The organism is Streptomyces sp. NPDC006372, from assembly GCF_040612515.1.
Lineage (GTDB): Bacteria > Actinomycetota > Actinomycetes > Streptomycetales > Streptomycetaceae > Streptomyces.
This window is the reverse complement of record NZ_JBEXQJ010000013.1, coordinates 55,831-110,952: the sequence shown is the minus strand read 5'-3', so window position 1 is coordinate 110,952 and position 55,122 is coordinate 55,831. Positions and strand designations below refer to the sequence as shown.

Below are 55,122 nucleotides of genomic sequence, written 5' to 3'. Positions count from 1 at the left end.
GCCGGCGCAGTTCCTCGTAGACCCACCAGTCACCGACGGGTCCGTCGTCACCGGGTTCGCCCATCACGGGCCGGAACCGCCCACCGAGGAACGTCATCTCCTTCACGGGCGCCCGGACGATCCGCGGCCCGACGCCCCGGTACTTCTCGGGAAGCCGGTCCTGCCAGACGCTCGCGGGCTCCACGGTGTGGTCGTCCACGGAGATGATCAGCGGAAACGTGCTGTCGTGGCTGTCCATGAAGCTCACGGTAGCGCCGATCTGACGGGGCGTCAGCTAGGTGGACGGGGACCGACTGGAGCATTCGGGCGCCGGCCACCTCCACTCACCTGCTCGTACCGGCGGCCTTCTGGCCCATTTGCTCCAACGCCCCCCTCACCGCCCCAGGGCGACAAGGGCCGCCCAAATCTCCGAGATCATCCGCTCGGACTCCAGAAACACGTCCTGGGCGGTGAAACGCAGCAGACTGCGCACCTCGGGGCACTGAAGGACCTGATTGAAGCGGGAGACGTCCCTCCGGTGCGCCTCACGGGTGCCGTGATAGGCGTAACCCTCGATCTCGACCGCCAGCCCTTCACGCCGGAAGAGGAAGTCGAGGACGGCCCGGCGACCGAGCGGGGTGAAGAGTTCGACCTGGCTCTCGGGCCGGAGACCGGCGTCGGCCATCCGCAGGCGAGCCACGGTCTCGGCCGGTGACCCGGCCCGGGGGTCGCACAACCCGAGCCATCGACGGGCCCGCGCCGACCCCTGCGAAGGGGGCGCGAGGGCCGCCGCCACCGCATCGAGCCCCGCGAGCGGCGCCCGGCGCACCCGGTCGACCCGACGGTAGGTCACCGCCGACTCCAGGGCGACCAGCGCGTCGTCCCTCGGCAGGGAACGGACCAGGTCGGTGAGGGTCCGTACCGGGCTGGTGACCCGGAGGCCGTACCGCGACGCGATGTCCCCGGGGCCGAGGAACATCCGGCGTACGCGGACACCCTTGGCCTTGCCGCGGAAACCGAGGGCAGGATCGATGAACTCCAAGGGCGCCTCACCCGTCGCCGCGAGAGTCTCGATCCGCCACAGGGCGGCCGCGGAACGGTGACTCACCACGAGCCGGGGGGTGAGGAGCTGGACGGCCCGGAGCCGGGCAGGAAGATCCACGGCCCGCCCCGGCTCCAGCCAAGCCCCGGCATGAAGCCGGCCCCAGCCCTCCGCCCGGAGTGCACGGGTGAGGCTCCGCGCGGGCCAGCCGGCCCGTAGAGCACGGCAGGTGAGCAGCACACCGCCCTGCGCCAGCTCCCGCAGCGCCGTTCGTTCTTCCATGCCGCCAAGATCGCAGGAAACACGGCAGGTGTCGGCGGCCTGTGGACAACGCGGCTGTGGACAACTCCCGGGAGGTCCGGACACACATCGGCCGCGACGGCTCCCCCTCCGCGCCGCCGCGGCCGAACCCCGTGTGAGGTGGCTTGTTCCCCCGTGTCTTGCCCGTGTCCTACTTCGTCGGCTTGAACGGCTCCGACGTGGCGTGCAGGTCCTTGGTCTCGAGCGGCTCGTCGGTGGCGTGCAGGTCCTGCTTCTTGACCGCGCCCTCGTCCGTGGCGTGCAGGTCCTCGGTGCCCAGCGGCTCGTCGGTCGCGTGCAGGTCCTGCGGCTTGAGCTCGTCGCCCATGATCGTCAACTCCCCTTGGCAAGGATCAGGCAGTGAGGTCGGTGGGCCCGTCCGGTCACTCCCCCGAGTCCGACCGGACGGGCCCACCTGGGCCGCTCACCCTAGTTCTCAGGTGCGGGGCCCTGTGCAGTGACCCGTCTGCCCCCCGACGCGACGGATCGACTACGTCCATCATGGCGGGGGGCGATAAACGAATGATGAACGCCCGCGGTGGGGCGTTCAGTTCGGCTCGGGCCGGCTCAGGCCGCCCGCACCGGGGACAGCAGTGCCCGCACCTCGGCGGCCTCCGGCGAGCCCAGCTCCTCGTAGATGCCCGCCGCCTCCTGCCAGCAGACCTGGGCCCGGCCGGTCTGGCCGATGCCGCTGAGCGCCCGGCCGAGCACGGTCAGGACGTTGCCCCGCCGCCACTCCCCGCCGATGCCGCGCAGCACGGTCAGCGCCATCTCGGCGTTCGCGGCGGCCTGTGCGGCGCGCCGGGCGGCGAGGTCCACCTCGGCCAGCCGGAACAGACTCATGCCCTCCCACAGGCGCTGCCTGCTGTCGCGGAACACCTCCAGCGCCTCCTGGAGCCGTTCGGCCGCGGTGCCCAGCTCGCCGCTCTGGGTGAGGGCGAGCCCCAGGGCGTAACGGGCGTTCGCCCCGCGCATGCTGTTGCCCATGGCGTCGTAGATGCCGATGCCCTCCTGGGCCAGCGCGACCGCGCTCTGGGTCCGCCCGGTCGCCAGGTGGATCCGGGACAGGTTGCACAGCGCGGCGGCCTCGCCGGGGCGGTTGCCCAGGGCCCGGAAGTGCTCGATGGCCCCGGAGAGGTGCTCCTCGCCGTCCGCGTGCCGGTTCTGGTACAGCGCGATGATGCCGCGCGCGTTGCGGGCCCAGCAGACCGGAAGCAGGTCGTCGGCCTGCTGCGCGAGGAGTATGGCCCGCTCGGCCTCCTGGTCCGCCCGCTCGAACCGGCCGCTCACGTGGTGGACGTTGACCAGCGTCGTCAGCGCCCGGGCCTCCGCCCGCGCCAGGTCGAACTGCCGGGCCGCGTCCACGAGGGCCCCGGCCGTCGCCTCGTACTCCCTGGCGTTGGCCCCCGACTCGGACAGGTCGTGCGCGGCCCACAGCAGGTCGATCGCCCGGGGCAGCGTGCCCGGCTGCCCGGCCGACTGCCGTACGCACGCGAGGAGGCAGATGGCCTCCGCGTACAGCCAGTCCTGCGCCGCGTGCCGGTTGTCGAAGCGCAGCCCCGGATACGAGGCCGTTTCGAGGTGGTCCACCAGGGTGTCGCCCGGCCGCTCGATCGCGAACACGGCGGCCGCGGAGGCCAGATAGAAGTCCAGCAGCCGTGACAGCGCCGCCCCCCGCTCGCTCGGCGGGTGTTCGTCCCGTTCCGCGCACGCACGCGCGTAGAGCCGTACGAGATCGTGGAAGCGGTAGCGGCCGGGGGCGGCCGACTCCAGGAGCGAGGTGTCCACGAGCGACTCCAGGAGGTCCTCCGTGTCCTCCACGGGCAGGTCCAGGACCGCCGCCGCGGCCGCGAGGGAGATGTCGGGGCCGTCGGCCAGGCCCAGCAGGCGGAAGGCGCGGGCCTGGGCGGGCTCCAGCTGCCCGTAGCCCAGCTCGAAGGTGGCCTTCACCGCCAGGTCGCCGGCCTGGAGTTCGTCCAGGCGGCGGCGTTCGTCGGCGAGCTTCGCCGCGAGGACCGACACCGTCCAGGTGCGGCGCGCGGCCAGCCGGGACGCCGCGATGCGGATGGCGAGCGGCAGGAAACCGCAGGCCGCCACCACGTCCAGGGCGGCCTTCCGCTCGGACGCGACCCGCTCCTCGCCCACGATCTTCGTGAACAGCGCCAGCGCCTCGTCCGGCGACATCACGTCCAGGTCGATCAGATGGGCGCCCGCCAGGTCCACCATCCGCACCCGGGAGGTGACCAGCGCGGCGCAGCCGTCCGTGCCGGGCAGCAGGGGGCGTACCTGGGCGGCGTCGCGGGCGTTGTCCAGCAGCACCAGGACGCGACGTCCGGCCAGGACCGAGCGGTACAGCGCCGCGCGCTCCTCCATGGAGTCGGGGACCGCGGTGTCGGGGGTGCCGAGGGCGCGCAGGAACGAGCCGAGGACCGTCTCCGGCTCCGCCGCCCGGGCGCCGGCGCCCTGGAGGTCGACGTACAGCTGCCCGTCCGGGAACGCGGCGCGGGCCTGGTGGGCCACGTGCACGGCGAGGGTCGTCTTGCCCACGCCGCCGATTCCGGCCAGGGCCGAGACCGCCATCACCCCGCCCTCGGCCGAGGCCAGGATGTCGCCGAGCTCGCGTACGAAGGCGGACCGGCCGGTGAAGTCCGGCACCGTCGCGGGCAGCTGGGCCGGGCGGACCGGGGCGGAAACCGGCTCGGGGGCCGGGGAGGAGGGCTCCGCCAGCCCCGGGTCGGCCTGGAGGATGCGCTGTTGCAGCTCGCTGAGGCCGGGGCGCGGGTCCACGCCCAGTTCGTCGGCGAGCAGGCGCCGCGTGTCGGCGTACACGGCGAGGGCCTCGGCCTGGCGGCCGCTGCGGTAGAGCGCCAGCATCAGCAGCTCGCGGAGCCGCTCACGGAGGGGGTGGGCGGCGGTCAGGGCGGTGAGTTCCGAGACGGCCTCCGCGTGGCAGCCCTGCTCCAGGTCCATGTCCAGGCGGGACTCCAGGAGCTGGAGCCGCCACTCCTCCAGGCGGACGCGCTGCGCCTCCGCGTAGGGGCCGGGTACGCCGGCCAGGGTCTCCCCGTCCCACAGGGCGAGCGCCCGCCGCAGTACCTCCCGGGCGTGGCACAGGTCGCCGGCCGAGCGGGACTTCTCCGCCTCCGTCGCCAGGTCCTGGGCGACCGTCAGGTCCAGGGCGCCCTCGGCCAGGCCGCGGACCGCGTATCCGCCTGACTCGCTGGCGAGGACCCCCGCGTCCAGCACCTTGCGCAGCCGGGAGGCGTACGTCCGCAGTGCGGCCAGGGCCTGCGAGGGCGGTTCCTCGCCCCACAGGGCGTCGATCAGCTCAGCCGCCGTGGCGGTGCGGCCCTCGCGCAGCAGCAGGGCGGCGAGCAGGGCGCGTTGCTGGGGGGACCCGGTGGTGATGGGCTCGTCTCCGCGCCAGGCGCGCACGGGCCCGAGCACGCCGAAGCGCAGCGACGTCGCCGCCGCCGCTTCGGCAGGTTCCGCCGACTCCGCCGAGGAGCCGGGACGCCGCTGCTCCGGTACGCGCGGCACACCGTCCGGTACACCGTTCATGCAGTCCCCCTAGGCATCCTGAGCAACCACGCCAGTCTGCCTTGTGCACGGCGGGTACGTCAGCCGTGGGGGACACCGATCACAGCCCGACGCACGGGAGTCCACAAGACCCGCACACTCTCTTCCCACGCGGTAGAAACGGGAGTTGGAGCGGTTGGGCCCCGAGATGCGGCAGGGTGCCCAGGTCAGGGAGTGACGGGGGCGCCCAGATGCTCCAGTCGATGGTGTCGCCGCTGCGTGGGACCGGACGTTCGCGTCATAGTGGAGCCGGCAGATCGACAGTCGGTCCCACCCCTAAGGCGGTCCCATGCCCGGTGAGCAGCCGCAGATGTACGAGACGCTCGACGAGCGGTTCCGGAGCGGGCGGTGTCAGGCGGGGGACTCCCGGCTGGAGACGCTGTACGAGGGGTGCCGGTGGGCCGAGGGGCCCGTGTACGTGCCCGCGGGGCGGTATCTGCTGTGGAGCGACATCCCGAACGACCGGCTGCTGCGCTGGGACGAGACCACCGGTTCCGTCGGGGTCTTCCGGTCGCCGGCCGGGTACCCGAACGGGAACACGCTGGACGGGCAGGGGCGTCTCGTCACCTGTGAGCAGGGCAACCGGCGGGTGACCCGGACCGAGCACGACGGGTCGGTCACCGTGATCGCCGAGCGGTTCGAGGGGAAGCGGCTCAACAGCCCGAACGACGCCGTGGTGCGGTCCGACGGGTCGGTCTGGTTCTCCGACCCCGAGTTCGGGATCGCCTCCGACTACGAGGGGCATCGGGGGGAGAGCGAGATCGGGGCCCGGAACGTCTACCGCGTGGACCCCGGCAGCGGTGAGGTGCGGCTGGTCGCCGACGGGTTCCAGGGGCCCAACGGGCTGGTGTTCTCCCCGGACGAGCGGCGGCTGTACGTGTCGGACAGCGTCGCCAACCACATCCGTGTCTTCGACGTGCGGGACGACTCCACGCTGAGCGGCGGCGACGTCTTCGCCGTGGGCGGGGACGGCCACTTCGACAACATCCGCTTCGACGACGCGGGGCGGCTCTGGGCCGCCGCGATGCACGACGGTGTGCACTGCTACGACCCGGACGGCACCCTCCTCGGCCGTGTCCTGGTGCCCGGCACCGTCGCCAACGTCCGCTTCGGCGGGCCCCGGCGGAATCGGATGTTCATCGCGGCCGACACCACCCTCTACTCCCTCATGATGTCGGTCACCGGGACCCCGGCGCTGCCGGTCGGCCCGTGAGGCGGGGGCGGTCCCGCAGTGCCCCCTTCACGACCTTTCCGCTCGCGTTGCGGGGCAGTTCCGCTACGAACTCCACCGTTCTCGGGACCTTGTAGTTCGCCATCTCCCTGCGGGACCAGGCGATCAGGTCGTCCGAGGTGAGGAGGGCGCCCGGCCGCCGGACGACGTACGCCTTGCCGACCTCGCCCAGTCGCCCGTCGGGCACGCCGATCACCGCCACGTCCGCCACGTCCGGGTGCAGGCCGAGCAGTTGCTCTATCTCCGCGGGGTAGGCGTTGAAGCCGCCGACGATGAACATGTCCTTGAGGCGGTCGGTGATGCGCAGGTTGCCCGCCCCGTCCAGGACGCCGACGTCGCCCGTGCGCAGCCAGCCGTCCGGGGTCAGGACCTCGGCGGTGGCCCGGGGGTCCTCGTAGTAGCCGGACATGACGTTGAAGCCGCGGACCAGGACCTCGCCCGCGCCGGTGCCGGGCTCCAGGGGGTGGCCCTCGGCGTCCACCACCCGTACCTCGGTGCCGGGGATGGCCCGGCCGGAGGTGGAGGCGATGACGGTGGGGTCGTCACCGCGGCGGCACATGGTGACCACGCCGCCGGCTTCGGAGAGGCCGTACGCCGTCAGGACGGTGCCGACGCCGAGTTCCTCGCGGAGGCGCTCGACGAGCCGCAGCGGCACCACCGCGGCGCCCGTCACCACCAGCCGGAGTGCCGACAGGTCGTGCGCGTCCCGGGCCGGGTGGTCCAGGAGGGACTGGAGGAGGGTCGGGGGGCCGGGGAGCGCGGAGACCCGTTCCGCGGCGAGGTTGGCGAGGGCCGTGTGCACGTTGAACACCGGCTGGGGGATCATCGTCGCGCCCCGCATAAGGCAGGCGAGCACCCCGGCCTTGTAGCCGAAGGTGTGGAAGAAGGGGTTCACGATCAGGTAGCGGTCGCCCCGGGTGAGGCCCGCCAGGTCGCTCCAGATGTCGTAGGCGCGCAGGGACTGGGTGTGGGTGACGACCGCGCCCTTCGGGCGGCCGGTGGTGCCCGAGGTGAAGATGATGTCCGAGGTCCAGGATCCGTCGACCGCGTCGGCCCGGGCGCGTACCGCCGCCGGGCCGATCCCCTCCCCGCCGGCCAGGAAGTCCTTCCAGGTGAGGAAGTCCGCCGGGGCGTCCTCGGCGAGGACCACCACGCGCTCCAGCTCGGGCAGCCCCGGCAGCGGGCCGGTCCCCGGGCCCTCCCCGGCCGCCCTGCGCAGTGAGGCCACGTACGAGGTGCCGAGGAAGGTGCCGGTCACGAAGAGCAGCCGGGTTCCGCTGCGGCGCAGGACGTCCGCGGCCTCCGCCCCCTTGAAGCGGGTGTTCAGCGGCACGAGCACCGCGCCCGCCGAGACCGCGCCGAGCGCCGCGACGATCCAGTCGAGCGTGTTGGGCGCCCAGATGCCGACCCGGTCCCCCGGTCCGGCCCCGTGCGCCAGGCAGGCCGCCGCCGCGCGCTCCACCCGGGCGCCCAGTTCCGCGTAGGTGATCCGGGTACGGCCCTCGACGACGGCCTCGACGTCCGCGTACCGCTCGGCCGCCGACCTCACGAGGCCCGGGATGCTTCCCCACTCCGTGTCCGCTCGCACAGCAAGCCCTCCCAGCGTCGTCGGCACAGGAGCTGACTGCCCGTCAGATTAGCTGTAATCTGACGACCTGTCAGCGAACCGTTCGGGCCGGAGGTGCGCGCAGCATGGCAGCAGGATCGGCAGGCCTCGGCCTCAAGGACGCCACCGCCATCGCCGGCATCGGCCGGACGCCCTTCGCGAAGCGGCTCCCCGAGGACGAGCGCACCCTCGCCTGCCGTGCCGTCCTGGCCGCCCTCGACGACGCCGGGATCGCGCCCGGTGAGGTCGACGCTCTCGCCTCCTACACCATGGAGGAGACGGACGAGGTGGAGCTGGCGAAGGCCTGCGGCTTCGGTGACCTCACCTTCTTCAGCAAGGTCGGCTTCGGGGGCGGCGGTTCGTGTGCCACGGTCGGCCACCTCGCCGCCGCCATCGCCACCGGGCAGGCGAGCGTCGGGGTCGCCTGGCGGTCCCGCAAGCGGGGCAGCGGACCCCGGCCCTGGACGAACACCACCGTCCAGCTCCCGACCCCGGCCCAGTGGACCCGGCCCTACGGGCTGCTCAGGCCCGTCGACGAGATCGCCATGCTCACCCGCCGCTACATGCACGAGTACGGCGCCACCCGCGACCACTTGTTCAACGTCGCCCTCGCCTGCCGCAACCGGGCCAACCAGAACCCCGCCGCGATCATGTACGACCGCCCCCTCACCCGCGAGATGTACATGACGTCCCGGTGGATCAGCGAGCCGCTCTGCCTCTTCGACAACTGCCTGGAGACCGACGGGGCGCTGGCCTGTGTCGTGGTCTGCGCCGAGCGGGCCCGTGACTGCCGCCGGAGACCCGTCTACGTCCACTCCGCCGCCCAGTCGCTCCCCGCCCAGCACCACGGCATGGTCAACTACTGGAACGACGACCCCCTCACCGGCCCGGCCTGGGCCGCCGCCCGGCATCTGTGGAAGCACTCCGACCTGACCCCCGAGGACGTGGACGTCGCCCAGATCTACGACGCCTTCACGCCCCTGGTGCTGCTCTCCCTGGAGGGCTACGGCTTCTGCGGGCGCGGCGAGGGCGGGGCGTTCACCGAGGGCGGGGCGCTGGAGACCGGCGGGCTGCTGCCCGTGAACACCGGCGGGGGCGGACTGTCCGAGGCCTACGTCCACGGTTTCAACCTCATCGACGAAGGGGTGCGCCAGCTGCGCGGGACCAGTACCGCGCAGGTGCCGGGCGCCTCGGTCTGCCTGGTCACCGCGGGCGAAGGCGTCCCCACCTCCGCCCTGCTGCTGAGGAGCTGACATGCTGCGTCCCGTCACCGACGCCGACGGCGCCCCCTTCTGGGAGTACGCCGCCCGGGGCGAACTCCGCGTCCAGGCCTGCGCCGGCTGCGGTGAACTCCGCTTCCCGCCCCGGCCCTGCTGCCCGCACTGCCAGTCGTTCGAGGCGGAGTGGCGCAGGATGTCCGGGCGTGGCCGGGTCTGGTCGTACGTCGTCCCGCATCCGCCGCTGCTGCCGGACTACGCGGAGCTGGTGCCGTACAACGTGGTCGTGGTCGAACTGGCCGAGGCGCCGCGCATCCGGCTGGTGGGCAACCTGGTCGCCGGGCCGGGTCAGGCGCTCAACTCCTGTGCGACGAGCAGCCTTCGGATCGGCGCCCGGGTGCGGGCCGTGTTCGACGAGGGCATCCCCCGGTGGGTCCTGGAGCGCCCATGAGCAGTGTGCTCGTCACGGCCGACCAGGACAGCGGGGTCGCCGTCGTCACCCTGAACCGGCCGGGCCGGCTCAACGCCATCGATCTGGACATGGCCGGTGAACTCGCCCGCGTGTGGCGGGATCTGCGGTTCGACGACTCCGTGCGGGCGATCGTCCTCACCGGTGCCGGTGAGCGCGCCTTCTGCACCGGGATCGACCGGGATGCCGTCGTGCCGCAGCCGAACTCGCCCTACGCGCAGGACGATCCGCTGCTCGGTGTCGGGCCCAAGGCGAACGATCTGTGGAAGCCGGTCGTCGCCGCCGTGCGCGGGATGGCCTGCGGGGGCGCCTTCTATCTGCTCGGCGAGGCGGAGTTCGTGGTCGCCGACACCACCGCGACCTTCTTCGACCCGCACACCACCTACGGCATGGTCAGCGCCTACGAGTCGGTCCTCATGACGCAGCGCATGCCCTACGGGGAGGCCGCGCGGATGGCGCTCATGGGGACGGCCGAACGGATCTCGGCCCGGCGGGCGTACGAGGTCGGGCTGGTGTCGGAACTCGCCCCGGAGGGCGGGGCGATGGCGGCGGCGACCGCCTGTGCCGTCGTCATCGCCGGGTATCCGACGGAGGCCGTGCAGGGGACGGTGCGGGCACTGTGGGCCGCGAGTGAGGCCGGGCGGTCCCGGGGCTTCGCGCAGGCACCGCATCTCATCGCGCTCGGGAACGCGACGGGTGAGCGGCAGGCCCGGCTGTTCGCGGGGCGGGGGACGGAGTACCGGTTGCGTTAGGGAATCGTTTACCCATACACGCGTATCCTCGACGCGTGGTTACGCATCGGATGATCGACGTCAACGGCATACGCCTGCACATCGCCGAGCAGGGCGAGGGCCCGCTCGTGGTGCTGCTGCACGGGTTCCCGGAGTCCTGGCACTCCTGGCGGCACCAGTTCGGGCCGCTGGCCGAGGCCGGGTTCCGGGTGGTCGCGCCCGACCAGCGCGGGTACGGCGGCAGTGACCACCCCGAGGACGTGTCCGCGTACAGCATCCTGCACCTGGTGGGGGACGTGGTCGGGCTGGTCCACGCGCTCGGCGAGGAGCGGGCGTTCGTCGTCGGGCACGACTGGGGAGCGCCCGTGGCCTGGCACACCGCGCTGCTGCGGCCGGACGTGGTGCGCGGGGTGGCGGGGCTGAGCGTGCCGCCGCCGTTCCGCGGGGGGCAGCCGCCGCTGAGGACCATGCGGGAGCGGTTCGGCGGACGGTTCTACTGGAACTACTTCGAGCAGCCCGGTGTCGCCGAAGCCGAGTTCTCGGCGGACACCCGCGGCACCCTGCGCAAGCTGCTGTACTCCGCCTCCGGCGACGCCCCGGGCGCCGGGCGTCCCGAGCAGGCCCTGGTCGACGACCTGGAGCGCGGCTGGCTCGCGGATGCGCCGGACCCCGAGGTGCTGCCCGAGTGGCTCACCGAGGAGGACCTCGACACCCTCACCGAGAGCTACGCGCAGGGCTTCACGGGCGCGCTCAACTGGTACCGCAACCTGGACCGCAACTGGGAGCTGACCGCCCCCTGGCAGGGCGCGGTCGTGTCCGCGCCCGCGCTGTACGTGTACGGCGACCGGGACTTGGTCCCCGCCTTCCCGGGCACGCCCGAGCTGATCGAGAAGCTGCCCGCGTTGATGCCGGACCTCCGCCGGAAGCCGCTCGTGCTGCCGGGCTGCGGCCACTGGACGCAGCAGGAGCGGCCCACCGAGGTGAACGAGGCGCTGCTCGACTTCCTGACGGAACTGCGGGACTGACGGAACTGCGGGACTGACGGACCCGCGACCGGCGTACCTCAGTCGTCGACGAGGGCCTGACGGTCGACCTCGCAGTGGTCGACCGAGTCCACCAGGCCCGAGCCGCCGCCGACCTCGACGTCGACGGTCGCCCTGCCCTGCGCGGGGACCGTGACGTCCCCGTACCGCTCGATGACGGTGATGCCCTGGGCGTCCTCGAAGGTCACCGAGACGGAGAAGCTCGCCTTGCGGCCGCCCGGGTTGCTGACCTCGACCGTCGCGTAGGGGCGGGCGGCGCTCGCGCAGCTCACCAGCCTGGCCGTGCCGTCCCGCAGGGCCTTGCCGCTGCCGGAGCCGGAGGAGGACGTCGGCGTGGAGCCGTAGTTCGGCCTGCGGGTGTAGGAACCGCCGCCGCTCCCGCTGCCGCTGCCGCCGCTGCTCGCGTAGTAGTCATCGTCGTCGTCGGAGCCGTAGGACCCGCCGCTGGAGCCGCCCGAGCCGTACGAGCCGCCCGATGTCGACGAACTCGAACTGTCGTGGTCCTGGCTGGAGCTGCTGCACCCGCCGCCGTGTCCCCCGCTGCCGCTGTGTCCGTGGCTGCCGCCACGGCCCCGGCCGGTGGAGAACCCGGTCAGGGCCAGGACGACCAGGACGAGTACCGCTGTGAATTTGAGCTTGCGCCCCCGTATCCGCATGGCGGAGAGCCTAGTGATCGCCTGTCACGGTCATGTCACCGCGTGGCGACCGGGCCGTACCCGGCGTAGCGTCTTGGGGGGAAGCGGCGCACGGGCCGCTCCTCGATGAGCGACGGCCGCCGTCCGGAGCCCCTTCCGTACGCCGTACGACGGCCGTCCCGGGACTGTCAGGCCGTCCGTGCCGTGCCCGTCCCCTTCTCCGCGTCCAGCGCGTACACGCAGCGGTCCTTGCTGCACGCGTAGACCACTCCGTCCTGGACGACCGGGGAGCCGGTGATCTCGCCGCCGGTGGCGAGTTTCCAGCGCAGTCGTCCGTCGTCGGCCTTCAGGGTGTAGAGCAGGTGGTCGGTGGAGCCGAAGTGGATACGGCCCTCGGCCACCGAGGGGGCGCCCACGATGTCGCCGCCCGCCTGGAAGCGCCACTTGGGTGTGCCGGTGACCGCGTCCAGGGTGTAGAGGCCCTTGCCGCTGCCCACGTGGACGTGGCCCGCGGCGACCAGGACGGGGTCGACGCAGGAGCGGGACTCGGTGGCGATGCGCCAGCGGTCACGGCCGTCGGTGGCGTCGAGGGCGTAGACCGTACCGAGGTAGTCGGCGAGGTAGATGCCGCCGCCGGTGACGGCCGGGCCGGGGACGAAGGTGGGCGGGGAGAGGAAGACGGCCGGGGCCTCGAAGTGCCACTTCACGTGCCCGGCGGCCACGTCCAGGGCGAGGACGCGGGTGCCGGCGCAGACGTAGACGTAGCCGTCGGGCGCCGGGGTGACCCGGACCGGGACACCGCCGCAGGAGGCCGCGTCGCCGATCGGGTACGACCAGCGCTCGTCGCCGGTGCGGGCGTCCAGGGCGCGCAGCCGGGCGTCCTGCCAGACGTAGACCGTGCCGTCGTGCAGGGCGGGTCCGGCCTCGGGGGACTCGAAGTCGGTCTGGCAGCCGGTGATCTCCCAGAGCTTCTGCCCGGTCGAGGCCTCCCAGCCCTGGACGCCGCCGCCCCGGGTGCCGGTGACGACACTGCCGCGGCCGGCCTTGAGGGAGTAGACCCAGGCGTCCGTCTGGAAGCGCCACAGGTCGCCGCCCTCGCGGGCGTCCAGGGCGAAGAGGGTGGGCCCGTCGGAGGCGTGGATCCGGCCGTCCGCGACCGCCATGGACCAGGCCACGTCCCGGGTCTTGAAGCGGCGGCGGCCGGTGGCGACGTCCAGGGCGTGCACCTCGAAGGAGGTGACGTAGACCAGGTCGTCGGCGACGGAGGGGGTGCCCCAGACGTCGTTGGACATGCGGAAGCGCCAGGGCCGCCAGCCACCGGCCTGCTCGGGCGGCGCGGCCGGGGCCGGGGGCGCGGCGACCGCGGGGCCGACGGCGGGGTCCGTGCCGTTGACGCCGGGGCGGGGCTTGGACCAGGAGGCGGCGAGGGCGGTCTCCGGAGGGGGTGCCTTGACGGCGGCGGCACGGACGTCGGCGACCCGCGGGCCCGGCCCGATGGGCACCTGGGCGCCGGCCAGCCGTACGGGGCCGGTGTCGGGGCCGCCGACCGGGGCGGCCACGGACGCGGCGGGCACGGGCGCCGGTACGACGGGGTCGTGCGAGGGCGGGGGCGGGATGGGCGCGGGGCCCGGGGCCGGGGCGGGGGCGGGGCGTCCGCCGCCGCTGCGGCCGGTGCCCGGGGCGGGCTTGCCGGCCGGGCGGCCGTTGCGGCGGGACTCGATCAGGCCCACGGCCCGCTCGGGCAGCCAGGCGGAGGCGGTGCCGCTGTCGTCGGAGCCGGAGCCGAAGAGGTGGGGGGCCAGCTGGGCCTGGAGGTCGGCCGGGTTGGGGCGGGCCGTCGGGTCCATCTGCATACAGGACTCGATGAGCGGACGCAGCTCGTCCGGGAGGCCCTCCAGGTCCGGGCCCTCGCGCAGCAGCATGAAGACCGTCTCGACCGGGTTGGCGCCGTGGAAGGGCGGGTGTCCGGTGGCGGCGAACACCAGCATCGAGCCGAGGGAGAAGACGTCGCTCGCGCCCGTGACGCTGCGGGAGTCCTTGGCCTGCTCGGGGGACATGTAGGCGGGCGTGCCGACGGCGACGTTGGTCATCGTCAAACGCGTGTTCGAGACGCCCGACGCGATGCCGAAGTCGATCACCCGGGGGCCGTCCTCGACGACGAGGACGTTCGACGGCTTGAGGTCGCGGTGCACCAGACCGGCGCCGTGGATGGACTGGAGCGCCTCGGCCACGCCCGCCGCCAGCCAGCGCACCGCCTGGGCCGGCATCGGGCCGCAGTCGTTCACTATCTCCTCGAGGGAGGGCGCGGGGACGTACGCGGTGGCCAGCCAGGGCACGGCGGCGCGCGGGTCGGCGTCCACGACGGCGGCCGTGTAGAAGCCGGAGACGGCCCGGGCCGCCTCCACCTCACGCGTGAAGCGGACCCGGAACAGCTGGTCCTCGGCCAGTTCCGTGCGGACGGTCTTGATCGCCACGCGCCGGCCGGACGCCGAACGCGCGAGATAGACCAGCCCCATGCCGCCGGCCCCCAGCCGTCCCAGCACCTCGAACGGCCCGATCCGCCGCGGATCGTGCTGCGTCAGCTGATCCACCACTCTGCCTGCCACCTCCCCGTACGAGCCGCGCCAAGCCACATGTTCCACGCGACCTTCGTGCAGCGTCTCACCACCGCACCGCCATGGCGGCACGCACCCCGATTCTTCCTGGCCGGAGCCGTGGTGGCGAACCCGGTGACATTTGGGATGTCTCGCCACAGAGGCGATCAAACGATGACCAAACCTGCCGGCTCAGCGATGCAGCAGCGCGAAGGACGCCCCCTGATTGTCGGTGACGACGGCGACGGTGCCGTACGAGGTCTCGAAAGGCGGCTTCTGAACGCGGCCGCCGAGCCGGAGCACGTCCTCCAGCGCGGCCGGTACGTCCTCCACGGCGAAGTGCACGAGGAAGTGGGGCGGCATCTCGGCGGGGAACACGTCGGAGACGGGGGCGCGGCCGAAGTCGGGCTCGGCGTCCGGCCCGAACAGGGCCTCCTGGAAGAGATCGCCGTAGAAGGCGTCGGCCGCCCCGGCGTCCCGGGCGTACAGCTCGGCCCAGGCGAAGGTGCCCGGCTCGTGCCGCCTGCCGAAGCCGGGGTGCTCCTGAGGCTGCCACAGGGCGAAGACGGCCCCCTCGGGGTCGGTGACGAGGGCGGTGACGCCCAGCTCACCGGCCGGCACCGGCGCCGAGACGATCTGCCCGCCGGCCTCCCGGACGCGCCGGACCAGGGCCGGCGCGTCCGGGGTCGCGAAGTACACGGTCCAGACGGTCGGCAGCCGGCCGTCCACCTTGCGGACCAGCGCGGCCACGGGTTCGCCGTCCTTCAGCGCCTGCGCGAAGGAGCCGAACCAGTCCTCGAAGGTCCACCCGAAAAGTTCACCGTAGAACCGCTTGCCCGCCTCGACGTCGGCGAGCTGCGCGTCCACCCAGCAGGGGACGCCCTCTGCGTACCCCGATGCCCTGTTTTCGGCCATGCCGCCAACGTAACCGTGACTGCCACAGCCCGCAGACCAGGCACACCAGCCTCCGTACTCCCTCGCACCCCATTTGCAGTCGGCCGAATCGCGCCCCGATCCCGCCTCGGTAAGCTGACGTCATGACAGGACAAGTGCGTACCGTCGACGGCCGTGTGGCCGGCCGGCGTGGGCAGGCGACCCGGCAGAAGCTGCTCGACTGCCTCAGCGAGATGCTCAGCTCCTCCCCCTACCGGGACGTCAAGGTCATCGATGTCGCCCGGAAGGCCGGTACTTCGCCCGCGACCTTCTACCAGTACTTCCCGGACGTCGAGGGCGCCGTCCTGGAGATCGCCGAGCAAATGGCGACCGAGGGCGCCGCGTTGACCGAGCTCCTGGAAGGCCGTTCCTGGGCCGGCAAGGCCGGCTGGCAGACGTCGCAGGACCTCGTCGACGGGTTCCTGGAGTTCTGGCGCAAGAACGACGCGATCCTCCGGGTCGTCGATCTCGGCGCCGCGGAGGGCGACAAGCGCTTCTACAAGCTCCGCATGAAGATCCTCAACTCGGTGAACAACTCCCTCGCGGACGCCGTCGCCGAGCTCCAGGCCAAGGGCAGGGTCGACAAGGACGTGAACCCGGCGGCCGTCGCCGGCTCACTCGTCGCGATGCTCGCGGCCGTCGCCTCCCACCAGAAGGGCTTCTCCTCCTGGGGCGTGAAGCAGGCCGAACTGAAGCCGAACCTCGCGCTGTTGGTGCATCTGGGCGTCACCGGCAGAAAGCCGACGAAGTAGCCCGGCGCGGCGGCCCCGGCCCTTTACCCGTACCCAAGTCCTGTCTGGCAGGCGGCGGTCCACCCGAGTGGACCGCCGCCTGTCGCGCTTTTGCGGGTCGGGTCCTCACCGCCGTACGACCCGGAACACCCGGATCTCCCGCTCCACCCGCGCCTGGTACGCCGCGTACGGCGGCCAGAACGCCAGGAGCGCCTGCCAGGCCGAGGCCCGCTCCTCCCCCTCCAGCAGCCGGGCCGTGACCGGGATGTCCCGGCCCTTCCAGCTGATCTCGGCGTCGGGGTGGGCGAGCAGGTTGTGACTCCAGGCGGGATGCCCCGGCCGCCCGAAGTTGGAGCCGACCAGGATCCAGCTGTGCCCGTCCTTCTCGGGCATGCAGGCGAGCGGCGTACGGCGGGGCGCCCCGCTCCGCGCCCCGGTCGAGGTCAGCACGACCCCGGGCAGGAGCTGGGCGCTGAGCAGCACCTTTCCGCGGGTCAGCCGGTGCACGGCCCGGTCGAGGGCCGGGAAGACGTGCGGTGCCACGCGCGCGAACCCGCGGGTGGACGACACCTTCTGCACGAACCGCACGCCCCTCATCGGCCGGCCTCCTCGAAGACGTGTGCCGCGTCGGCGGCGAGTGCCCGCAGCCGGTGCACCGGCCCGAACAGCAGCTCGTCGCCCGCGGCACGCTTGAAGTACAGGTGAACCTCGTGCTCCCAGGTGAAACCGATGCCGCCGTGCGCCTGGATCCCCTCGGCGGCGGCCGAGCGCAGGGCCTGGAGCGCCTGGGCGAGGGCCTGCCCGCCGGCCGACTCCTCGCGGGTCTCCTGGGCGGCGGCCCAGGCCGCGTAGTACGCCGCCGACCGGGCCGCCTGCACCTGCACGTACACATCGGCCAGCCGGTGCTTGACCGCCTGGAAGGACCCGACCGGCCGCCCGAACTGCTCGCGTCGCCCCACGTACTCCACGGTCCGCTCCAGCACCCGCCCGGCGGCCCCCACCGCCTCGGCGGCGAGACAGGCGGCGGCACTCTCGCCGAGCCGGGCGAGGGCGGGGAGGACGTCACCGCCGTCATCGCCGTCATCCCCGAGCAATTCTGCTTCCGTGTACCGCAGTTGGACGCGGGCCTGCGGTCGGGTCGCGTCCAGCGCGGTCTGCCGTACGCGGGTGAGCCCGGCCGCGTCACCGCGCACGAGGAAGAGCAGGACGCGGGACCGGGCGAAGCCGCCGGCGTGCGCGGCGACCAGGAGCAGATCGGCGCTGTGCCCGTCGAGGACCTGCTCGACCTGCCCGTACAGCCGCCAGCCACCGTCCGCCCGCCGCGCCTGCACGCCCCCGGCCCGGCCGCCGCCCGCCCACCGGCCGAGCCGGTCGTGGCCGGTGAGCGCGAGGGCGGTGGCGAGGGCCGGGCCCGGCACGCCGAGGGCGGCGGTGAGTCCGCCGGAGGCGATGCCCGGCAGGAGGCCGGCCCGCTGGGCGTCGGTGCCCAGGGCAAGCAGCAGCGGTGCGGTGAGGACGGCCGTGGCGAGCAGGGGCGAGGGGGCGAGGGCCCGGCCCGTCTCCTCGCAGGCCAGGGCCAGCTCGGTCACCGAGCAGCCGGTACCGCCGCAGTCCTCCGGGAGAGCCAGGCCGGGCAGGCCGAGCTGCTCGGCGAGGGCGGTCCACAGGGCCCGGTCGTGTCCGGCCGGGGTGTCGACGGCGGCCCGCACCTCCTCGGGGCCGCAGCGCTTGTGGAGCAGTTCGCGCAGGGTGCGGCGGATCTCGTCCTGTTCGGTGGTGAAGCGGGCATCCATGGGGGTACCACCTCCGCAGCTGACGGTGCGTCATATTAGGGCGGTGGGCCGGGGATGCCCAGAGCCCTGCCGCGCTTGTGCTCCGGGTTATCTGATGTACCGTCAGATTTATGGGTGCCCGGAGGAAAGTGGCCGTCGTCGGCGTGGCCCTCTCGGACTGCGGCCGGGTGGACGACGCGACTCCCTACGCCCTGCACGCCCAGGCGGCCCGGCGGGCCCTGGCCGACGCGGGCCTGGACCGGTCGCTGGTCGACGGCTTCGCCTCGGCGGGCCTGGGCACCCTGGCGCCCGTCGAGGTCGCCGAGTACCTGGGCCTGCGACCCACCTGGGTCGACTCCACCTCCGTCGGCGGCTCCACCTGGGAGGTCATGGCGGCCCACGCGGCGGACGCGATCGCGGCCGGGCACGCGCGCGCGGTGCTGCTGGCCTACGGCTCGACGGCCCGCGCCGACGTCCGCGCGGGCCGCCGCACCGGCACGCTGTCCTTCGGCACCCGCGGCCCCCTGCAGTTCGAGGTCCCCTACGGCCACACCCTGATCGCCAAGTACGCCATGGCGGCCCGCCGCCACATGTTCGAGTACGGCACGACGATCGAGCAGCTGGCGGAGGTGGCGGTCCAGGCGCGGGCCAACGCGGCCCTGAATCCCGAGGCGATGTTCCGTACCCCGGTCACGGTGGACGAGGTCCTGTCCGGCCCCATGATCGCGGACCCCTTCACCAAGCTGCACTGCTGCGTCCGTTCCGACGGCGGGGCGGCGGTGCTGCTGGCGGCGGAGGAGTACGTACGGGACTGCCGTACGGCGCCGGTGTGGGTGCTGGGGAGCGGGGAGCACGTCTCGCACGCGACCATGTCCGAGTGGCCGGACTTCACGGTGTCCCCGGCGGCGGTGAGCGGCCGGCTGGCCTTCGAGCGTGCGGGCGTACGGCCGGACGAGATGGACCTCGCGGAGATCTACGACGCGTTCACCTACATGACCCTGGTGACCCTGGAGGACCTGGGCTTCTGCGGGAAGGGCGAGGGCGGGGCGTTCGTGGGGAAGGGGCGGCTGCGGGTCGAGGGCGGGGCGCTGCCGGTGAACACCGACGGGGGTGGGCTCTCGGCTCAGCACCCGGGGATGCGGGGGTTGTTCCTGCTGGTGGAGGCGGTGCGGCAGCTGCGGGGCGAGGCGGGCGAGGGCCGCCAGGTGCGGCGGGCCGACGGGACGCCGCCACGGCTGGCGGTGGCGTCCGGGACCGGTGGGTGGTTCTGCTCGTCGGGGACGGTGGTGCTGGGGGCGGGGTGAAGGGACCGGGGTGAAGGCCCAGGGTGAAGGGGCCGGGGGACGAACCAGGATGTTTCTCATCACGCGGCGGATCGTGAGAGTGGCCCTGCGGCGAAAGCACAAGATCGGCGGGGGCTACCGGTCCGGCCGGGGGTGCGCAATTCTGAACCGGCGGCCCCCTGGTCCGGGCCGTCCTCCCCTCCCCTCCTGGAAGGAGCCCTGCCATGCCCGCCATGGACGGCTGGTTCGTGGACGACCGTTGCGTCAACTGCGACGCCGCCCGTCAGCTCGCGCCCGAGCTGATCGGCGAGACGGACGGACGGTCGCGGATGCTGCGGCAGCCGAGGGACGCGGCGGAGATCCGGCGCCTGCACGCGGCCGCGTTCGCCTGCCCCACCCGCTCGATCCGCCCGGCGTCCGGCCGGCCGGACCCGGCACGGGACCCCTTCCCCTTGCCCCTGGACGAAGCCGTCCTGCTGTGCGGCCACAACTCGCCCCGCACGGCCGGGGCCAACTCCTACCTGCTCCTACGGCCGTCCGGCACCACGATGATGATCGACACCCCCCGCTGGAGCAGTGAACTCGCCGCCCGGTACGCGGCCTCGGGCCCGGTCACCGACGTCCTGCTCACCCACCGCGACCACGCCGCCCACGGCCGCCGCTACGCGGACCACTTCGGCGCCCGTCTGTGGATCCACGAGGGCGACCTCGACGCGGCACCGGACGCGGACCGGGTGATCCGTGGCCTGGACCCCCTGGAGATCGGCGAGGGTGTCACCGCCCTTCCGCTGCCCGGCCACACCCGGGGCAGCGTGCTCTACCTGGCGGACGACCGGTACTGCTTCACCGGCGACAGCTTCTACTGGTCGCGCACGACCGGCGATCTGGAGATCGCGGAGAGCGTGACGTGGTACTCCGTCGAGGAACTCGCCGGTTCCCTGGCCAGGGCGGCCGGACGGCTCCGTTTCGAGTGGGTCCTGCCGGGCCACGGCGACCGGCGCCGCCTGGACGCGGGCGAGATGTCCCGCCGGCTGCACGCCCTGGCGGACCGCACCCGGAGCCTGCGCCCCCGGCCGATCGACTTCACTGCCGTTCGCTGGTGAGGGAACACGGGGCCCTGGTACGGGTGTTGGTCTGACACCGACGAAGACCTGATTCGCCTTGCGAAGGAGACCGGAATGGCCCTGACCCGCGAAGAGCGTGAACAGTTCCTGGCCGAGCCGCACATCGCCGCACTGGCGGTGGACGCGGGACCGGGCCGCGCTCCGCTGACCGTGCCGATCTGGTACCAGTACGCGCCGGGCGGCGACATCTGGATCATGACCGGCCTCGACTCCCGCAAGAACCAGCTGATCAGCGCGGCGGGCCGGTTCTCGCTGATGGTGGACCGGTTGGAGCCCACCATCAGGTACGTGTCCGTCGAGGGCCCGGTCGTCGACACCTCCCCCGCCACCCTGGAGCAGCTCCGCGAGATCTCGGCGCGCTACCTGCCGGCCGAGAAGGTCGACGGCTACGTGGACTCCGCCTGGAAGAGCCACGGCGAGCAGCTGGTGCTGCGGATGCGGCCGGAGCGGTGGGTGTCGTCCGACCTGGGACAGGTCTGAGAAGCACACCGGGTGACAATCGGGGGATGGCAACCGATCTTCACGAGCTGCTGAGGTCACTGCGGGTCTGGGACCCGGAGGTCACCCGGCTGCCGCCCTTCGACCCCGAGACCGCCCCCGCCACCCCGCTGGAGCTGTTCACCGAGTGGTTCGCGGCGGTGGTGGCGGCCGGGCAGTCCGAGCCGCACACCATGTCACTGGCGACCTCGGACGAGTCCGGCCTGCCCGACGTACGGATCGTGATGCTGCACGGCGCGGACGAGGCCGGCTGGTCCTTCGCGTCCCACGCCGGCAGCCGCAAGGGCCGCCACCTCGACGCCCGCCCGTACGCCGCGCTCGGCTTCTACTGGCCGGTGCTGGGCCGGCAGGTGCGGGTGCGCGGCACGGTGTCGGCCGCGCCGTCCGCCGACGCCCAGGGCGACCTCCACGCCCGTTCGACGGGCGCGCTGGCGGCGGCCCTGACCGGGCGCCAGAGCGAGGTGCTCGGGTCGGTGGCGGAGCTGGCGCAAGCCTCCCAGGCGGCCTGGGAACGGGCCGCGCGCGAGCCGGAGACCCCGGTGCCGTCCTGGACGCTGTACCGGCTGCGGGCCGAGGAGGTGGAGTTCTTCCAGGGCGACGAGGCACGCCGGCACGTACGGCTCCGCTACCGGCGCGCGGAGGAGGGGTGGACGAGGGAACTGCTGTGGCCGTGAGGGCTCACGCGAAGCTGCCGCGCGCGTAAACGGATGGACAGCGCCCCCGCCGACGGCGAGTGTGGGTGGAATGGATCAGGAGCAGATCTGGGACGCCGAGGCCGCCCAGCGCTATGACACGCCCGGTACCGGCATGTTCGCCCCGGAGGTGCTGGGGCCGGCCGTGGACCGCCTGACCGAGCTCGCGGACGGTGGAGCGGCCCTCGAGTTCGCCGTGGGGACCGGACGGGTGGCGGTGCCGCTCGCCGAACAGGGAGTGCCCGTCTCGGGCATCGAGTTGTCGGTGCCGATGGTGGAGCGGCTGCGGGCCAAGGCGGACGAAGCGACGCTCCCCGTGGTCGTCGGCGACATGACGACCACCGTCGCGCCCGGCGAGTTCAGCCTGGTCTATCTCGTCTACAACACGATCTCCAACCTGCTCACCCAGGCCGAGCAGGTCGAGTGCTTCCGCAACGCCGCCCGCCATCTCACGCCCGGCGGCCGGTTCGTGATCGAGCTGTGGGTGCCCGAGCTGCGCAAGCTGCCACCGGGCCAGACGGCCACCGTCTGGCAGTCCGACTCCCGGTACATCGGTCTGGACACCTACGACGTGCTGCACCAGCGCGTGGTCTCGCACCACTTCTTCTTCGACGAGACCCAGCGGGCCCGGCTGAGCCGCAGCCCGCACCGCTACATCTGGCCGGCCGAACTGGACCTCATGGCGCAGCTCGCCGGATTCGAGCTGGAGGCCAGGCACGCGGACTGGTCCGGTGCCGAGTTCACCGCCGACTCGCGTTCTCACGTCTCGGTCTACCGCCTGCATCCGTCTACCGCGTGAAGTCGTCTACCGCGTGAATCCGTCTACCGCGTGAAGTCGTACACCGCGAAGTCCGCCACCGGCCGGTAACCGATCCGCTGGTACAGCCCGTTGCTGGTCGGGTTCGCGAGGTCCGTGAAGAGCAGCACCTCCTTCGCCCCGGCCGCCAGGGCGGCGCGGCTGACCTCGGCCGTGGCGGCGCCCGCGTAACCGCGGCCGCGGAGGTGGGCCGGCGTGTAGACGGAGGCGACGCGGACCTGGCCGGCGACCCGGGGGGTCGTCCCGGCCATGGCGACGGGCGTGCCGTCGGGGCTCTCCCAGAAGGTGATGCCTCCGTGCTCGATACGGGAGTCGGCCCACTCGTCGGCGTCCCGGACGGTGCCCAAGCCGACGGCTTCGCTGAACTCCTCGTGCCAGCGGACCAGTCGCTCACGGTCCGCCTCGACGGCGATCCGGGGCCCGCCGGGCGGCACCGGCCGGGGCACGGTCAGGGTGCCGAGCCGGTAGAGCCGCTGACGCTGCCGGAGCGTCGCCGTGGCTCCCGTGTGCCGCCGCCAGGCTTCGGCGAAGGCGGCGGCGGTGTCGCGGTCGGCGCTCACCCCGGGCAGGGCCCGCCCGAGTGCGGCCAGCCGCGCGGCCAGGGTGTCGGCCTCGCCGGCGGTCAGCGTGGTGAGGTTCAGCCAGTGCGGGGGCGTGCGGAAGAACGTCGCCCGGACCGCTCCGCCCCGTTCCAGCACGCCGAACTCCGGTGTGCCGTCGCCGTACACGTGCGGTCCGCGGGTGCGCAGCGTCTCCGTGACGGTCAACGGGACGGTGTGCAGCGCCGGCCGGGAGCCGAGGAAGGCGCCGGCGCGGGTCAGGAAGTCGTCGAGGTCATGGGTGAGGTGCCAGTTGACGGTGTCCGTGTCCGTGTCCGTGTCCATGCCCCATGGTGCCGTCGGCACCCTTCCCGGCACGACCGAATTCACGGCTCTCGCGGCTCACTTGCCGCTGTCCTCGGCGAGGGTGTGGGCCACGAGCGCGTTGGCGTGGCCGTGTCCGAGGCCGTGCTCGGTCTTGAGCCAGGTGACCAGTTCCATGTGCCGGGTCAGCGGCGAGGAGCGGATGAGCGCCTGCCAGTCGGCGATCGGCCGGCCGTACTTCTTCTCGATGGAGGGAAAGTAGCTCGCGGGGCCCTTCACGGGTGCGGTCATCTCGGATGGTCCTTTCTCTGTGGTTGCCGTACATGACCGGCGGGGCGGGAGAGACTCATCGCGGGACCGAAGTGATCTGCGTCATACGGCTGTCCGGCCCGGACCCCTCACGGTCCCGCCGGTTCCGGGTCGGTCGCCAGGCGGGCGTGCAGGTGGGCGTCCCGGAACGCGTCGTGCCGGCCTTCCTGGAAGATCGCCCCGCGCAGGGTGCCCTCGTAGGCGAATCCGCATCGCTCGGCGATCTTGCAGGACGCTTCGTGGCCGAGGGCGTGGTCCAGTTCCAGGCGGTGCAGGCCGAGTTCGGTGAGCGCCCAGTGGGCGGCGAGCAGCAGCGCCCGGGTGGCGACGCCCTGGCCGCGGGCCTCGGGGAGCACCCAGTAGCCGACGCGGGCGACCTTCAGGTGGTACTTGATCTCGTTGACGCCGATGTGCCCCAGTGCCGTGTCGTCGGCCGCGTCGGCGATCCGGAACGACATCGAGGTGCCCTCCGTGGCGCTCTGGGCCCGGGCGAGCAGCGACTCCCGGGCGCTCCTGCGGTCCGTGACCAGCCTCAGCGGGGTGTTCCAGCGCTGGAACTCCGGGTCCCTGAGTCCGCGCAGCCACGTCTCGACGTCGGAGCCGGACGCCGGATCCCAGGGGCGGAGGCGGAGGCCGTGGCCGTACAGTTCCGGGGGCAGGGACCCCGTCAGGGAGTGGTCGCGTATCGGGGGCATGGGGACATTGAAGCGCGTGGGGCGGCGCCGTTCACCCGCCGAGCGTGGCAGGCACGACCCGGAACACCGGGATCCCCTCCCGGAACGCCACCTCCAGTTCCGCCCCGGCCGTCAGCTCTCCCGCTCCCACCACCTCGGTCATCATCCGCGGGCCCTCGGCCAGGTCCACCACGGCGGCGACGTAGGGCGTGCGGTCCGTGAAGGGCGGCAGGTCGTTGCGGTGGACGACGGACCAGGTGTAGAGGGTGGCGCGGCCGCTCGCGGGCTCCCAGGCGACGTTCTCGCTCCAGCAGTGGGGGCAGAACTCGCGCGGGTAATGGTGGGTCCGGCCGCAGTCCCGGCAGCGGCGGATCAGCAGCCGGCCCTCGGCGGCGGCGTCCCAGTAGGTGCGGGTGAAGGCGTCGGGCTCGGGCAGGTCGAAACGTCCGGCCATCAGAACAGCCCCAGCGCGCTGTCCAGCGACCAGGTCTGCCAGGACATCCCGAACAGCCCGACGCAGGACATCAGCGCCATCATCGAGTTCTGCCCCTGCTCGGCGACGTCGTGGATCATGAGCGTGAAGTAGAGGGCGTTGAGGAGCAGTCCGCCGACCAGCGCGATCGGGGTGAGGAAGCCGGTGATCAGGCCCAGTCCGAGCGCGAGCTCGGCGTAGACGACGACGTACGCCATCACGCGCGGGTGCGGCGCGACGGCCGCCTCGAATCCCGAACGGACCGCGCTCCAGCGATGCTTGCCGGCTATCCCGGCCGCCCACGCGATGCCGGTGCCCCGCTCGAACCAGGCCTTGCGGTCCTTGTGCCGCCAGCTCTCCAGCCACCACAGCCCGAGTCCGATCCGCAGGACGGCCAGCCACTGCGGGCCGGTGAGCCAGATCGTGTCCATGAGATCTGACGGTACGTCAGTTATCGGGATGCGCAAGACCTCGCGCGTCCCACCCCGCGCCCCGCACGCGCCGTACGCCCCGCCAGGAACGATCACCGGCTCGCCACAACCGGACACGCGACGCCACGAGCCCCACCCCCTCCCCCTACAGCCGTGATCAATCCGAAACCAATTCCGGTCTTGACCGAGACCCATCAACCAGGCCGGTGGCTACGCTCGCGCTCATGGCCGAGTCCACGACGCCCCCACACGCCTCCGCGCACCCCACACCGGACCGCCCCGTCTACGTCATAGGCGGCGGCCCCGGCGGACTCTCCGCCGCGTACGCGCTGCGCGCCCGGGGCATACGCGCGGTCGTCCTGGAGAAGTCCGACCGGGTCGGGGCGTCCTGGCGCGGCCACTACGACCGGCTGCACCTGCACACCACCCGCCGTCTGTCGGCCCTGCCCGGGCTGCCGATGCCACGCCGGTTCGGGCGGTGGGTGTCCCGGGACAACGTGGTGCGGTACCTGGAGAAGTACGCCGAGCACCACCGGCTCGAGATCGTCACCGGGGTCGAGGTGTCCCGCGTCGAGCGGGCACCCGACGGCACGGGCTGGCTGCTGCACGCCACCGGCGGCCGGGAGCTGACCGGTGCGGCGGTCGTCGTCGCCACCGGCTACAACCACACGCCCCGCGTACCCGACTGGCCCGGCCGTGCCACGTACAGCGGCGAGTTCCTGCACGCCGGTGAGTACCGCAACGGCAAGCCCTACGCGGGCCGGGACGTCCTCGTCGTCGGCGTCGGCAACACCGGCGCCGAGATCGCCGTCGACCTGGTGGAGAGCGGCGCCGCCCGGGTCCGGCTGGCGGTGCGCACCGCCCCGCACATCGTGCGCCGTTCGACCGCCGGCTGGGCCGCCCAGTACAGCGCCGTCCTCGTACGGCGGCTGCCCGTCGGCCTCGTCGACCGGATCGCCCGGGTGCAGGCCAAGGTGGCCGTTCCCGACCTGTCGGCACACGGTCTGCCGCGCCCCGACACCGGGTTGTACGCCCGGGTGAAGCAGGGGGCGATCCCGGTGCAGGACGTCGGTCTGATCGACGCGGTGCGCAAGGGCAGGGTGGAGATCGTGGCCGCCGTGGACGGCTTCGAGGACGGCGGCAAGATCGCGCTGGCCGACGGCAGCCGGATCTCCCCGGACGCCGTGATCGCCGCCACCGGGTACGTCCGCGCCCTGGACGGCCTCGTCGGCCACCTCGGCGTCCTCGACGCACGCGGCAAGCCCGTCGTCCACGGCCCCCGCACCCCGCCCGAGGCCCCCGGCCTGTACTTCACGGGCTTCACCAACCCGATCAGCGGCAACCTCCGCGAGATGGCGATCGACGCGGTGCGGATCGCGAAGGCGGTGGCCCGGGACGGGTCGGGAAAGGTGTCACGACTGCCGGGCGACGACACCCCCTAGCCCGGGCCTGTCGTTGGGATCATGCCGGCGTCGCGGGGCTCGGGTCGGTGCGGTCGGACTGCTTCTCGTAGCGGGTGGCTATGCCGCGCCACCGCTTGAAATCGACGTCACGCAGAGGGGTTGGGCCTTCGCAAGCCGCATCAGACACCCTTCGGGTGTACGCCGACCAGCCTTCTGGGGGAACGCAATGGGCCCACTGGGGAGAATTGCTCACTGGTGCCATGCCGGACGGGGCCTGACGTCGTTGTGGAGGGACGTCAGAGAGCTCGATACGCGGAGCCCGTCCGGGAGGAATGTGTGCGCGCACATAAAGTGAAGATGGCCACCCTGGTGGTCCTGGCGCTTGGTGGTCTGGTCTCCGCCAACTGCGGGGTCGCTGTTGCTGACGGCCGCGGCGCCGAAGCCAGGGGCGGCAGCGCCGGCGGCGATCTGTTCGAGGAGAACACTGCCCAGGAGAGCAAGCAGAACAACATCTGCTCCGGCAGTCCTTCCGGGGTGTTCCCCGTACTGACGGACAGCAGAAGAGACGTGCGCTGCGCGACTGACGACGCATCCCTGAACAAGGACAATGTGGTCAAGGGCGGCGGTGCCCGCGCCGAGGGCGGCTCCGGTCCCACCCGCGTGAATCAGCAGAACACCGCGCAGAAGGGGCGGCAGAACAACAACTGCGCCCGCCTCAACCGCTCCGGCGGCAACGTGCAGGCTGACAGGGAGGACAGCAGGTGCGTGGACAAGGACGCCTCCCGCAACAAGCACACCAAGGTCAAGGGCGGCGGAGCCCGCGCCGAGGGCGGCCCCGCCATCGCCGGCCCTCTCCTTGAGCAGAACACCGCGCAGGAGGGGCGGCAGAACAACAACTGCGCCAACCTCAACGGCACCAGCGTCACCACACTCACTGCGCGGCGGGACAGTCGCTGTGGCAACAAGGACGCCTCTCGCAACAAGCGCACCAAGGTCAAGGGCGGCGGGGCCCGCGCCGAGGGCGGCTCCGGCGCCGCCGTCGCCATTGAGCAGAACACCGCGCAGGAGGGGCGGCAGAACAACAACTGCGCCAACCCCAACAACACCGCCATCGACGCGACCGGTGGCGCGCGGCGGGACAGCCGGTGTGGCAACAAGGACGCCTCCCGCAACAAGCACACCAAGGTCAAGGGCGGCGGAGCCCGCGCCGAGGGCGGTCCCAGCGCCGGCCCCCTGTTTCAGCAGAACACCGCCCAGGAGGGGCGGCAGAACAACAACTGCGCCAACCCCAACGGCTCGACCGTCGTGCTGAATGGCGGGCGACAGGACAGCCGGTGTGGCAACAAGGACGCCTCCCGCAACAAGCACACCAAGGTCAAGGGCGGCGGAGCCCGCGCCGAGGGCGGCTCCGGCGCGGGCATCGTGTCCCAGCAGAACAGCGCGCAGGAGGGGCGGCAGAACAACAACTGCGCCAACCTCAACGGTTCGACCACTGTGCTGACTGGCTCCGATGATGAGACTGGTTGCCTGACGGTCGACGCGTCCACGAACAAGGGCACCGTTGAGAGGGGCGGCGGCGCGGAAGCCGAGGGCGGTTCCGGCCTGATGAACCTGACCCAGCAGAACACGGCCCAGTCGGGACGGCAGAACAACAACTGCGGGAATCCGAACAGCCTTTCGCTCACCGCCACCGGCAGCCGCACGCGGACCGAGTGCGTGGCCGTCGACCGGTCCACCAACATCCACTCCGTTCACCACTAGTTTCTCGAGTCGGAGATCCAGAAAAGGATCTTTGACTCGGGGTACTGGACGCAGCCCACAACACTCCCGGGCACATCAGACAGCCGGCCTCGCCCCATCCGTTTCTCGGGGGCGGGGCCGACTGCCTTTTCCGCGCGAACCGTGACTTTTCACCCCATGCAACGTTCTTGAGGGCGATGAGGGTCGTGGCCGTCCGGGCGCGGCGCAGTGAGACCCAGCGGAAGCGTCAGGAGATCCAGGCATATGGGACAGCGGGGACGGCACGCGGCGCGGAGTGCCAGGTCGCAGAATCTCCGCCGGGCCGTGGCCATGGTGCTCACCGCAGGTGCACTGGTCTGCGCCACCGGTAACAGCGCGTTCGCCGACATCCTCGAAGACGTCCCTGTGGACGGCGAGGACAACACCCATCAGGACGGGGAGCAGAACCTGACCTGTGGCAACTCGGCCCGTCTGGTGCGGCTCAACGCAGGTGAGACGGTGCACCGCGAGCGGACCTGCGTCGATGACGACGGCAGGACCCGCCATGCCACTGGCCACGCGAAGGGCGCCCAGGCCGTCGGAGGCACCACCCTCGGCCCTCAGGCCAACACCGCCCAGACCGGCAAGCAGAACCTGGCCTGTGGCAACTCCGCCGACCTCGTCACCGTGAACGTGGTGGGCACAATGAACTGGGACACCACCTGTGTGGCCGCCGACAACGGCCACCTGCCCCGCAGCAAGGGTCAGCGGGAGCACAGAGGCGGCGCCCGCGCAGTGGGCGGCACAGCGGTCGGCCCTCAGGTCAACACCGCCCAGACGGGCAAGCAGAACCTCTACTGCGGCAATACCGACGACTTTGTCACTGTCAACGTCCTCGGCACCATCCGCAAATACACCAGCTGCACCGCTACCGACCACTCCCTGCGTCCCGGCAACCCCTACCGCGGCCGCGCTTCCGCTGATGCCGGCCAGACGGTCGGACCCGAGACCAACACCGCTCAGAACGGCCGCCAGAACCAGACCTGCGGCAACCCCGGAACCGGCATCGAGATTCCCCTCGGCCAGACCAAGCACAAGGCCAAGTGCACCGTTGTGGACAAACCCTGAGTACCGGGTGCTTGACGGACTGACTGCAGGCCCGTCCGAGCAGGCCCTGGTGGAGATCAGCGCGGCGGTCACCGTCGGTCCGAAGGGCGCTCAGTCGAGGACGGCGAGGTGGTCGGCGGCGCCTCCGTGCCATTCGATCATGAACAGGGTGGCGTCGTCGCTGGTGCGTCCGCCTCGAGCATGTTTCAGAGCGTGGGAGAGTTGGCGCAGGTCCGCCCGCAGCCCCTGGGGCGGTTGGTCTCCCAGTCGGTTGACGGAGTCGATGAGGCGTTCGTTCCTCACCGAAGGGTTCGCCGCCGCTGACGCGTTCTTCGATGATGCCGTCGGTGTAGCACAGCACCCGGTCGCCTTGGCGGAGCATGTGCTGTTTGATGCGGGGCAGTTCGCCTCCGAAGCCGACGGGCAGTGTGGTGGCGCTCTCCAGTTGGCGCACGACCTTGCCGCCGCGGATCAGTAGCGGGGCGGGGTGGCCCGCGTTGACCAGTTCCAGCTCGCCGGTGGCGATGTTCAGGTGCATCAGCTGGGCGGTGACGAAGTGGTCGGGCCCGAACTGGTGGGCGATGGCATCGTCCATGAACGCGTACTTCTCCGCCAGGCTGATGAAGACGCGCCGGGCATGGCGGTAGGCGCCGATGGCGATGGTCGCCATCGCGGCGGCGTCCAGGTCGTGGCCCATCGCGTCGATCAGGTGGATGATGCACGCCCGTCGGCATGCCCGCGATAACGAACGGCTCGTCCAGCACTCCGAGACGCTGATTACCTAGGCTGCCATCACGCTTATGACCAGGCGCTTGGCCCGGAAAGGCGCGACCCCGAGCTGGCCGAGGAAACCTGCTCCGGCCGACGGCTGACCGGCCCCTTCCCCCTCCTCGGCAGGGCCACGGCCGCTGAACCACACCCGGATACCACCCTCCTCCTCGGGTTGCACAAGCACGATCTCTGACACCTCTGTCGACACCACGTCCCCAGTGGCGGACATCGATAAGTGGTTCGGCCGTGAAGCGGTCCTGAGGTCGGCTTACTTCAGAACGGCGAGGTGATCGGCGGCGCCCCCGCGCCATTCGATCAGGAGCAGGGTCGCGTCGTCGCTGGTGAGCCCGCCCCGCTCCGCCATCAGTGCCTGGGAGAGCCAGCGCACACCGGCGCGTACCCCGCTCGCCCCCTGGCTCATCATGCGATTGACGCAGCGGATGAGCTGTTCCTCGCCGAACGGCTCCTGTCCGGCAACGTGCTCCTCGATCACGCCGTCCGTGTAGCACAGCAGCCGGTCGCCGCGCTGGAGCTGGTACTCGTTCATCCGGGGCTGCTCGCCGCCGAAGCCGACCGGCAGGGTGGTCGGGGCCTCCAGGGGGTGGAGCACCCGGCCGTCGCGGATCAGCAGCGGTGCCGGGTGGCCCGCGTTGACCCACTGCAGGTGGCCCGTTGAGGTGTCCAGGCGCATCATCTGCGCGGTGACGAAGCGATCGGGACCGAACTGCCCGGCGATCGCCCGATCCATGAACGAGTAGATCTCAGCCAGGTCGACCTCGGCGCGTCTGGCGTGGCGGTAGGTGCCGATGGCAATAGTGGCCATCGCGGCGGCCCCGAGATCGTGGCCCATGGCATCGATCACGGCCACGTGCAGAACGTTTTCGTTGAGGGCGTAGTCGAAGCTGTCGCCGGCGATGCGGTAGGCGGGTTCGAGCATCCCGGCCAACGCGACCTGCGGAACGGACATGGACAGTGGCGGCAGCAGGGACCACTGGATCTCGGCGGCCACGCTCATCGGTTCCCGGCGCCGGGCCTGGAAGAACTGGTCGGTGTAGGTGTGCTTGGTGACCACCATGTCGGCGACCAGGCCGGCCAGCCTGCGCAGCAGTCGCCTGTCGTCGTCATCGACGGTGCTCATGGTGACGACCATCACCCCAACCTGGTCGCTGCCATCCAGCAACGGCAGGTACATCCGGACGCTGCCGTCGTCCTGCGCGACCTCGAGGGGAGCCGCCGTCAGGAAGGCCGTTCCGGCGGGGGAGTCGCTGATCAGCTCGGGCTCGGCGACCACCAGTCGCCGGCCCGGCAGGGGAGCGAGCACTACCTGTGCGTAGTCCTGCAGGAGGACCGAGACGTCACGGCCACCGACTCTGGCCACCTCTTCCGCGATCAGCGGAGCGATCAGCTGCGGCGGCATCTCGTGGGCCCGGTCCAGCAGCACCCCCAGCAGGCGCTCGCCGAATCCCTCCGACCGGTCCACCATGCCACTGCCGGGCTCGCGCTCACCTTCAGCCATAGCCCCAGGGTGCCGCAGCCGCCTGGCACGGCCAGCCGATTACGCCAACGGCGGCCATGTCACACCCATGCGGGATACGCCTGCACCGGCCCTCGGCCAGCACGCGGGCGCACGGGCAAGGAGCCGTCTACGGCGAAATGACACGGTCAAGCCGCTCAGTAGCGCGTCCGCGAGCCGTTGTCCCAGCGACCAAGCCTGACTCGACAGCGATCCCACAGCGACGGGTTCAAAAACACGCACTTAGTGCCTCTTCAGAAGGTGACCCGGGACGCAGGCACGAGCGGCTTATTACGCCGATATACGGCATGTCGGCCCGAAGGCGAGCCGGTGGGCTCGGGCGGTCCGCCAGGTGTCCCTGACGGGGGAGAAGCGTTGGGCCAGGTGAGTCCTGGCGTCAGATCGGCGTCAACTTCGATCGCTCCCGACCATTCCTGACGTCATGTCAGTTCAGATAATCTGACAGAGCGTCAGTTAGCGGCTGTCTCACAGGAGCGGGCGGAACGATGCTTGGATCGACCCACGGCACCCTCACCACCGACTCCCGCCGGGCCCGGGCCCTCGCCTGTGGCGAACGGTCCGGGCCCGCCGTGCACGGCAGGCCGGCCCAGGTGGGCGACCTCGATGTCAGCGGGCGTCCGCTGCACGCCCATGTACCCGACCTGGACCGCTTCTTCCGCCCCCGCTCCGTCGCCGTCATCGGCGCCTCGGACAGCGAGGGCCGCCCCAACACGGGCATCACGCGGCAACTGGCCGACTGGGCCGGGCGGGTCGGGGCCCGGCTGTACCCCGTGCACCCGAGCCGGCCGTCCGTCTTCGGCATCCCCTGCTCCCCGTCCGTCGCCGACCTGCCCGAGCAGGTCGACCTGGCCGTGGTCCTGGTCGGCGACCCGCTCCCCGTAGTCGAGGAACTCGCCGAGGCCAAGGCCCGGTTCGCGGTCGTCTTCGCCTCGGGCTTCGCGGAGACCGGCGAGGCGGGCGCGGCCGCGCAGCGACGGCTGGCCGAGGTCGTCACACGGTCCGGGCTGCGGCTGCTGGGCCCCAACACCAACCTCAACGCCTTCGAGCGGTTCCGCGACGACCTGGAGGGGCCGGCGATCGCGCTGATCACCCAGTCCGGCCACCAGGGCCGCCCCGTCTTCGCCCTCCAGGAACTCGGCATCCGCCTCTCCCACTGGGCGCCCACCGGCAACGAGGCCGACCTGGAGACCGCCGACTTCCTCTCCTACTTCGCCGAGCGGCCCGAGGTCGGTGCCATCGCCTGCTACCTCGAAGGGCTGAAGGACGGCCGCTCCTTCCTGCTCGCCGCCGACCGGGCCGCCCGGCGCGGCGTGCCGGTCGTCGCCGTCAAGGTGGGCCGCACCGAGACCGGCGCCCGCACGGCGGCCTCCCACACCGGCAAACTGACCGGCGCGGACGCGGTGGTGGACGCGGCACTGCGCCAGTTCGGCGTGATCCGCGTCGACGGACTCGACGAACTCCAGGACACGGCCGCCCTCCTGGCCCGGGCCCGCCCGCCCCGCGCGGACGGGGTCGTCGTCTACTCCATCTCGGGCGGCACGGGCGCGCACGTCGCCGACCTGGCGACCGAGGCGGGCCTGCGCCTGCCGGTCCTGTCCGAGGCCAGGCAGGCCGAGCTGCACCGGTGGATACCCGAGTACCTGAGCGTCGCCAACCCGGTCGACAACGGCGGGCACCCGGTCGGCGACGAACGCGGCCGGAAGATCATCGACGCGATCCTCGACGACCCGGAGGTGGGCGTGCTGATCTGCCCGATCACCGGGCCGTTCCCGCCGCTCAGCGACCGGCTCGTACGGGACCTGGTGGACGCGGCGGAGCAGACGGACAAGCTGGTGTGCGTGGTGTGGGGCTCGCCGGTCGGCACCGAGCCGGCCTACCGCGAGGTCCTGCTCGGTTCCTCCCGCGTGGCCACCTTCCGCACGGTCGGCAACTGCCTCACCGCCGTCCGCGCCCACCTCGCCCACCACCGCTTCACGACCGCCTACCGCTCCCCCTTCGACGAGGCCCCGCGCACTGCCTCGCCCTCCTACCGCAAGGCACAGGCCCTCATGCGGCCCGGGGAGCAGCTGAGCGAGCACGCGGCGAAGCAACTGCTGCGGGCGTACGGCATCCGGGTGCCGCGCGAGCAGTTGGTCACCAGCGCGGCTGCCGCCGTACGGGCGGCGGGGCTGGTGGGGTACCCGGTGGTGATGAAGGCCTCGGGCGCCCGCATCGCCCACAAGACCGAACTGGGCCTGGTGAAGATCGGCCTGACCTCGGCGAGCCAGGTCCGCGACGCCTACCGGGAGCTGACCGACATCGCCCGCTACGAGGACGTCTCCCTGGACGGCGTCCTGGTGTGCCAGATGGTCGAGCAGGGTGTCGAGATGGTCGTCGGCGTCACCCACGACGACCTGTTCGGCCCGACCGTGACGGTCGGCCTCGGCGGCGTGCTCGTCGAGGTCCTGCGCGACACCGCCGTAGGAGTGCCGCCCTTCGGGGAGGAGCAGGCCCGGGACATGCTCGCCGGGCTGCGCGGGCGGGCCCTGCTCGACGGGGTCCGGGGCCGCCCGCCCGCCGACCTGGACGCCCTGGTCGAGGTCGTCCTGCGCGTGCAGCGCATGGCCCTGGAACTCGGGGACCAGATCGCCGAGTTGGACATCAACCCGTTGATGGTGCTGCCCCGGGGGCAGGGCGCGGTGGCACTGGACGCGCTGGCGGTGTGCAGCCGATGACGGAGGAACCCGCCGTCCTGCACACCACCGGCGACGACGTCCTGTCGATCACCCTCAACCGGCCCGAGACCCTCAACGCCCTCACGCCCGGCGGCCGGGAGGAGATCATCCGCCTGCTGTCGGAGGCCTCCGGGACGGCCGCCGTCCGAGCCGTCGTGATCACGGGCACGGGCCGCGGCTTCTGCGCCGGAGCGGATCTCCGGGGCACTGGCACGACCGGCGAACGCGCCCCCGGGGATGTCGCACGCACCCTGCGCACCGGCGCCCAGCGGCTGATCTCCGCCGTGCTCGACTGCGAGAAGCCGGTGCTGGCGGCGGTGAACGGCACGGCCGCCGGGCTGGGCGCGCATCTCGCGTTCGCCTGCGACCTCGTCCTGGCCGCGCGGTCGGCACGGTTCATCGAGGTGTTCGTACGGCGCGGTCTGGTCCCCGACGGCGGCGGCGCCTACCTGCTCCCCCGCCTCATCGGCCCACAGCGCGCGAAGGAGCTGATGTTCTTCGGCGACGCGCTCACCGCGGCGGACGCCGAACGGCTCGGGCTGGTCAACCGGGTCGTGCCGGACGCGGAACTGGAGAAGACGGCCACGGAATGGGCCACTCGCCTGGCCACCGGCCCGACCCGCGCCCTCGCCCTGACCAAGCAGCTCGTCAACGCCTCCCTGGACACCGACCGCGCCACCGCCTTCGCTGCCGAGGCGGCGGCACAGGAGATCAACATGACGACGGCGGACGCGCGGGAGGGCGTGCGGAGCTTCGTGGAGCGACGGGGCGCTCAGTTCCGGGGCCGCTGACCCTTCCCATCTGACGATCCGTCAGTTTCAATGAATGATGTGATGGGACAAGCGGGGATGGCGGAGGCCGCCGTCCGCTACCTCAGGTCGGTCCGCCCGCCGGGATCCGTCGAGGCGCTGCCGCGGCCCGAGTTGCGGTGCGTCGCCGAGGACGAACGCGCCCCCGCGGACCCGCGCGAGTTCCGCCGGGTCCTCGGCACCTTCGCGACGGGCGTGGCCGTCATCACGGCACCCCCCGCCACCGCCGCCGACTCCCCGGCCGGCTTCGCCTGCCAGTCCTTCACGTCCCTGTCCCTGGACCCGCCCCTGGTCGCCTTCATGGTCGGCCGTACGTCGACGACCTGGCCGCGCATCGCTCGCGCGGGCGTGTTCTGCGTGAACGTCCTGGGGTCCCGCCAGGCCGGGCTCTGCCGCGCCTTCGCGGTCAGCGGCGCGGACAAGTTCGCGGGTGTGGCGTACGACGCGGCGCCGGTGTCCGGCTCACCACGCCTGTCGGGAGCCGTCGCCTGGATCGACTGCGCGATCCACGCCGTCCACACCGGCGGCGACCACCTCATCGTGGTCGGGCGGGTGAACGCCCTCGGGGCGGACGCCGGCGCCGACCCGGACGGCCCGCTGCTCTTCCACCGGGGCCGCTTCACGCACCTGACGGACTGACGGTTCACGCACGCCGGGCGGCGCTGTCGGCGGCGAGGCGGGCCTCGAAACCGTCGAGGACCGACCGGAGGCCGAACTCGAAGGTGCTGTCGGGCGCCGCGGCGTACTCCTCGGCGGCCGTGGTGCCGAGACGTTCGCGCAGCCGCGGGAACTGCGTGGCGGTCTCGGTGGCGCGCGCCACGGCGTCGGCCATCAGCTGCTCGGCGTCCGCGCCGCCCTTGCTCAGGCGACGGTTCAGCGAGACCTCGGCGGCGGGCCCGAGCGCGCTGCCGAGCACGAAGGTGACCACGGTGGCGGCCGCCCGGTCCGCGTCGCCGGCGGCGAAGCCCGCCTTCTCGTAGATGGCGAGGCTGAGGTCGTTGTGCCGGGCCTGGCCGGGTCCGTGCAGGAGGTGGCTGCCGAACGCCTGGACGAGCCAGGGGTGCCGGGTGAGCATCGCGTGCATGCCGCAGGCGTGGGCGGTGGCGGCCGTGCGCCAGTCGGTGGTGTCGAGGTCGGGCGGCTCGACCTCCTGCCAGATCGCGTCGCCGGCGAGCCGGACCAGCTCGTCCTTGGTCTTGATGTGCCAGTAGACGGCCGTGGCGGCGGACCCGAGCCGTTTCGCCAGGCTCCGCATGTTGAGGCCGTCCAGCCCCTCCTCGTCGAGCAGCTCGATGGCCGCACGGATGATCCGGTCTGCGGTGAGTGTGTCTCGCGGCATGGCCGTCACCTTACTTGCACTAAGTTCATGCCGGGACTTGCACTTTGTTCAAGCAGCGGCCTACGCTCCTTCTCGTACTTAGTTCAAGTGCCCGGAGGGGGAGCAATGCCGCAGGACAAGCTGCAGGACGAGCTGTCGGAGTACGTCGCCGCGCAGGCCGCGGAGTTCGGCGTTCCGGGAGTCTCCGTCGGGGTCCTCCTGGACGGCCAGGAGATCTACGCCTCACACGGCGTGACCAGCCTCGCCGACCCGACGCCGGTCGACGAGAAGACGCTGTTCCCGCTGGCGTCGGTCTCCAAGACCTTCACGGCGACCGCCCTGATGTGCCTGGTGGCCGAGGGGAAGGTGGACCTGGACGCGCCGGTGCGGCGTTACGTGCCCGAGCTGAAGCTCGCCGACGAGCGGGCCGCGGCGCGAATCACCGTCCTGAACCTGCTCAACCACACCGCGGGCCTGGACTGGAATCTGATCGACGACGGCGAGGGCGACCGCTCCCTGGCCGGGCTCATGGCCGAGTTGCCCCGACTGCCGCTGATCGCACCGCCCGGAACTCGCGCCTCGTACAGCCAGGCCGGCTACAACCTGGCCGGGCGGATCGTCGAGAACGTCACGGGCCTGCCGTTCGAGCAGGCCATGTCCGCGCTCCTGTTCGAACCGGTGGGCCTGCCGGACACCGTGTACGGGCTGGCGGAGGTGATGGTCCGCAAGTTCGCCGTGGGCTACAACCGCGGCGACGACGGCGAACTGCGCGCCGCCCGGCCCTGGGGAGCGTTCCGGGAGGGCGGGCGGCGTGACAACCCCGGCGGCGGTCTCGCCTCCACGGTGAGCGACCTGCTGCGCTGGGCGCGCTTCCAACTCGGCGACGGGGAGGGCGTCCTGCCCGCCACCGAGCTCCACCGCATGCGGGAGCAGACGGTCGCGCTGCGCGCCAGCACGCTCGGCGACGGCTTCGGCATCTGCTGGTTCCTGCACGATCTGGACGGCCTGCACGGGATCGGCCACGGCGGCTCGGGCAACGGCCAGTTCGCCGAGCTGCTCATCGTGCCCGAGCGCGACTTCGCGGTGGTCTCCCTGGCCAACGTCGGCCCCGACGGCTACCCCTTCAACCAGTCCGTCGTCCGCTGGGCCCTCGAACACTGCCTCGGCGTCGTCGAGAAGAAGCCGGAGCCGGTCCCGTACGACGCGGCCCGGGCCCGGCAGGTCGCCGGCCGCTACGAGATCGACGCCATGAATCTCGACGTGGCCACCGACGGCACCCGTCTCACCCTGGCGGTCGGCATCAAGCCGGAGATCCGCGCAGCCTCGACCGAGCAGATGCCCCCGGACTACCCGGCCGCCGCCATCGGTTTCCTCCCCGACGACGGCGACGAGTACATCGTCACCGAGGGCGGCCTGGAGGGGCAGCGCGGCTACTTCTCCCGGGACGCCGACGGCACGATCACGGGGATCGACCTCGCCGGCCGCCTCTTCAGCCGGACCTCACCGGCCTCCTGATCCGACGCGGGCCGGCTCAGCCGGCCGCCAGCCGCCACAGTGACGTGACCTCGCAGGCCCGTACGGCGTGCAGCGGATCGTCCGTGTCCCGCACACGCGCATGACACGGACGCGTGTCCACCCGCCCGGCCACCCGCAGCCCGGCCCCGTCCACCGCGGTCAGCAACTCCTCCCGGCTCCGCAACCCGAGCCGCTCGGCCAGGTCGGACAGGACGAGCCAGCCCTCACCACCGGGTTCCAGTCGCGCGGCGAGCCCGCTCAGGAACTCGTGGAGCATGCCGCCGCCCGTGTCGTAGACGCCGAGGTCGAGGTCGGAGGCGGGGCGGGCCGGCAGCCAGGGCGGGTTGCAGACGACGAGACCGGCACGCCCCTCCGGGTACAGGGCGGGCCCGGTGACGTGCACGGACCCGGCAAGCCCCAACCGCCGTACGTTCTCCCGCGCACAGGCCCGGGCCCGCGCACTCACGTCCGTGGCCACGACCCGCCCGACACCCCGCCGGGCCAGTACGGCGGCGAGCACACCGGTGCCCGTGCCCAGGTCGAACGCGGTAGGCAGGCCGGTGGCGGGCAGCGGCGCCCGCGCAACCAGGTCGACGTACTCGCTCCTGGTCGGCGCGAACACCCCGTAGTGCGGATGGATCCGCGCCCCCAATGCCGGGACGTACACGCCCCGCTCCCGCCACTGCCGGGCACCGAGCACGCCCAGCAGCTCGGTGAGGGCGACGGCCACGGGCCCTTCGGGCGCCCCGTAGGCCTCGGTGCACGCCCGGCGCACATCGGGCGCCCGGCGCAGTACCAGCCGGTGGTCCTCCTCCAGCAGGACGAGCAACTTGCCGAGCACGCGCGCACGATGGGCGCGGAAGCGGCGTTGCAGATGAAAGGTCTCGGCGGGACGGTCCGCCGCTGCGGGCGCGGTGCGGCCGACACGGCGGTCCATCGCGCGCAGCAGCTGACGCGCGTTGTGGAAATCGCCGCGCCACAGCAGCGCGGTGCCTTCACAGGCCAGGCGGTAGGCGTCGGCGGCCCGCATGCGGTCGTCGGCGACGACGACCCGACGGGGCAGGGGCAGCCCGGACTCAGAATGCCAACGGGCGGAACGGGGTCGAACCTCGATCCAGTGGATCGTGGACACGGCAGACTCCTCGGAAGGTCGAGCGTGAACGAAGAAGCGACGTCACGACGACCCCGTCACCGAGGACCATGCCGAGTGTCATCTACCGACCTTTCGAAGCAGGGAAGTTGCCGGCTCCAGAATAGGCCGGTCACCGACCCGAGACAGATGAGGAAGCGCTCTCATGCCCGTGCCCGCCGACCCGACGGTCCTGCATCCGATGCCCGAGCAGCCCCGAGTGGTCCTGCTCAAGCCCCTCGTCAAGTCCCCGCTGATCGAGGTCGGGGAGTACTCGTACTACGACGACCCGGACGACCCGACGGCGTTCGAGACCCGCAACGTGCTGTACCACTACGGGCCGGAGAAGCTGATCATCGGCAGGTTCTGCGCGCTGGGCACCGGCGTGCGGTTCATCATGAACGGCGCCAACCACCGGATGGACGGCCCCTCGACCTTCCCCTTCCCCACCATGGGCGGCTCCTGGGCGGAACACTTCGACCTGCTCACCGGCCTGCCCGGCCGCGGGGACACCGTCGTCGGCAACGACGTCTGGTTCGGCCACTGCACCACGGTGATGCCCGGCGTACGGATCGGTCACGGCGCGATCATCGCCACCGGCGCCGTGGTCACCACCGACGTCCCCGACTACGGCATCGTCGGCGGCAACCCCGCCCGCCTCATCCGCACCCGCTACGACGACCGGGACATCGCCCGGCTCCTGGCGGTGGCCTGGTGGGACTGGCCCGCGCAGCACATCACCGACCACGTACGCACGATCATGTCGGGCAGCGTCGCCGACCTGGAGGCTGCTGCTCCGGACGCTCCGTAGGGCGAGTGGAGCCGTCGGGCGCGCTCGAGGGGCAAAGGCCCTGGCAGCCACGGCCCGTGCCGTCCCGACCGCTCCAGTTGCCCACCCATGTCCGAGCTCAGGCCGTCGCCGCCACGGCCTGGCCGTCCCGGCGCCGGATCACCAGCGCCATCAAGGCCGCCGCCGCGCACAGCGCCCCCGACGCGTACCAGACGACATCGTAGGAGCCGAACGTGTCGCGGGCGACGCCGCCGAGGAAGGCGACCAGGGCCGCGCCGACCTGGTGGGAGGCGAGGACCCAGCCGAAGACGATCGCGCTGTCCTCGCCGTACTGTTCGCGGCACAGGGCGAGGGTGGGCGGGACGGTGGCGACCCAGTCGAGGCCGTAGAAGACGATGAAGAAGATCATCGGGGGCTGGACGCTGGGCGTCACGAGCAGCAGCGGGAGGAACATCAACGACACGCCCCGCAGGGAGTAGTACACCGCGAGCAGCCGGCGGGCGTCGAAGCGGTCCGTGAACCAGCCGGAGGCGATCGTGCCGGCGACGTCGAAGACGCCGATCACCGCGAGCAGGGACGCGGCGGCCGTGATGGGCATGCCGTGGTCGTGGGCGGCGGGCACGAAGTGGGTCTGGATCAGGCCGTTGGTGGACGCGCCGCAGATCGCGAAGGTGCCGGCGAGCAGCCAGAACGGGCCGGTGCGGGCGGCCGAGAGCAGGACGGACACGGCCCTGCGGGCGGCGCCGCGCACGGGCTCGGGCTTGGGCACGAACTCCTCTGCCCCGTAAGGCTTCTGGCCGATGTCGGCCGGGTGGTCGTGCAGCAGGAGCCAGACGAAGGGGACGACCGCGAGGGCGGCGAGGGCGACCGTCACCGCAGCCGGGCGCCACTCGTACCGCTCGACGATCCAGGACAGCAACGGCAGGAAGATCAGCTGGCCGGAGGCCGACGCGGCGGTGAGGATCCCGCTGACCAGGCCGCGCCGCTCGGTGAACCAGCGGTTGGTGACGGTCGCCGCGAAGGCCAGCGCCATGGAGCCGGAGCCCAGGCCGACCAGCAGGCCCCAGCACAGCATCAGCTGCCAGGCCGCCGTCATCCACACCGTCAGGCCGGAGCCGAGCGCGATCACCGTCAGCGCGACCGCGACGACCCGCCGGATGCCGAAGCGGTCCATCAGGGCGGCGGCGAACGGGGCCGTCAGACCGTAAAGGGCGAGGTTGAGGGAGACGGCGGCGCCGATCGTGCCGCGCGACCAGCCGAACTCGTCGTGGAGGGGGTCGATGAGCAGGCCGGGCACGGACCGGAAGGCCGCGGCTCCGATGATCGTCACGAAGGTGACGGCGGCGACGAACCAGGCCCGGTGCACGCGTCCGCGGCCCGGCTTCGGCGGCTGCCGTACGACTGCTGGGGCTTCGCTTGTCTGGGTCACGCCATAGAGCTTCGGGCCACCGGCCGTCCGCATCGAGTGGCCCGGAGGACAGCATTCGTTAGGATCGGGCCATGGCAGCAGATGTCCCACCCCCCGGCGGCTTCCGCCCCCACCGCGTCGTGGTCCTCGCCCTGGACGGGCTGCTCCCCTTCGAACTGGGCATCCCGCACCGCATCTTCGGCCGCCCGAAGGACGCCCGGGGACGGCATCTGTACGAGGTCGTGACCTGCTCCGTCCGCCCGCCGGGCCCGGTGGAGACGGACGCCGACTTCGCCCTCCACGTCGCACACGGCCCGGAGGCCCTCGGCACCGCCGACACGCTGATCGTCCCGGCGTCGTACGAGCTCGGCCCGGTCTACGAGGAGGGCGTGCTGACGGACGAACTGGCCGCCGCCCTCGCCCACCTCCGTCCGGGCACCCGGCTCGCCTCCATCTGCACCGGCGTGTACGTCCTCGCCGCCGCCGGCTTCCTCGACGGCCGGCCCGCCACCACGCACTGGTCCGACGCCGAGCGCCTCCAGCGGCTCTTCCCGCAGGTCCACATCGACCCGGACGTGCTGTTCATCGACGACGGCGACGTACTGACCTCCGCCGGTGTCGCGGCCGGCATCGACCTGTGCCTGCACATGGTGCGCCGCGACCACGGCGCCGCCGTCGCCAACGACGTGGCCCGCCGTACGGTCGTACCGCCGCACCGCGACGGCGGGCAGGCGCAGTACATCGCACGGCCGGTGCCCGATCCGCAGCAGGCGTCCACCACCGCCGCCCGCGCCTGGGCCCTGGGCCGCCTCCACGAGCCGATCCAGCTGCGTGACATGGCCGCCCAGGAGGCCATGTCGGTCCGCACCTTCACCCGCCGCTTCCGAGAGGAGACCGGCGTCAGCCCCGGCCAGTGGCTCACCCAGCAGCGCGTGGAACGGGCCCGGCACCTGCTGGAGTCCACCGACCGCTCCGTCGACCGGGTGGCCCACGACGCCGGTTTCGGCACGGCCCAGTCGATGCGCCAGCACCTGCAGGCGGCGCTGGGCGTCACGCCGACCGCGTACCGGCGGACGTTCCGGGCCGGTGGGGAGACGACGGTCGCGCGGACCCTCAGAACGTGAGAACCGCCCGCGCCACCCGCCCCGCCTCCGCGTCCTGGGCCGCCTTCTCGAAGTCCTCGACGGGGTAGGTCCTGGTGACCAGTTCGTCGAGGAGCAGGCGGCCTGCGCGGTACAGGCCGGCGTACAGGGCGATGTCGTGCTGGGGCCGGGAGGAGCCGTAGCGGCAGCCCAGGATGGACTTGTCCAGGTACATCGACGAGACGCGGAAGGACGCCTCGGCGGTGGCCGGGGGCACGCCGAGGAGGATCGCCTGCCCGTGCCGGTCCAGTGCGTCGATCGCCTGGCGGATCAGCTCCACCCGGCCGACGCACTCGAAGGCGTGGTCCGCGCCGGTGGGGAGAATGTCCCGCACGCCCTCGGCCGAGGTGAGGAAGTGGGTCGCCCCGAACCGCCGTGCCACCTCCTCCTTCGCCGGGTTGGCGTCGACGGCCACGATCCGCAGGGCACCCGCGAGCCGCGCCCCCTGGAGCACGTTCAGCCCGATGCCGCCCGTCCCGATCACCAGGACGCTGTCGCCCCGGTCCACCCGCGCCCGGTTCAGCACGGCGCCGACTCCCGTCAGGACCCCGCAGCCGATGAGCGCGGCCGACGGCAGCGGCACGTCCTTGGGGATCCGCACCGCCTGTACGGCCTTCACGACCGTGCGCTCGGCGAAGGCGGAGTTGGCGGCGAACTGGTGGACGGGCGCCCCATCGAGGCTGAACGGCCGGCCCGGGCGCCCGATCGCCTGCCGGCACATCGTGGGCCGGCCCCGGTCGCACTCCGCGCACGCGCCGCAGTTGGCGAGGGTGGACAGCGCGACATGGTCGCCGGGCACCACATGGGTGACGCCCTCCCCCACCGCCTCCACGACGCCCGCCCCCTCATGGCCCAGCACCACGGGAACGGGGAAGGGTATGGTCCCGTCCACCACCGACAGATCGCTGTGGCACAGCCCCGCCGCCGAGATCGCGACCCGCACCTCGCCCGGCCCCGGCTCCCGCACCTGGAGATCCGTGACGACCCGGACCCGCTTCCCGTCGAAGATCACGCCTCGCATCACACGGCTCCCTTGGGTTCCCTGGGCAGGCCGAGCACGCGCTCGGCGATGATCGTGCGCTGGATCTGGTCCGAGCCGCCGTAGATCGTGTCGGCCCTGGAGAAGAGGAACAGGTGCTGCGCCGCGTCCAGTTCGTACGGCGACGCGACCGACCAGTCGGCCGGACCCGCGCTCGCGGCCGCGCCCCGCACCAGCACCGCCAGCTCCCCGAGCCGCTGATGCCAGCCGGCCCACAGCAGCTTGGCGACACTGGGCGCGCCCGGGCCGCCGGAACCCCCCAGCGTCCGCAGGGCGTGCCAGCGCATCGTGCGCAGTTCGGCCCACTGCCGCACGAGCCGGTCCCGTACGACGGGGTCCCGCGCGGCTCCCGTCGCCACGGCCGTGCGCACGACGCCGCGCAGTTCCTCGGCGAACCCGATCTGCTGGGCCAGTGTGGACACGCCCCGTTCGAAGCCGAGGAGGCTCATGGCGACGCGCCAGCCGTCGCCCTCGCCGCCCACGACGTGCTCCGCGTGCGCGCCGTCGAAGAAGACCTCGTTGAAGTCGCTGGTGCCCGTCATCTGCCGGATGGGGCGCACCTCGATCCGGCCGGGTTGGTCCATGGGGACGAGGAGGAAGCTCAGTCCGTGGTGCCGCTTCGACCCGGGTTCGGTGCGGGCCAGGACGAAGCACCAGTCGGCCTCGTGGGCGAGTGACGTCCAGATCTTCTGACCGGTGACGCGAAAGGTACGGCCGTCCGGTTCGCGCACGGCCGCGGTACGGACACCGGCCAGGTCCGAGCCCGCGCCGGGTTCGCTGTAGCCCTGACACCAGAGTTCCTCGCCGGTGGCGATCGGGGGGAGGAAGCGGGACTTCTGCTCGTCGGTGCCGTGCGCCATGAGGGTGGGGGCGAGGAGGTTCTCCCCGATGTGCCCGGACCGCGCGGGCGCCTCCGACCGCGCGTACTCCTCGGCCCAGACGACCTGCTGGGTGAGGGTGCCGGTCCGATTGCCGTACCCGGCGGCGGGCCAACCGAGCCCTATCCACCCGGCGGCGCCCAGGGTGCGCTCCCAAGCACGCCGATCGGTCGTACCAGTGGTGTGCGTCGCGAGCCATTCACGAGCCTCGGCCCGAAAGTCCTCGTCTTCACGCGTGAACCCGAATTCCACGATCGCCGCCTCGATGTCGATGTGCGGTGGGTGACGCCCTCAAGGGGCGCGGGGAACTGCGCGAACAACCACACACAACCCGCACCCGCCGACCGACACGCACCCCCGAGCTACTGGGCGTTGGGCCTGCGCCCCTCCCCCGCCGCCCTCTCCATCTCCCCGACCCGCTCCAGCATCGGCATCGGCTCCACCCCCACCGACCCGGGCAGAAACTCCGCGATCCGTTCCACGGTCCACCCCCCGGAGGCATACGCGGCACGCACCTCCCTCGGCTGCGCCCACACCGCGATCTTCGCCCCGGCGACCGTGTACACCTGCCCGGTGATCCCCTGCCGGGCGGCCTCCCCCGACAGCAGGTACACCACCAGCGCGGCGACGTCCTCCGGCTCCCCGATCTCCGCCAGCTCCATCGGCACCCCCGCCGACATCCGGGTCCGGGCGACCGGCGCCACCGCGTTCGCGGTCACCCCGTACTTGTGCAGCCCCAGCGCCGCGCTCCGCACCAGCGAGATGATCCCGCCCTTCGCGGCGCTGTAGTTGGCCTGCGAGACCGACCCCTGGTGGTTGCCGCTGGTGAACCCGATCAGCGTCCCCGCGCGCTGCTTCCGCATCACCGCCGACGCCGCCCGGAACACCGTGAACGTGCCTTTCAGATGGGTCGCGACGACCGGGTCCCATTCTTCCTCGGTCATGTTGAACAGCATCCGCTCGCGCAGGATCCCGGCCACGCAGACCACCCCGTCGAGCCGCCCGTACGACGACAGCGCCACGTCGACGACCCGCTGCCCGCCCGCCATGGTGGAGATGTCGTCGGCGACCGCCACCGCGTGTCCACCGGCCGCCTCGATCTCCTTGACCACCGCCTCGGCGACCTCACTCGTCGGCGAGGCACCGTCGACCGCCACGCCGTAGTCGTTGACGACGACCTTCGCCCCCTCGGCCGCCGCCGCGAGCGCGACCGCCCGGCCGATGCCCCGCCCCGCGCCGGTGACGGCGACGACCTTGCCCGCCAAGAAGTTCCCCACGCCCGGCCCCTTCCCGTCCCACGGTTTCTGACGGACCGTTAGATTTCGCAGACGTCCGAATTCTACGACCCGTCAGATACCGGAAGACAAGCCCCGGGGAGGACTCATGTCGCTGCCGGACGCGTTCCACGACATCGCCAAGCGTGTGAACAACTGGGGCCGTTGGGGATCCGACGACGAACTCGGGACGCTCAACCTGATCACCGACGAGGTCGTACGGGAAGCCGCGGCGACGGTCCGCACCGGGCGACGGATCCCGCTGGCGCTCCCCCTCCGGCGCGACGGCGTGCAGACGGGGATGATCCCGGGACGGATCGATCCGCTGCACGTCATGGTGCAGATCAACCAGGAGCTCTTCGGCCCGGGCACGGTGGCGTGCAGCGACGACGCCGTGACCATGGGACTCCAGGCGGCCACCCACTGGGACGCGCTGCCGCACGTCTCCCACTCGGGCCGGATCTACAACGGCCGGCCCGCGGACAGCATCACCCCGCACGGCGGAGCCGAGTTCAGCGGCATCGACAGGGTCCGGCGGCTCGTGTCGCGGGGCGTGCTGCTCGACGTCGCCCGCGCCCGGGGCACGGACCGGCTCGACGGCGGGTACGCCGTCACGCCCGAGGACCTGGACGCCGCCGAGGAGCTCGCCGGGACGCGGGTCCGGGCCGGCGACATCGTGCTCGTACGGACCGGGCAGGTCCAGGTCTGTCTCGCCGGGGACCGGCACGCGTACGCCTACCCGTCGCCGGGGCTGTCGATCCGGACCCCGGAGTGGTTCCACGCGCGCGATGTCGCGGCCGTCGCCAACGACACCCTCACGTTCGAGGTGTTCCCGCCCGAGGTGGAAGGCCTGTGGCTGCCGGTGCACGCCCTGCATCTCGTGGAGATGGGGATGCCGCAGGGCCAGAACTGGAATATCGAAGAGTTGTCCACAGCCTGTGGAGAAGCGGGCCGCTATGCCTTCCTGCTGGCGGCGACGCCCGAGCCGTTCACGGGGGCGACCGGGGCTCCGGTGGCGCCGGTCGCCGTCCTGTAGGCCCCGCCGGGTCTGCCTGCCGCCCCAGCCCGCTGAAGCTGGATGGCGGCGCCGCGCTGCTCGCCCCGAGCACGGCAGCGCGCGCCGCCACCCGACTCCGGCGCTCCCGCCCCGGCTCCCATGGCCCCGAGGAAGCCGACGCCGAGTCACGACTCACACTCGCCGAGGGCCTCCGTCCGGTGAGGTCCTCGCCGTCCCCTCACGGCGAATCGCTGAACACAAGCGTGAGCACATGGTCACGAGGCGTCAACACCCGTTCGGTGTTTTGTTACTTATGCGGCATTTACCGTAGGTGCGCACGGGAGCACGTCCCGGCGCATCGCGTCACGCCATGTCCAGAACGGCCACCCGGCCGTGCACCCGTGCCCCGGCCCGGCCGCAACCCCGCGTGGCATGTGCCGCCGCACGCCGCCCTCGCGGCCGCACACCGCCGTGCGCCCGGCAGTCACGGACCTGGCCCCGAGGACCTCCGGAGCCGCTACACCGCCTCGTACGCCAGCCCCTCGAAGGCGGTCCCGCCGCCGTACGCCACCGCACCGCCCCCGCACGCCGCCGCACCCTCGCGCGACTTCGTGCACCGGTCCAGTTCGCACCAGATGCGCTTGCCGGTGGCCTCGACGCTCCAGCCCCAGCGGTCGGCGAGTCCGTCGACCAGGGCGAGGCCCCGGCCGCCGGTCGCGTCGTCGTCCGCGCAGCGAGGCACGGGCGCCCGGCCGCTGCGGTCGGCGACCTCGAGACGGACGGTGATCTCCTCCGTCACCGCCGGCGGCAGGGACAGCAGCAGCACGGCGGGCCGGCCGGTGTGCACCACGGCGTTGGTGACGAGCTCGGAGACCAGCAGGATCACCGTCTCGGCGAGCGGCTCGTCGGCCTGTATGCCCGACCCGGCCAGGCGCGAGCGGGCCCACCGTCGGGCTCGTCCCACCTCAGCGGGGTCGGGCCGGATCTCCAGCTGCACTTGAAGCACCTGCACCGCTCACACCATCCGAACCGGCGGACACTTAGGCTCGCGCCTCACGAAGGCCACGATCGTAGCCATTTTCTGCATGGCCAGAACAACGGCCGGGACGAGGATCACGGAACGTGAATCCCTTGTGGGACAGCATGGTTGACGTACAGTCACCCCAACAAGCGCTTCGGGCATATTCCAGCGCGAAGGAGTACCCGTGCGGCATACTGTGCGACGCTCGCGGCGGGGAGTCGAACAGGCACCGGCACCGGGCCGCACCGCCGGGCGAGCAGCGGCTCGCATCGCCGGATCCGCAGTCGCCTCGGGGGCGACTGCGGCACGGAGCGTGTTCAGGACCACTCGCATCCCACACAAGGTACCCGAGGGGGCAGCCGACTCCGGGCCGTGACGAGTCACACAGAGGACACGACCCTGTATCAACTCTCCGTAATCCCGGTATGCCACGATCCGCGACATCCCCGTCGGCGTATTCGGCTGTGCCGCAGCCAGACGGCCTGTCAGGCCGTTCCGGCGGAGAGTTCGGCGGCGAGCAGCTCCTCACTCTCCGTGACGTCGCCCGTACGTTGAGTTCGAACCCATGCGCGTTTCAGATGCAGATGGACCTCGGACTCCCAGGTGAAGCCGATGCCGCCGTGCACCTGGAGACAGTCGCGGGCACCGCGCACGGCGGCCTCGTCGGCGAGCAGACGGGCGGCGGCGATGTCGACCGGGTCGGCCGTGACGGCCGCCGCGTAGACGGCGGCGCGGGCCGTCTCCGTCCGGACCAGCATCCCCGCGCACAGGTGTGCCACCGCCTGGAAGGCCCCTATGGGCCTTCCGAACTGTTCGCGCGCCCGGGCGTGTTGCGCCGCCAGTTCGCAGACCCGGCCGGCCGTGCCGAGCTGCTCGGCGGCGGTGAGGAGGACGGCGACGGGATCCGGGTCCGCGGCCAGGGCGCCCGGCACGCGGTGCAGGGGGGTCAGCGGGTCGAGGGAGCGCAGCGGTACGGCTCCGGCGGCGTCGCCGCGTACGGCGTCGGCCTGGACCAGCCACTCCACGAGCCCGCCGTCCACGGCCGCCACGACCGTCTCCCCGGCGGCCGCTCCCGGCACCGCACCGGCCGCGAGATGGGTGGCGACCAGCGGCCCGGGCAGCAGTGCCCGTCCCGCCTGCTCGAACACCAACACCGCCTCCGGCAGGCCGAGTCCGACCCCGCCCTCCTCCTCGGGCAGGCGCAACGCGAAGAACCCCGCCTCCCCGAGCGCCCGCCACAGTGCCCGGTCGAGCCGCTCGGGCGCGTCCACGGCCGCCCGGAGCGCTTCTCCGTCGAAGCGCCGCTCCAGCAGCCGCCGCATCCCCTCGCGCAGGGCCCGCTGATCGTCGTCGAGCCGGAACCGCACGGTCATCGTCCCTTCGGCAGGCCGAGGATCCGCTCGGCGATGATGCTGTGCTGGATCTGCGAGGTGCCGGCCGCGATGGTGTACGAGAGGGCGGACAGGCGGTCGAGGGTCCAGGGCCGGTCCAGGTCGAGGCAGTCGGGGCCGAGGACGTCGGCGGCGGCGTCGTAGAGCTCCTGCCGGGCGTGCGAGTACCGCAGCTTGAAGACCGAGCCGCCGACGCCCGGCACACCGCCCGACGCCTCCGCCGCGCTCACGTTCCACTGCGTCAGCCGCCACAGGGCCCGGAACTCGGCGTTGAGCCTGCCGAGCCGGCGCCTGAGGGCCGGGTCGTCCCAGCGGCCGTGTCTGCGGGCCTCGACGGCCAGTTCGGCCAGGACGCGCCGGCAGGCGACGACCTCGCCTGCGAAGGCCGTGCCGCGTTCGAAGGACAGCGTCACCATGGTCACGCGCCAGCCGTCGTTCTCGTCGCCGACCCGGTTGCCCACCGGCACCCGGACCTCGTCGAGGAACACCTCGGCGAACTCGGCCGACCCGGCGAGCGTGCGCAGCGGCCGCACGGTGATGCCGGGCGCGTCCATGGGCATGGCCAGCCAGGTGATGCCCCGGTGCCTGGGGGCGTCGGGGTCGGTGCGCACCAGGAGTTCACACCAGTCGGCGACTTCCGCGTGAGAGGTCCAGATCTTGGAACCGGTCACCACGTAGTGGTCGCCGTCGCGCCGGGCCCGGGTGCGCAGGGCCGCGAGGTCGGAACCGGCGTCCGGTTCGCTGAAGCCCTGGCACCAGACCTCCTCGCCGCGCAGGATCGGCGGCAGCCAGCGGTCCCGCTGGGCGTCCGTGCCCTCGGCGGCGATCGTCGGCCCGGCGTGCAGCAGCCCCACGAAGTTGGCGCCGACGTAGGGCGCTCCGGCCTTCTCGGTCTCCTCCAGGAAGATCAGCCGGGTGGTCGGGGAGGCATCCCACTGGACGCCGGCGTATCCGGCGTCGTACAGCCTGCGCTGCCAGCCGAGGTCGTACGCCCGCCGTCCCGGCCAGTCGGCGGGGGACGGCTTGGGCGGGAGGCCCGGGAGGGTCCGTGCGAGCCACTCGCGCAGCCGGGCCCGGAACTCCTCCTCCTCGGGCGTGTACGACAGGTCCATGAGCGGTCCTCAGCGGTCGAGGTCCAGGTCGAGCATCCGGATGGCGTTGCCCCGCATCAGCTTGTAGACCGTCTCGTCGTCGAGGCCCTCGACGTGGTCGAGGGCGACCTCTTTGGTGTGCGGGAAGGTCGAGTCGACGTGCGGGTAGTCGGTCTCGAAGGTGGCGTTGTCGCGACCGACGGTGTCGATCGACGCCACGCCGTGCTTGTCGCGGAAGAAGCAGCAGAAGATCTGCCGGTAGTAGTAGGTGGACGGCGGTTCGGGGATCGTGTCCCGCACCCCGCCCCAGGCGCGGTGTTCCTCCCACACGTCGTCGGCGCGTTCCAGGGCGTACGGGACCCAGCCCATCTGGCCCTCGGAGTAGGCCAGTTTGAGCCGTGGGTACTTCACCAGGACCCCGCTGAACAGGAAGTCCATCATCGAGGCCATCGCATTGTTGAAGCTGAGGGAGGCCTGGACGGCGGGCGGGGCGTCCGGGGAGGCGGCCGGCATCTGGGACGAGGACCCGATGTGCATGTTGACGACCGTGCCGGTCTCCTGGCAGACCGCGAAGAACGGGTCCCAGTAGCCGGAGTGGATGGACGGCAGCCCGAGGTGGGTGGGGATCTCGGAGAAGGTCACGGCCTTCACCCCGCGTCCGGCGTTGCGCCGGATCTCGGCGACCGCGAGGTCGACGTCCCACAGCGGGATCAGGCACAGCGGGATGAGCCGCCCGCCGCTGTCCCCGCACCACTCCTCGACCATCCAGTCGTTGTAGGCGCGCACGCAGGCCAGGGCGACCTCCTTGTCGTGCGCCTCGGCGAAGGTCTGGCCGCAGAAGCGGGGGAAGCTGGGGAAGCAGAGGCTGGCCTCGACATGGTTGAGGTCCATGTCCTTGAGGCGTTCCTTGGGGTCCCAGCAGCCGGGCCGCATCTCCTGGCGGGTGATGCCCTCCAGGGTCATCTCGTCCCGGTCGAAGCCGACGGCGGCGATGTTGCGTTTGTAGGGGAACTTCAGGTCCTCGTAGACCCACCAGTCGGTGGGCGGGCCGTCGGGGTCCATCGTGATCCGGTACTTGCCGCCGACGTAGGCGAGTTCACCGATGCCGGCGGTGAGCGGCCGGGGCCCGCGCTCCCGGTACCTGGCCGGCAGCCAGGTGTCGAACAGGTGGGCCGGCTCGATCACGTGGTCGTCGACGCTGATGATGCGGGGCAGTTCGGTCGCCATGGGTCCCCTCCGCCGGACGGTACTTATCTGATGGCTCGTCAGATAGCATCCCACCTGACGACCCGTCAGCCAAGAAGCGCAGCCGAGCAGCAGGGGGGCAGCCGTGAACGAGACCCCGCACACCCTGAGTTCGTCCCGCACCCTGTGGGAGCTGGTCACCCGCCGCGCCGCCCTCACCCCCGGCCGACCGCTCTTCCTCCAGGACGGGCCCACCCTGACCTTCGGCGCGCTGCACGCGCGTGCCGAGCGGGTCGCGGCCGGGCTCCACGGCATGGGCATACGCCCCGGCACGGTGGTCGCCTGGCAACTGCCCACCCGCATCGAGACGGCCGTGCTGTCCTTCGCGCTGGCCCGCATCGGCGCCGTGCAGACCCCGGTGATCCCCTTCTACCGGGAGCGGGAGGTCGGCTTCGCGCTGCGCGAGTCGAAGGCCGGGTTCTTCGCGGTGCCGGGCGAGTGGCGCGGCTTCGACCACACGGAAATGGCCCGGCGGCTGGGCGCGAAGGGCGTCTTCGAGGCCTACGACGACCTGCCGGACGGCGACCCGTCCGTACTGCCTCCCCCGCCCTCCGACGGCACGGCGGTCCGCTGGATCTACTGGACGTCCGGCACGACCTCCGACCCCAAGGGCGTGCTGCACACGGACCGTTCCCTGATCGCGGGCGGCTCCTGTCTCGCGCATGCGCTGCGCCCCTCGGCGGACGACGTGGGGTCGATCGCCTTCCCGTACGCCCACATCGGCGGGCCCGACTACACGGTGATGCTGCTGCTGTACGGCTTCCCGGCCGTGCTGTTCGAGCAGTTCGCGCTGCCGGAGGCGCTGGCGGCGTACCGGGAGCACGGGGTGACGATGGCGGGCGGGTCGACGGCGTTCTACTCGATGTTCCTCGCCGAGCAGCGGAAGCAGCCCGGGACTCCGCTCATCCCCTCACTGCGGCTGCTGGCGGGGGGCGGGGCGCCCAAGCCGCCGGAGCTGTACCACGCGGTCGTGCGCGAGATGGGCGTTCAGCTCACCCACGGCTACGGGATGACCGAGGTGCCCATGATCACCATGGGGGCGCCGGACGATGGTCCCGAGCTGCTGGCGACGACCGAGGGGCGGCCGCCGGAGGGCATGGAGATACGGATCGTGGACGGGGAGGTGCGGCTGCGCGGGGAGGCCGTGTGCCGGGGGTACCTGGACCCGGGGCAGACGGCGGAGGCCTTCGACGCGGAGGGGTTCCTGCGCACCGGCGACCTCGGGCGCCTGACGGAGACCGGGCACCTTGTCCTCACCGGCCGGCTGAAGGACGTGATCATCCGCAAGGGCGAGAACATCTCGGCCCAGGAGATCGAGGACCTGCTGCACCGGCATCCCGCGGTCGGGGACGTGGCGGTGATCGGGCTGCCGGACGCCGGGCGCGGGGAGTTGGTGTGCGCGGTGGTGGAACAGCCGCCGGGGGCCGGGGCCTTGACGCTCCCGGCCCTGACGGCCTACCTGCGCGCCGAGGGACTGTCGGTGCACAAGCTGCCCGAACGGCTCGAGGTGGTGGACGCCCTGCCGCGGGGCGAGACCCTGCGGAAGGTGCTCAAGTACAAGCTGCGCGAACGCTTCTCGGGCACCTGACCTCGTGCGGGCAGGTGCCCCAGGGGCGCGGGGAACTGCGCGAACAACCACGGACAGCCCGCAGCCGCCGTCCCTGAACACCCCTACGACGAAGGGGGGCCGACACCCTCCGGCGCGGACGCGTGGCCCTACTCGGGCACGGTGAAGTAGCGGGCGAAGGCCGGGACGACCTCCGGCTCGGCGACCTTGCCGTCGTCGTCCGCGTCGAGCGTGCCGGCAGCCGTTCTGGCGACGTCCTCGGGGACGCCGAGGCACTTCAGTACGCGGGCGGCCTCCTCAACCGTCGCGGCGCCGTCACCGTCGGTGTCGGCGACGTCCAGGGCCGCGTGCAGGAAGGGCCGGGCGATCTCGGCGAACCCGTCGGGGTTGTCGCGCAGGCGCTTGACCGCTCCGGTGACGAACTCCTCGCGCGTGATGCGCTGGTCGCCGTCGCGGTCCGCAATGCCCGCCATGCCCTGCCAGAACGCCTCCGCGCCGCCGTACAGCGCCTGTCCCTTGTCGGACCGGGCCGCGACGGCGAACTCCGAGAGCAGCGCCTTGGCCGCCCCCATGAAGTCCTCGCGGTCGATGTAGCCGTTGCCGTCCTGGTCGAAGGTGGCGAACCGGGCGGCGATCCTGCGCTCGTACTCGCTGCTGACCATGTCTCTTTCAGGCCGCCTTACGTCAGGTGGGGTGCGTCTCGCTCGGAGCGTACGACGGAGGGGGCCGTTCGGGCGCGGGAAAACGTCACTTGTGCCAAGACCGGGGGAATTCCAGGACAACCGCGTGTCAGAACAGCAACACTCGCCCTACCGTGCGTGACCGCCCCGTCATGCGGACAGAGGTTCGCCCTCGTCACCCAGGGCCTGGTCCACATCGCCGTACACGTCGAAGAGCCTGCGCACGCCCAGCGCACCGAGGACCCGGTTCACATGGGACCCGTCGGCCGCGCCCCGGGCGGGCAGCACCAGCCGCAGCCGTCCCTGGCACGAGCGGATCAGGCGACGGGCCGCGATGAGCACGCCGACACCGCTGGAATCGCAGAAGAACACCTCGGACAGATCCAGGACGAGACAGTGGTGCCCCTCGGCCACCACGTCGTGCACACGCTGACGCAGCACCGGCGACGTCACCAGATCCAGCTCGCCCGACACCTGGAGCAGAGCCCATTCGCCCTGCTCGCCGCCGGTCACATTGAAGGTCACCACCAAGCCCTTCGCTCGCCAAAACGGAAGCAGTCCCTACGCTTCCTTGCAGCGCGGCTGCCCAGCGGCCGTTCCCTGAAACACGACCCGAGAAACGGATACCTGGGAAAACAGGCTTGTTTTGGTCGGCTTCGATCCTGTTCGATCCTTATCAGACAGGTCTGATCGGCGGCCGGATGGGTAGGCGCGACCCCGACGACTCCGCACAGAAGCGCCGGCGGCCCCCTACCACCTGCGGCCGGTCAGGGGGCGCACATTGCCACAAAGGGGCGTGCGCTACCGGACGTGCCGACTACATTCGGGTAGACGTCGGCCACAGGCTGGACTCGGCACGGGCGCGGGACACGAGCAGGGGGTGAGGGAGCCGCATGGCGGAAAAAGAGGTACCGCCCCGCTGGGACCGCAAGATGCAGCAGCGACTGGCCCGCGGGGAGGCCGCCGCCCTCGGTGAGCTCTACGACCGCTTCGCCTCCCTCGTGCACGGCCTCGCGCACCGCGTGCTCGGCGACGAAGGCGCCGCCGACGGCATCACGCGCGAGGTCTTCATCCACGTCTGGGAACACCCGGACTCCTACGATCCCAAGCAGGGACCCCTGCGCACCTGGGTCGCCACGCTGACCCACCGGCTGGCCGTCCAGCGCCTGCGCGCCACCGAGACCGCGGCCCTCGCCCTGGAAGGCTCCGGCACCCCGGAGGAACTGGAGCACCGGGTGCGCCGCGCCTCCGTCGCCGCCCGGGCCGACTACATCGTCCAGTCCATGCCGGTTCCGCTGCGCTCGGCCCTGGAACGGGCCTACTTCCAGCGCCGCGACTACCGCCAGACCGCCACGGACCTCGGCATCACCGAGGACGAGGCCCGCCGCCGCCTCCGTCTCGGCCTGCAACTGCTGTCCACGGCCCACGACACCGAGGCACCGGGGGCACCGCCCGGATTCGGAGGTGCCGCGTGAACGGCCCGGACCGGTTCGAGGCGTTCGACGACGCGGGCGACGAGGGGCACGAAGGACACGAGGGACGCGAGGAGCCGGAC

52 protein-coding genes and 2 pseudogenes (2 of these 54 cut by a window edge) are annotated in these 55,122 nt (G+C 72.2%); 25 read left to right on the top strand and 29 right to left on the bottom strand.

The annotated features are described in order from the left end of the window. From ABZ016_RS20890 to ABZ016_RS20875, 4 genes are all read right to left on the bottom strand, one after another. Positions 1-238, bottom strand: partial view of an amidohydrolase family protein gene (locus ABZ016_RS20890; RefSeq protein ID WP_356918126.1) — the 5' end (the start) only. The gene continues 1,001 nt to the left of window position 1, outside the view; 238 of the gene's 1,239 nt are visible here — the first part of the coding sequence; it begins with the start codon at positions 236-238; the stop codon falls past the left edge of the window. 135 nt (positions 239-373) lie between these two features. Beyond that, on the bottom strand, positions 374-1,303 hold the full coding sequence (locus ABZ016_RS20885) for a hypothetical protein (RefSeq protein WP_356918125.1): 930 nt from the start codon (positions 1,301-1,303) through the stop codon (positions 374-376). A 169-nt stretch (positions 1,304-1,472) separates the two neighbouring features. Continuing rightward, positions 1,473-1,649 carry a hypothetical protein gene (locus ABZ016_RS20880; RefSeq protein WP_356918124.1) on the bottom strand — a complete coding sequence of 59 codons (177 nt, stop codon included), beginning with the start codon at positions 1,647-1,649 and terminating at the stop codon, positions 1,473-1,475. Between the two features lie 239 nt (positions 1,650-1,888). Continuing rightward, on the bottom strand, positions 1,889-4,882 hold the full coding sequence (locus ABZ016_RS20875; protein WP_356918123.1) for a BTAD domain-containing putative transcriptional regulator: 2,994 nt from the start codon (positions 4,880-4,882) through the stop codon (positions 1,889-1,891). A 307-nt stretch (positions 4,883-5,189) separates the two neighbouring features. On the opposite strand from ABZ016_RS20875, the gene ABZ016_RS20870 reads away from it, so the two are divergent. After that, positions 5,190-6,113, top strand: a complete 924-nt coding sequence (locus tag ABZ016_RS20870) for an SMP-30/gluconolactonase/LRE family protein (RefSeq protein ID WP_356918122.1) — start codon at positions 5,190-5,192, stop codon at positions 6,111-6,113. Here ABZ016_RS20870 and ABZ016_RS20865 read toward each other — a convergent pair. After that, a complete protein-coding gene (locus ABZ016_RS20865) occupies positions 6,079-7,719 on the bottom strand; it encodes a FadD3 family acyl-CoA ligase (protein WP_356918121.1) in 1,641 nt (546 codons plus the stop codon). The genes ABZ016_RS20870 and ABZ016_RS20865 overlap by 35 nt on opposite strands. 104 nt (positions 7,720-7,823) lie before the next feature. Between ABZ016_RS20865 and ABZ016_RS20860 the strand changes: the two genes are divergently transcribed. Genes ABZ016_RS20860 through ABZ016_RS20845 form a run of 4 tightly spaced genes read left to right on the top strand, consistent with a single transcriptional unit; the run spans position 7,824 to position 11,179 of the window. Continuing rightward, complete coding sequence (locus ABZ016_RS20860; protein WP_356918120.1) at positions 7,824-8,990, top strand: lipid-transfer protein; 1,167 nt, start codon at positions 7,824-7,826, stop codon at positions 8,988-8,990. A 1-nt stretch (position 8,991) separates the two neighbouring features. Further along, positions 8,992-9,405 carry an OB-fold domain-containing protein gene (locus ABZ016_RS20855; protein WP_356918119.1) on the top strand — a complete coding sequence of 138 codons (414 nt, stop codon included), beginning with the start codon at positions 8,992-8,994 and terminating at the stop codon, positions 9,403-9,405. Next, positions 9,402-10,175, top strand: coding sequence for an enoyl-CoA hydratase/isomerase family protein (locus ABZ016_RS20850; protein ID WP_356918118.1), 774 nt, complete (start codon positions 9,402-9,404; stop codon positions 10,173-10,175). Before ABZ016_RS20855 ends, ABZ016_RS20850 begins: the two co-directional genes overlap by 4 nt. A 50-nt stretch (positions 10,176-10,225) precedes the next feature. Further along, positions 10,226-11,179 (top strand): alpha/beta hydrolase, encoded by a 954-nt coding sequence (locus ABZ016_RS20845; RefSeq protein ID WP_356918202.1) that lies wholly within the window; start codon positions 10,226-10,228, stop codon positions 11,177-11,179. 38 nt (positions 11,180-11,217) lie between these two features. Here ABZ016_RS20845 and ABZ016_RS20840 read toward each other — a convergent pair whose 3' ends face one another. From ABZ016_RS20840 to ABZ016_RS20830, 3 genes are all read right to left on the bottom strand, one after another. Beyond that, positions 11,218-11,853 carry a hypothetical protein gene (locus ABZ016_RS20840; protein WP_356918117.1) on the bottom strand — a complete coding sequence of 212 codons (636 nt, stop codon included), beginning with the start codon at positions 11,851-11,853 and terminating at the stop codon, positions 11,218-11,220. A 167-nt stretch (positions 11,854-12,020) separates the two neighbouring features. Continuing rightward, positions 12,021-14,426 (bottom strand): serine/threonine-protein kinase, encoded by a 2,406-nt coding sequence (locus ABZ016_RS20835; RefSeq protein WP_356918116.1) that lies wholly within the window; start codon positions 14,424-14,426, stop codon positions 12,021-12,023. Positions 14,427-14,618: 192 nt separating this feature from the next. Next, positions 14,619-15,341 (bottom strand): VOC family protein, encoded by a 723-nt coding sequence (locus ABZ016_RS20830; protein WP_356918115.1) that lies wholly within the window; start codon positions 15,339-15,341, stop codon positions 14,619-14,621. 122 nt (positions 15,342-15,463) lie between these two features. On the opposite strand from ABZ016_RS20830, the gene ABZ016_RS20825 reads away from it, so the two are divergent. Beyond that, positions 15,464-16,111, top strand: coding sequence for a TetR family transcriptional regulator (locus ABZ016_RS20825; protein ID WP_356918114.1), 648 nt, complete (start codon positions 15,464-15,466; stop codon positions 16,109-16,111). 105 nt (positions 16,112-16,216) lie between these two features. On the opposite strand, the gene ABZ016_RS20820 is transcribed toward ABZ016_RS20825, so the two are convergent. After that, positions 16,217-16,687, bottom strand: a complete 471-nt coding sequence (locus ABZ016_RS20820; protein WP_356918113.1) for a nitroreductase/quinone reductase family protein — start codon at positions 16,685-16,687, stop codon at positions 16,217-16,219. Beyond that, positions 16,684-17,883: an acyl-CoA dehydrogenase family protein gene (locus tag ABZ016_RS20815; protein WP_356918111.1), complete on the bottom strand. Its 1,200-nt coding sequence runs from the start codon at positions 17,881-17,883 to the stop codon at positions 16,684-16,686. The genes ABZ016_RS20820 and ABZ016_RS20815 overlap by 4 nt, the downstream gene beginning before the upstream one ends. 110 nt (positions 17,884-17,993) lie before the next feature. Between ABZ016_RS20815 and ABZ016_RS20810 the strand changes: the two genes are divergently transcribed. The 5 genes from ABZ016_RS20810 (at position 17,994) to ABZ016_RS20790 (ending at position 22,258) form a co-directional block, all read left to right on the top strand. After that, positions 17,994-19,166: an acetyl-CoA acetyltransferase gene (locus ABZ016_RS20810; protein ID WP_356918110.1), complete on the top strand. Its 1,173-nt coding sequence runs from the start codon at positions 17,994-17,996 to the stop codon at positions 19,164-19,166. A gap of 212 nt (positions 19,167-19,378) precedes the next feature. Next, positions 19,379-20,248, top strand: a complete 870-nt coding sequence (locus ABZ016_RS20805) for an MBL fold metallo-hydrolase (RefSeq protein ID WP_356918201.1) — start codon at positions 19,379-19,381, stop codon at positions 20,246-20,248. Positions 20,249-20,323: 75 nt separating this feature from the next. After that, positions 20,324-20,749 (top strand): pyridoxamine 5'-phosphate oxidase family protein, encoded by a 426-nt coding sequence (locus tag ABZ016_RS20800; RefSeq protein ID WP_356918109.1) that lies wholly within the window; start codon positions 20,324-20,326, stop codon positions 20,747-20,749. 26 nt (positions 20,750-20,775) lie between these two features. Further along, a complete protein-coding gene (locus ABZ016_RS20795) occupies positions 20,776-21,441 on the top strand; it encodes a pyridoxal 5'-phosphate synthase (RefSeq protein WP_356918108.1) in 666 nt (221 codons plus the stop codon). 70 nt (positions 21,442-21,511) lie between these two features. Beyond that, entirely contained in the window at positions 21,512-22,258 is a 747-nt protein-coding gene (locus ABZ016_RS20790) for a class I SAM-dependent methyltransferase (protein ID WP_356918107.1), read from the top strand. Between the two features lie 23 nt (positions 22,259-22,281). On the opposite strand, the gene ABZ016_RS20785 is transcribed toward ABZ016_RS20790, so the two are convergent. The 5 genes from ABZ016_RS20785 to ABZ016_RS20765 all read right to left on the bottom strand — a co-directional run bounded on the left by ABZ016_RS20785 (position 22,282) and on the right by ABZ016_RS20765 (position 25,025). Further along, a complete protein-coding gene (locus ABZ016_RS20785) occupies positions 22,282-23,160 on the bottom strand; it encodes a GNAT family N-acetyltransferase (RefSeq protein ID WP_356918106.1) in 879 nt (292 codons plus the stop codon). A 57-nt stretch (positions 23,161-23,217) separates the two neighbouring features. Beyond that, a complete protein-coding gene (locus tag ABZ016_RS20780; RefSeq protein ID WP_356918105.1) occupies positions 23,218-23,430 on the bottom strand; it encodes a DUF4287 domain-containing protein in 213 nt (70 codons plus the stop codon). Positions 23,431-23,537: 107 nt separating this feature from the next. Then, a complete protein-coding gene (locus ABZ016_RS20775) occupies positions 23,538-24,143 on the bottom strand; it encodes a GNAT family N-acetyltransferase (protein WP_356918104.1) in 606 nt (201 codons plus the stop codon). A 31-nt stretch (positions 24,144-24,174) separates the two neighbouring features. After that, the gene (locus tag ABZ016_RS20770; RefSeq protein ID WP_356918103.1) at positions 24,175-24,576 is read right to left on the bottom strand and encodes a Zn-ribbon domain-containing OB-fold protein; all 402 of its coding nucleotides are present in this window, start codon (positions 24,574-24,576) and stop codon (positions 24,175-24,177) included. Next, positions 24,576-25,025 (bottom strand): DoxX family protein, encoded by a 450-nt coding sequence (locus ABZ016_RS20765; protein WP_356918102.1) that lies wholly within the window; start codon positions 25,023-25,025, stop codon positions 24,576-24,578. The genes ABZ016_RS20770 and ABZ016_RS20765 overlap by 1 nt, the downstream gene beginning before the upstream one ends. A 224-nt stretch (positions 25,026-25,249) precedes the next feature. Between ABZ016_RS20765 and ABZ016_RS20760 the strand changes: the two genes are divergently transcribed. The 3 genes from ABZ016_RS20760 (at position 25,250) to ABZ016_RS20750 (ending at position 29,275) form a co-directional block, all read left to right on the top strand. Further along, a complete protein-coding gene (locus ABZ016_RS20760) occupies positions 25,250-26,467 on the top strand; it encodes an NAD(P)/FAD-dependent oxidoreductase (protein WP_356918101.1) in 1,218 nt (405 codons plus the stop codon). Between the two features lie 297 nt (positions 26,468-26,764). Beyond that, positions 26,765-28,189 (top strand): hypothetical protein, encoded by a 1,425-nt coding sequence (locus tag ABZ016_RS20755; RefSeq protein WP_356918100.1) that lies wholly within the window; start codon positions 26,765-26,767, stop codon positions 28,187-28,189. Between the two features lie 309 nt (positions 28,190-28,498). Beyond that, on the top strand, positions 28,499-29,275 hold the full coding sequence (locus tag ABZ016_RS20750; protein ID WP_356918200.1) for a hypothetical protein: 777 nt from the start codon (positions 28,499-28,501) through the stop codon (positions 29,273-29,275). A 90-nt stretch (positions 29,276-29,365) separates the two neighbouring features. Here the strand turns inward: ABZ016_RS20750 and ABZ016_RS20745 are convergent. Next, positions 29,366-29,972: pseudogene (locus ABZ016_RS20745) on the bottom strand (PP2C family protein-serine/threonine phosphatase); the annotation flags it as partial. Here ABZ016_RS20745 and ABZ016_RS20740 point away from each other — a divergent pair. Beyond that, positions 29,956-30,120: pseudogene (locus tag ABZ016_RS20740) on the top strand (IS5/IS1182 family transposase); the annotation flags it as partial. The pseudogenes ABZ016_RS20745 and ABZ016_RS20740 overlap by 17 nt on opposite strands. A gap of 173 nt (positions 30,121-30,293) precedes the next feature. Here ABZ016_RS20740 and ABZ016_RS20735 read toward each other — a convergent pair. After that, the gene (locus ABZ016_RS20735; RefSeq protein ID WP_356918099.1) at positions 30,294-31,541 is read right to left on the bottom strand and encodes a PP2C family protein-serine/threonine phosphatase; all 1,248 of its coding nucleotides are present in this window, start codon (positions 31,539-31,541) and stop codon (positions 30,294-30,296) included. Between the two features lie 503 nt (positions 31,542-32,044). Here ABZ016_RS20735 and ABZ016_RS20730 point away from each other — a divergent pair. From ABZ016_RS20730 to ABZ016_RS20720, 3 genes are read left to right on the top strand one after another with little or no spacing between them, the layout of a single operon-like run. Continuing rightward, positions 32,045-34,273, top strand: a complete 2,229-nt coding sequence (locus ABZ016_RS20730) for an acetate--CoA ligase family protein (protein ID WP_356918098.1) — start codon at positions 32,045-32,047, stop codon at positions 34,271-34,273. Beyond that, positions 34,270-35,064, top strand: coding sequence for an enoyl-CoA hydratase-related protein (locus tag ABZ016_RS20725; RefSeq protein WP_356918097.1), 795 nt, complete (start codon positions 34,270-34,272; stop codon positions 35,062-35,064). Before ABZ016_RS20730 ends, ABZ016_RS20725 begins: the two co-directional genes overlap by 4 nt. Before the next feature lie 42 nt (positions 35,065-35,106). After that, positions 35,107-35,721, top strand: a complete 615-nt coding sequence (locus ABZ016_RS20720; protein ID WP_356918096.1) for a flavin reductase family protein — start codon at positions 35,107-35,109, stop codon at positions 35,719-35,721. A gap of 4 nt (positions 35,722-35,725) precedes the next feature. Here ABZ016_RS20720 and ABZ016_RS20715 read toward each other — a convergent pair whose 3' ends face one another. Continuing rightward, positions 35,726-36,421, bottom strand: coding sequence for a TetR/AcrR family transcriptional regulator (locus tag ABZ016_RS20715; protein WP_356918095.1), 696 nt, complete (start codon positions 36,419-36,421; stop codon positions 35,726-35,728). 105 nt (positions 36,422-36,526) lie between these two features. Between ABZ016_RS20715 and ABZ016_RS20710 the strand changes: the two genes are divergently transcribed. Next, complete coding sequence (locus ABZ016_RS20710; protein WP_356918094.1) at positions 36,527-37,915, top strand: serine hydrolase domain-containing protein; 1,389 nt, start codon at positions 36,527-36,529, stop codon at positions 37,913-37,915. A 16-nt stretch (positions 37,916-37,931) separates the two neighbouring features. Here ABZ016_RS20710 and ABZ016_RS20705 read toward each other — a convergent pair whose 3' ends face one another. Beyond that, positions 37,932-39,047, bottom strand: a complete 1,116-nt coding sequence (locus ABZ016_RS20705) for a class I SAM-dependent methyltransferase (RefSeq protein WP_356918093.1) — start codon at positions 39,045-39,047, stop codon at positions 37,932-37,934. Between the two features lie 163 nt (positions 39,048-39,210). Between ABZ016_RS20705 and ABZ016_RS20700 the strand changes: the two genes are divergently transcribed. Beyond that, complete coding sequence (locus ABZ016_RS20700; protein WP_356918092.1) at positions 39,211-39,855, top strand: CatB-related O-acetyltransferase; 645 nt, start codon at positions 39,211-39,213, stop codon at positions 39,853-39,855. A gap of 97 nt (positions 39,856-39,952) precedes the next feature. Here the strand turns inward: ABZ016_RS20700 and ABZ016_RS20695 are convergent, their stop codons facing one another. Then, entirely contained in the window at positions 39,953-41,263 is a 1,311-nt protein-coding gene (locus ABZ016_RS20695) for an MFS transporter (RefSeq protein ID WP_356918091.1), read from the bottom strand. A 71-nt stretch (positions 41,264-41,334) separates the two neighbouring features. Between ABZ016_RS20695 and ABZ016_RS20690 the strand changes: the two genes are divergently transcribed. Next, positions 41,335-42,366, top strand: coding sequence for a helix-turn-helix domain-containing protein (locus tag ABZ016_RS20690; RefSeq protein WP_356918090.1), 1,032 nt, complete (start codon positions 41,335-41,337; stop codon positions 42,364-42,366). Here ABZ016_RS20690 and ABZ016_RS20685 read toward each other — a convergent pair. From ABZ016_RS20685 to ABZ016_RS20675, 3 genes are all read right to left on the bottom strand, one after another. After that, positions 42,356-43,405 (bottom strand): Zn-dependent alcohol dehydrogenase, encoded by a 1,050-nt coding sequence (locus ABZ016_RS20685; protein ID WP_356918089.1) that lies wholly within the window; start codon positions 43,403-43,405, stop codon positions 42,356-42,358. The two genes, ABZ016_RS20690 and ABZ016_RS20685, sit on opposite strands and share 11 nt — an antisense overlap. Beyond that, entirely contained in the window at positions 43,405-44,553 is a 1,149-nt protein-coding gene (locus tag ABZ016_RS20680) for an acyl-CoA dehydrogenase family protein (protein ID WP_356918088.1), read from the bottom strand. Before ABZ016_RS20680 ends, ABZ016_RS20685 begins: the two co-directional genes overlap by 1 nt. Before the next feature lie 110 nt (positions 44,554-44,663). Continuing rightward, positions 44,664-45,578, bottom strand: coding sequence for an SDR family NAD(P)-dependent oxidoreductase (locus ABZ016_RS20675; protein WP_356918087.1), 915 nt, complete (start codon positions 45,576-45,578; stop codon positions 44,664-44,666). Between the two features lie 106 nt (positions 45,579-45,684). On the opposite strand from ABZ016_RS20675, the gene ABZ016_RS20670 reads away from it, so the two are divergent. Then, positions 45,685-46,611 carry a cyclase family protein gene (locus tag ABZ016_RS20670; RefSeq protein ID WP_356918086.1) on the top strand — a complete coding sequence of 309 codons (927 nt, stop codon included), beginning with the start codon at positions 45,685-45,687 and terminating at the stop codon, positions 46,609-46,611. A gap of 478 nt (positions 46,612-47,089) precedes the next feature. On the opposite strand, the gene ABZ016_RS20665 is transcribed toward ABZ016_RS20670, so the two are convergent. The 4 genes from ABZ016_RS20665 to ABZ016_RS20650 form a co-directional block, all read right to left on the bottom strand. After that, positions 47,090-47,569, bottom strand: coding sequence for an ATP-binding protein (locus tag ABZ016_RS20665; protein ID WP_356918199.1), 480 nt, complete (start codon positions 47,567-47,569; stop codon positions 47,090-47,092). A gap of 509 nt (positions 47,570-48,078) precedes the next feature. After that, entirely contained in the window at positions 48,079-48,966 is an 888-nt protein-coding gene (locus ABZ016_RS20660; RefSeq protein ID WP_356918085.1) for an acyl-CoA dehydrogenase family protein, read from the bottom strand. Then, positions 48,963-50,096, bottom strand: a complete 1,134-nt coding sequence (locus ABZ016_RS20655) for an acyl-CoA dehydrogenase family protein (protein ID WP_356918084.1) — start codon at positions 50,094-50,096, stop codon at positions 48,963-48,965. The genes ABZ016_RS20660 and ABZ016_RS20655 overlap by 4 nt, the downstream gene beginning before the upstream one ends. A gap of 9 nt (positions 50,097-50,105) precedes the next feature. Further along, a complete protein-coding gene (locus ABZ016_RS20650) occupies positions 50,106-51,302 on the bottom strand; it encodes an amidohydrolase family protein (RefSeq protein WP_356918083.1) in 1,197 nt (398 codons plus the stop codon). Positions 51,303-51,405: 103 nt separating this feature from the next. Here ABZ016_RS20650 and ABZ016_RS20645 point away from each other — a divergent pair, with 103 nt between their 5' ends. After that, complete coding sequence (locus tag ABZ016_RS20645) at positions 51,406-52,908, top strand: AMP-binding protein (protein WP_356918082.1); 1,503 nt, start codon at positions 51,406-51,408, stop codon at positions 52,906-52,908. Between the two features lie 128 nt (positions 52,909-53,036). Here the strand turns inward: ABZ016_RS20645 and ABZ016_RS20640 are convergent, their stop codons facing one another. Continuing rightward, the gene (locus ABZ016_RS20640) at positions 53,037-53,549 is read right to left on the bottom strand and encodes an EF-hand domain-containing protein (protein WP_356918081.1); all 513 of its coding nucleotides are present in this window, start codon (positions 53,547-53,549) and stop codon (positions 53,037-53,039) included. A gap of 168 nt (positions 53,550-53,717) precedes the next feature. Further along, positions 53,718-54,098, bottom strand: coding sequence for an STAS domain-containing protein (locus ABZ016_RS20635; protein WP_356918080.1), 381 nt, complete (start codon positions 54,096-54,098; stop codon positions 53,718-53,720). 362 nt (positions 54,099-54,460) lie between these two features. Here ABZ016_RS20635 and ABZ016_RS20630 point away from each other — a divergent pair, with 362 nt between their 5' ends. Both ABZ016_RS20630 and ABZ016_RS20625 read left to right on the top strand, forming a co-directional pair. Then, on the top strand, positions 54,461-55,042 hold the full coding sequence (locus ABZ016_RS20630; RefSeq protein WP_356918079.1) for a sigma-70 family RNA polymerase sigma factor: 582 nt from the start codon (positions 54,461-54,463) through the stop codon (positions 55,040-55,042). After that, positions 55,039-55,122: the beginning of a zf-HC2 domain-containing protein gene (locus ABZ016_RS20625; RefSeq protein ID WP_356918078.1), read on the top strand. Its footprint extends 1,272 nt past the window's final position; only the first 84 of its 1,356 coding nucleotides appear in the window; its start codon is at positions 55,039-55,041; the stop codon falls past the right edge of the window. Before ABZ016_RS20630 ends, ABZ016_RS20625 begins: the two co-directional genes overlap by 4 nt.

Excerpts from the sequence above, each read along its gene's own strand:
- ABZ016_RS20810 (WP_356918110.1), top strand. The coding sequence starts at position 17,994 with ATGGGTGCCCGGAGGAAAGTGGCCGTCGTCGGCGTGGCCCTCTCGGAC.
- ABZ016_RS20700 (WP_356918092.1), top strand. The coding sequence starts at position 39,211 with ATGCCCGTGCCCGCCGACCCGACGGTCCTGCATCCGATGCCCGAGCAG.
- ABZ016_RS20830 (WP_356918115.1), bottom strand. The coding sequence starts at position 15,341 with ATGGCCGAAAACAGGGCATCGGGGTACGCAGAGGGCGTCCCCTGCTGG.
- ABZ016_RS20670 (WP_356918086.1), top strand. The coding sequence starts at position 45,685 with ATGTCGCTGCCGGACGCGTTCCACGACATCGCCAAGCGTGTGAACAAC.
- ABZ016_RS20805 (WP_356918201.1), top strand. The coding sequence starts at position 19,379 with ATGGACGGCTGGTTCGTGGACGACCGTTGCGTCAACTGCGACGCCGCC.
- ABZ016_RS20780 (WP_356918105.1), bottom strand. The coding sequence starts at position 23,430 with ATGACCGCACCCGTGAAGGGCCCCGCGAGCTACTTTCCCTCCATCGAG.
- ABZ016_RS20785 (WP_356918106.1), bottom strand. The coding sequence starts at position 23,160 with ATGGACACGGACACGGACACGGACACCGTCAACTGGCACCTCACCCAT.
- ABZ016_RS20640 (WP_356918081.1), bottom strand. The coding sequence starts at position 53,549 with ATGGTCAGCAGCGAGTACGAGCGCAGGATCGCCGCCCGGTTCGCCACC.
- ABZ016_RS20840 (WP_356918117.1), bottom strand. The coding sequence starts at position 11,853 with ATGCGGATACGGGGGCGCAAGCTCAAATTCACAGCGGTACTCGTCCTG.
- ABZ016_RS20815 (WP_356918111.1), bottom strand. The coding sequence starts at position 17,883 with ATGGATGCCCGCTTCACCACCGAACAGGACGAGATCCGCCGCACCCTG.
- ABZ016_RS20765 (WP_356918102.1), bottom strand. The coding sequence starts at position 25,025 with ATGGACACGATCTGGCTCACCGGCCCGCAGTGGCTGGCCGTCCTGCGG.
- ABZ016_RS20880 (WP_356918124.1), bottom strand. The coding sequence starts at position 1,649 with ATGGGCGACGAGCTCAAGCCGCAGGACCTGCACGCGACCGACGAGCCG.
- ABZ016_RS20790 (WP_356918107.1), top strand. The coding sequence starts at position 21,512 with ATGGATCAGGAGCAGATCTGGGACGCCGAGGCCGCCCAGCGCTATGAC.
- ABZ016_RS20860 (WP_356918120.1), top strand. The coding sequence starts at position 7,824 with ATGGCAGCAGGATCGGCAGGCCTCGGCCTCAAGGACGCCACCGCCATC.
- ABZ016_RS20770 (WP_356918103.1), bottom strand. The coding sequence starts at position 24,576 with ATGGCCGGACGTTTCGACCTGCCCGAGCCCGACGCCTTCACCCGCACC.
- ABZ016_RS20725 (WP_356918097.1), top strand. The coding sequence starts at position 34,270 with ATGACGGAGGAACCCGCCGTCCTGCACACCACCGGCGACGACGTCCTG.
- ABZ016_RS20715 (WP_356918095.1), bottom strand. The coding sequence starts at position 36,421 with ATGCCGCGAGACACACTCACCGCAGACCGGATCATCCGTGCGGCCATC.
- ABZ016_RS20685 (WP_356918089.1), bottom strand. The coding sequence starts at position 43,405 with ATGCGAGGCGTGATCTTCGACGGGAAGCGGGTCCGGGTCGTCACGGAT.
- ABZ016_RS20735 (WP_356918099.1), bottom strand. The coding sequence starts at position 31,541 with ATGGCTGAAGGTGAGCGCGAGCCCGGCAGTGGCATGGTGGACCGGTCG.
- ABZ016_RS20710 (WP_356918094.1), top strand. The coding sequence starts at position 36,527 with ATGCCGCAGGACAAGCTGCAGGACGAGCTGTCGGAGTACGTCGCCGCG.
- ABZ016_RS20760 (WP_356918101.1), top strand. The coding sequence starts at position 25,250 with ATGGCCGAGTCCACGACGCCCCCACACGCCTCCGCGCACCCCACACCG.
- ABZ016_RS20885 (WP_356918125.1), bottom strand. The coding sequence starts at position 1,303 with ATGGAAGAACGAACGGCGCTGCGGGAGCTGGCGCAGGGCGGTGTGCTG.
- ABZ016_RS20855 (WP_356918119.1), top strand. The coding sequence starts at position 8,992 with ATGCTGCGTCCCGTCACCGACGCCGACGGCGCCCCCTTCTGGGAGTAC.
- ABZ016_RS20820 (WP_356918113.1), bottom strand. The coding sequence starts at position 16,687 with ATGAGGGGCGTGCGGTTCGTGCAGAAGGTGTCGTCCACCCGCGGGTTC.
- ABZ016_RS20825 (WP_356918114.1), top strand. The coding sequence starts at position 15,464 with ATGACAGGACAAGTGCGTACCGTCGACGGCCGTGTGGCCGGCCGGCGT.
- ABZ016_RS20870 (WP_356918122.1), top strand. The coding sequence starts at position 5,190 with ATGCCCGGTGAGCAGCCGCAGATGTACGAGACGCTCGACGAGCGGTTC.
- ABZ016_RS20730 (WP_356918098.1), top strand. The coding sequence starts at position 32,045 with ATGCTTGGATCGACCCACGGCACCCTCACCACCGACTCCCGCCGGGCC.
- ABZ016_RS20660 (WP_356918085.1), bottom strand. The coding sequence starts at position 48,966 with ATGACCGTGCGGTTCCGGCTCGACGACGATCAGCGGGCCCTGCGCGAG.
- ABZ016_RS20720 (WP_356918096.1), top strand. The coding sequence starts at position 35,107 with ATGGGACAAGCGGGGATGGCGGAGGCCGCCGTCCGCTACCTCAGGTCG.
- ABZ016_RS20795 (WP_356918108.1), top strand. The coding sequence starts at position 20,776 with ATGGCAACCGATCTTCACGAGCTGCTGAGGTCACTGCGGGTCTGGGAC.
- ABZ016_RS20655 (WP_356918084.1), bottom strand. The coding sequence starts at position 50,096 with ATGGACCTGTCGTACACGCCCGAGGAGGAGGAGTTCCGGGCCCGGCTG.
- ABZ016_RS20845 (WP_356918202.1), top strand. The coding sequence starts at position 10,226 with ATGATCGACGTCAACGGCATACGCCTGCACATCGCCGAGCAGGGCGAG.
- ABZ016_RS20630 (WP_356918079.1), top strand. The coding sequence starts at position 54,461 with ATGGCGGAAAAAGAGGTACCGCCCCGCTGGGACCGCAAGATGCAGCAG.
- ABZ016_RS20750 (WP_356918200.1), top strand. The coding sequence starts at position 28,499 with ATGGTGCTCACCGCAGGTGCACTGGTCTGCGCCACCGGTAACAGCGCG.
- ABZ016_RS20800 (WP_356918109.1), top strand. The coding sequence starts at position 20,324 with ATGGCCCTGACCCGCGAAGAGCGTGAACAGTTCCTGGCCGAGCCGCAC.
- ABZ016_RS20775 (WP_356918104.1), bottom strand. The coding sequence starts at position 24,143 with ATGCCCCCGATACGCGACCACTCCCTGACGGGGTCCCTGCCCCCGGAA.
- ABZ016_RS20875 (WP_356918123.1), bottom strand. The coding sequence starts at position 4,882 with ATGAACGGTGTACCGGACGGTGTGCCGCGCGTACCGGAGCAGCGGCGT.
- ABZ016_RS20650 (WP_356918083.1), bottom strand. The coding sequence starts at position 51,302 with ATGGCGACCGAACTGCCCCGCATCATCAGCGTCGACGACCACGTGATC.
- ABZ016_RS20690 (WP_356918090.1), top strand. The coding sequence starts at position 41,335 with ATGGCAGCAGATGTCCCACCCCCCGGCGGCTTCCGCCCCCACCGCGTC.
- ABZ016_RS20850 (WP_356918118.1), top strand. The coding sequence starts at position 9,402 with ATGAGCAGTGTGCTCGTCACGGCCGACCAGGACAGCGGGGTCGCCGTC.